The following is a 57,671-nucleotide window of genomic DNA, read 5'->3' as shown; positions in this document are numbered from 1 at the left end:
TATTCTTCCAGACTAGCTGGACACATTCATCTATTGATAATTGGTGTGTTTTGACATCGATATCTGGATTTGTGGGCTCTTCAAAAGGAGCGGATATTCCTGTGAAATTAGGAATTTCTCCTTTTCTAGCTTTAGCATAAAGCCCTTTGACATCCCTTTGCTCACAAATTTCAAGAGGACAATTGACAAATATTTCAATATAGTCTTCTCCTAGAATATCTCTAGCTGTATTTCTATCTATTTCTAAAGGTGTGATAAAAGCAGTTAAGATGATCTTACCAGAGTCTATAAACAGCTTTGAGATTTCTGAGATCCTTCGAATATTTTCAGACCGGGATGTAGAAGAGAAATCTAGGTCTTTATTGATCCCCATTCTGATATTATCCCCATCTAGGATATAGGTTTGATATCCTTTTTTAAAAAGAAAGGATTCAACTGCGTCGCATAAAGTGGATTTCCCACTTCCTGAGAGGCCTACAAACCAAAGGACCTTAGACTTGTGTCCTATCTGAGATTCTCTTTCTTGACGGGTGATCTTATAATCTTGTTTGTAAACGTTGGTGCTCACGGTCTAATAGGTGTTAATTAAATAGCTCCAAACCACAAAAATATATATTATGGATAAAGGGAAGCCTATTTTCATGAAATCTTTGAATTTATAATCTCCAGGAGCCATGACTAGTAAATTGGTTTGGTATCCTATAGGTGTCATAAAAGCAGCGGATGCGGCAAATGCTATAGCTATAAAAAGGGCTTCAACTTCAATAGCCATACTTGTGCTTATGGAATAGGCAAGGGGAAATGCTATGGAAATTGCCGCTACATTTGTGATAAAAGAGGTTAATATAAAAGTGAAAAGCATCAAGCTTAATAGAATTATATTTTCTCCATAAGGGGAAAGGGCGGTAAATAAATTGTTGGAAATTAAGTTTGCCAAGCCAGAGTTCATAAATACTTCTCCAACAATGATTGAGCCTACAAGAATTACAAAGAGATTGAGATTGAGCTCTCTTTGTAAATTTTGAATACTCGTATATTTAATAAAGACCAAAAGTGTTAGTGTAAAGCCTAGAGCTAAAAAGAGATCAATATATCCTAAGGTTAAGAGCGCTAATATTATGATCAATCCGGCAGTGAAGATAGTTTTAAGCTTTTTTGGTTTGTTCTCTTTTGAGGTATTTGATAGTATATAGAAGTCATTTTTAATATTATCGGTAATTCTATCGTGGGGAACGATTATTAATAGATCACCACTTCGCAATTCAATTTCACCTATACGACCACTTAATTCTTCATTATACCGATGCACTGCTAAGACTGTAGCTCCATACGTTTGTCTAAAATTCGTTTCTTTTATTCTTTTTCCATCAAGGTGTGAATTTGTGGGTATTGATAATTCAACGAATTCAAGTTTGTTATCATTTTTTAATCTCTTATTAGCTACTAACTCAAGCTTATTTTCATCAGTGTTTAATGTCGTAACATCTTCAATGCTGCCGGTAAAGATCAGTCTGTCGTCTTTTTGCAGGATCATATTTCTAGATCCCGCTATGTTATAGATGTTATCTCCTCTAACTAACTCTAATAAAGAGACACCTTTGTAGTCTTTTATACCACTTTGACTTATTGATTTGCCATCTAAGATAGAGCCACTTCCAATCTTAGCCTCAATGAAATATTTACGCGTTTTTGAGAAGTCCTTTTTATTGATTTTAGCTCTAGAGGGTAAGAAATATTTTCCAAATATTGCAATAAAGATCACTCCGACTGCTGTTACCAATATTCCCGGAATTAAAAAATCAAAAAAAGCAAAGGGTTTAAGATCATTACTTTCAATTAATCCGTTTAAAACAAGGTTTGTAGAAGTTCCTATAATGGTGATCATTCCTCCTAAAATAGCAAAGTATGAAAGAGGTATTAAGAATTTGGATGGAGATAAATTGAATCCCTGTGCTTTTTTAATTACATAAGGAATCAATAGAATGACAATAGGTGTATTGTTGAAAATTGAAGAAACTGCTGAAACAAGCAGCCCAAAAACAATTAGAAAAATAGTTGGGTTTTTGATATTGCCGATAAACCTATCAATTAAGGCGCTTATATCGAAGTGGTGGTTGATAATATTTGATATAGAAATCACCATGAATATTATCAAAATGCTCTTTGTAGTGGCAGCTTTTAAAATAGCTTCAACACTAGTATAATGTAATAACAAGAAAATTAAAATTACAAAAAGAAAGACAACATGAGGTTTGATCTTAGATCGAACAAGTTCAAAAATCATATAGACAAGAATCCCTCCAGTAATTAAAAGTTGGTATTGCTGTAGGAAATCTTCCAAAAGATATTGTCGAAATTTAATTATTTATATAAAAATCGTAGGCATTTCTTACCCCTTCGCTTAAATCAATCGAATAGGACCACCCCAACCCATTTAACTTACTCACATCAGTCAATTTCTTCATGGTGCCGTCTGGTTTATCAGCATTGAAGAAAAGCTCGCCATTAAAGCCTATTTTTTCTTTAATTAATGAGGCGAGATCTTTTATAGATATATCCTCACCAGTACCTATGTTGATATGGGTGTTGCGGATTTCTAGTTTTCCCGGATGAGATCCTGAAACAAGTTCAGAATGACGTTGTTCAACAATGTCGTTGAAGTCGCGATTCTCCATAATGAAGACACAAGCATCAGCCATGTCTTCACTCCAAAGGAATTCGCGCATGGGTTTACCTGAGCCCCAAATTTCTACTTTTACTTGCGCCCCCTCCCGGCCTCCCCCAGAAGAGGTGATCTGTATTCCATACTTTTTGAGAATTTTCAGTATTTCTTCTTTGTCTGATTCTCCTGAAACACCTTCAATAGGAAGTTTGTCAAGGTCGGTTCTTACCGTTTCCCAATCATTATTTTCTAATGCTTTTCCTAAATGGATCTTTCTAATAAGCGCTGGAAGAACGTGTGATTTCTCTAGGTCAAAATTATCATTCGGGCCATACAGATTAGTAGGCATCACCGAAATGAAATTTGTGCCGTATTGTAAATTATAGCTCTCGCATAATTTTATCCCCGCTATCTTTGCGATCGCATATGGCTCATTTGTATATTCTAAGGTGTCCGTAAGCAAGTATTCTTCCTTCATCGGTTGCGGACAGTTCTTTGGGTATATACAAGTGCTTCCTAAGAACAACAATTTCTTTACCCCGTTCAAGTAGCTTTGATGTACAACATTGTTCTGTATCATCAAGTTGGCGTAAATAAAATCAGCTCTGTAGGTGTTGTTTGCTACAATTCCTCCTACTTTGGCTGCAGCCAAAAAAACATACTCTGGTTTTTCCTGCTCAAAGAATATTTGAACGGCTTGTGCATCTGTAAGGTCTAGCTCCTTGTGTGTTCTGTGGACGATATTCGTATACCCTTTTTCTTGAAGGTTCTTAACGATAGCGCTACCTACAAGGCCGCGATGACCTGCAACATATATTTTAGAATCCTTATTCACTGATTACACGGATTTAAACTGATTATACGGATTTCCTTGTTCACTGAATGTGTGGATTTAAATGTATTATGTGGATTAATATGTATTGATATATCTTCTCCATGTTAAGCTTTTTTCTCCAAAGTTAATAAGAAGCCCAAGTTTCATTTTAGTCGCTTTTAAATAATTGAGCGGTTGAGAAAGCGTGGCTTCGTTAATTTGTTTGATCGCTTTTAATTCTACTATTATTTTATTGAAGCAAACAAAATCTGCTTTAAAGAATTTGTTTAATTTTTTGTCATTATAGAAAACTTCAATTTTCTTTTGTGCGACATAAGGTATTAACTGATTTTCAAATTCACATTGAAGTGCTTCTTGGTACACAGATTATAAAAATCCATTTCCCAAAGAGCCATGGACTTTCATACAAGCTCCGATAATTTTATAGCTTTTTTCCTCATATAGTAAATTGTCCAAAACTTGTTAATTAGTTGAATTCAGCTAATATTTAATAATACGAATTGTCCTATTCGAAATAATTGAAGGTATAGTATCCTCCATCCTTAAGGTACTGATCCTTTTGCATCAATTTGATGTCACTTTGCATCATATCCTTCACAAGATCTTTTAACTCATACTCTGGAGTCCAACCTAACTTCTCGTTTGCTTTCGTTGGGTCTCCTATAAGTAGATCAACCTCAGTAGGACGGAAGTATTTAGGGTCTACGGCTAGAACTTCTTTGCCTATTTCAACTTGGAAGTCAGGGTTAGAACAAGATTTAATGTATCCTTTTTCATCAACACCCTCTCCTTTAAATTCTAGTTCAATACCCACTTCGGCGAAAGCCATACGTACAAAATCACGTACAGGAGTAGTTTTCCCAGTTGCAATCACCCAATCTTCAGCCTCATCTGCCTGAAGGATCATCCACATCATACGCACGTAATCTTTAGCATGACCCCAATCGCGTTGCGCATCAAGGTTTCCTAAATACAATTTCTCCTGTAAACCAAGCGCAATTCTTGAAGTCGCTCTGGTGATCTTACGAGTTACAAAAGTTTCCCCACGAATAGGAGACTCGTGATTAAATAAAATCCCGTTACATGCATACATGTCATACGCTTCACGGTAATTAACAGTGATCCAATATGCATACATTTTAGCAACTGCATACGGGCTACGTGGATAAAAAGGAGTAGTTTCAGATTGAGGAACTTCTTGAACCTTACCGTAAAGCTCTGAAGTAGAGGCTTGGTAAATTCTTGTCTTCTTTTCTAAACCAAGAAGTCTAACAGCGTCAAGTATTCTTAGTGTACCAAGACCATCTGCATTTCCTGTGTATTCAGGAGTTTCAAATGATACCTGAACATGGCTCATCGCTGCAAGATTGTAGATCTCATCAGGTTGAATTTCTTGGATAAGACGAATCAAGTTCGTACTGTCTGTCATATCACCGTAATGCAATATGAAATTCCTGTCTTTTTCGTGTGGATCCTGATATAGATGATCAATTCTATCTGTGTTAAAAAGAGAAGCTCTTCTTTTTAAACCGTGTACTTGGTATCCTTTTTTAAGAAGAAATTCACTGAGGTAAGCGCCATCCTGACCTGTAACGCCTGTTATAAATGCAACTTTCATTGGTTGGTAAGAAAATGTATTATATTGATTTTTGGAAATGCAATAATAGGCTTTAACTAACCAAAAACCAACTATTCAAGAGATTTTTACGATTATATAATATGGGCGTGTTGGTTACGAAATCGTTGACTTTTTTTTCTGAAAATTCACAAATAGCTTGTGCTACCGCAGTGTCCCATTCCATTGTGGGGCCAAAGCGTGGATAGCAATTTGCACTGCCTTCTGCAACTAAACAAAATTTAAGTGGAATATTAAACCAAATCTACTCATGCAAATAGAATGGGGCCGTTTTAATGGTTAATTTAACAGAACTGATCTTAAAACCCACTAACGGGTTGCTGGTTACTAGCTAGGCTAATGCAATAGTGTCGAGTGTTCTAACTATACGTTAATAAATTCCATTAGTGATGTGACGGGCATATTAAGCTGACTTTTTTTTTATTTCATTAACCTGTATATTCATAAAATCTAAATATTGAATTGAAAATGTAATCCCTAAAAATTTAGTAGAATTAAACTCAAATTATATTTAGAAGATGAAACAATATAGGATTTTCAGCTCATTCATTGGGCTAATATTCAGATTGGATTATATTTGCGGAAATAAAAAATTGAATTTTGAGAAAATACTCGCCTAACTTCAGGCTTCTGTTTTTTTTAATGCTTATTCCTGTTGTGTCCTGTGTATCTAAGAAGGATGTTCTATATTTTCAGGATATTGAAAAATTGAATGAAGCCTATGAGAATTCGAATTATAAAACTATTATACGTCCAGATGATCTTTTGACCATTACTGTTTCTGTATTGGATCCCAAGGCAGCCATGCCGTTTAATCCTCCTATTGTAAATTCACCTTCTTTAGATGGACAAAGTGTAATGGGGCGTCAGCAAATACAAACTTATCTGGTAGACAAGGAAGGTTATATAGAATTTCCGGTTATAGGAACTCTCAAACTGGGTGGTTTGACTCGAGAAGAGGCTATGAATACTCTTAGAAAGGAAATAGCAGAATATCTAAAAAATCCAATTATTAATCTTCGGATTTTGAATTTTACCATTACGGTGCTGGGGGAGGTGCAACGTCCAGGGGCTTATACTGTTAATGATGAGCGGATTACGGTTTTAGAAGCGTTAGGTCTGGCGGGGGATATGTCTTTGTATGGGAAACGAACCACGGTCAAAGTAATAAGAGAAGAAAATGGGGATATTATCACCGGAAATTTAGATTTTACAACTGCGGATTTAGTACACTCTCCATTTTATTATTTGCAACAGAACGATGTAGTAATTGTTGATCCTAATGGAGCGCAGGTGCAGAGCTCCGGATTTAATCGCAATAGTACAGTGTTTATTTCAATCGCCGGTATACTAATATCTGTGATAGGTGTTTTAACAAGATAAGATGAGTGAAGATTCGAAAATGATTAGCGAAGCATCTGATGAGCTATCGCTTAAAGAGCAATTAGACCAATATTTACGATACTGGCCTTGGTTTATGATTTCCGTATTTATTATGGTTTTAACGGCTTTTTTGTATTTGCGTTACTCCACTCAGGTTTATCAAACGCAGGCAACTGTCTTGATAAAGGACACTAACAATAATCAATTATCCGAGTTAGCTGCATTTGAAGATCTAGGCTTGGCAGGGGCTGGGTTGTCTAAGTCTGAATTTGAGAATGAGATAGAGGTTTTAAAATCGAAAAAGTTGGCTGCTCAAGTTGTGGATGAGCTGGATTTAAATATATCTTATTTTTATCAAGGGGATGTACGTAATGTAGAGTTGTATGCCCAAAGGCCTTTTACTCTTAAAGTATTGTCTTCAATTAAGACTTTACCAGAAGATTTAGTTTTTAAGGTTAGTGATATAACTTCGACTGATTTTTCATTAACCCATGTTGAATCAGAAAGGGTTTATGAGAATCAAAAATTTGGGAGTAAAATTGAGTTTGATGGATTCGTATTTACGTTAATTCCTGAAATGGATGCTGTTAAGAATTTTAATTACTCGGAAGATGGTTTTTTAGTTTCTATCAATACCATTGATGAAGTGGTACGGTTATTACAAAGCAATGTTCAGATAAGTTCTGTTGGCCAGTATAGTAGTGTGGTGCAACTGTCCACAAGTATGGCTGAGCGGACTAAGGCTCAAGATGTTCTAAATATGCTGATCGATAAATATAATGAAGACGCCTCTGCGGATAAAAATCAAGTTTCTAGGAATACCGCACAATTTATTGAGAAGCGATTGGCAATTATCACCCAAGAACTAGACAGTGTAGAGTCTGATATGGTAGGATTTAAAGAAAGCAATCGGCTTACGGATGTAGAGGCTGAAGGTCAGCTGTTTTTAGAAAATGCCAGCGATTTTAAGAAACGCAGTTTGGAAGTTGCTACTGAGAGAGAAATTATTAACACGTATATAGAGTTACTATCTTCAGGAAATACAACTTCTTTATTACCTGCTAATCTTGGACTGAAGGAGGAAGCTGCTACTGGTGTTGATATTTATAACGAACTGGTTCAAGAACGAAATCGACTACTTGGTAGCGCTCAGGAGGGGAACCCTGTTGTCGTGCAGCTAAAGAATCAAATTGATGATTTGCGCTCCAATATATTGTCTAGTCTTAATAGTTTGAGTAGTTCAATAGCAATACAAGAAAGAGATTTAAAAAATCAAGAAAGTCAGTTACAGGGTAGAATTAGGCAAATTCCAACAGTCGAAAAACAATTAAGGGACATTGTTCGTCAACGCGAGATTAAAGAACAGTTATATTTGTACTTATTGCAAAAAAGAGAAGAGACCGCTATTTCTCTTGCGGTTACTACTCCTAAAGCAAAGGTTGTTGATAAGGCTTATAGTTCGCAATTTCCAGTGTCACCTAAACCGAAAATTGTTTACCTTGGAGCTCTAATATTTGGTATATTAATTCCCTTTTTAATTTTATATTCTAAAAATCTTCTTGATACCAAAATACACAATCGTATTGATATTGAAAGTACGATACCTAACTCTCCTGTTTTAGGTGAAATTCCACAAGTTGAAAAGGGTGAAGCTGATATCATTAAAGCCAATGATCGTTCGGTCTTGGCTGAAGCATTTAGGATAGTGCGGACCAACATGAGTTATTTACTTTCTTCTGGTGAGAATGAGAAAAAAATCATTTATGTTACTTCAACTATTAAAGGTGAAGGTAAGACCTTTATAGCATCCAATTTAGCATTAACATTAACAAGTTCAGGGAAATCTGTTTTGCTTATTGGAGCTGATATTCGAAATCCTCAAATACATAGATATGTGAATAAGCCCGACGGTAAGGGTTTGTCTGAATATCTTTTTGATGATAAGATTGATTCTAAAAGTATAATAAACGATGTAGAAATTCATCGTCAACGTTTTGATGTGATTCTCTCAGGACGTATACCACCAAACCCTGCAGAACTTCTTCTTACTGATAGATTTAAGCAATTACTAGATGATGTTAAGGATAGATATGACTATGTAATGGTTGACACAGCACCTACAATGCTGGTTACCGATACTTTATTGATCAGTCAGTATGCAGATGTAACGGTATATATATCCAGAGCAGAGTATACTGAGAAAAAGCTACTTAATTATCCTAAAGAATTGATCAAGGAAGAAAAGCTTAAAAATGTGGCATTTATTGTGAATGATGTTGCACAAGCCAACTTTGGTTATGGTACTAAGTATGGTTACGGATATGGCGTTGATCAAAAAAAATGGTATGAGCAGATTTATTCCGCTTTTAGCATACGTAAGAAATTTAGAAGCTAAAAGTGTCTTGTGTTTGATGAAATAATCGCTCAACACTTTTTTTAATATTATTTTTCATTTTTATGTCTTTTAAATTCATGATGTGGCGTTCGTGATGAATGTCACTACCAATAAAATCATAATAGCCGTCTTCAATCAACTTGTAGGCGGTTTTTTTTGTGGAACTGCCGTAATAGTTGGAAAGTGATAACATATTCAATTGAAATTTACATCCCCTTTGCTTTAATAATTCATACTTTTTTGGTGTAGCATGGAAAAAATTATATCGTTCTGGATGTGCTAATACAGGGATGAAATCATTTTTAGTTATATCAAATATAATTTCTTCAAGATTTAAAGGAGGTTGTAAATATGACATCTCGACTAAAATGTAATTTTCCTTTAATGGTAAAATCTCTTTTTTATCAAGTATATCTAAAAAGTGTCCATCCATCATATACTCAGATGCGCAACTCAATTTAAAATCTATGCCTTCAATGGTCAGCGTATTTTCAAGCTCTTCTTTAGCATTTGTAATCGTTACAGGAGTGTTGGGGTAATAATCGTTCATTGTATGCGGTGTGCTGATGCTACCGCTAAAGCCCAGCTCTTTCATTGCACTAATAAGTGTTAAAGACTTTTCAACAGATTCAGCACCGTCATCAATACTTGGTAGCAGGTGGTTGTGCATATCTGTAAAATTGTCTAGTAAGTCAACTAAAAAGGTTTTCTTAGAAAAGATGTTAAGCATGGAAATTTCGTTTTGACAAAAGTAAAAATTGTATTTTTCAACTTTGCTATAGAAATCTCAAATAGATCATAATTATTTTGAAAAAGACATTATTCATTTCTGCCCTTTTCTATACTTCATTATTTTTTGCTCAAGGAAAACTAGAAGGAGCTATTAGCTCTAAAGGAATTATTAGTAATGGTGATACAAATCCTTTTTGGATGTATTCTAATCAACGCGGAAGACTTGATCAGGAGACTACTTTCAATACATTGGCCCAATTAAAATATAGCTATGCTTTTAATGAAAATAGCAGGTTGGATTTTGGAGGTGGATTATTATATAAAAATGGATTGTGGGATGATGTTTATATCGACGAACTATATGGTTCGTATAGTTATAAACAGCTTGCGCTTGATATAGGTATAAAGCAACGCCCTGAACAGTATATGGGGTTGTCGAGTACAAATGGGGATGTGCTTTGGAGTAATAACTCGATGGCTATGCCAGGAATTCGTTTAGGATTAAATGAGCCTTTCCTTGTATTTCCATTTGCCGCTACGAAATTCAATATCGCACATTATGAAATGAATGATGATCGCTTTGTAGAAGGAACAATGGTACATTATAAAAGCGTTTATCTAGATGTTCGCCCAACACCAAAAGATATAATTTCTTGGGAGATGTACCACTATGTGCAATGGGGTGGTGTTTCACCTACATACGGACGGTATCCAGAGGATTTTGATAATTTTCAACGTCTATTTTTAGGTAGGTCCAGTTTGGGAGATACCAATAGCTCAGATAAGGCTAATGCTTATGGGAATCATCTTGGAGCCTATGAACTAAAGTATATAAGAAAGCGAGATCATTATGATCTTACATTCTATTATCTGCTGCCTTTTGAAGATCGCTCTGGCCGTTATTTGAATAATTTCCCTGATGGGGTATGGGGACTTTTCTTTGACATTCATGAGGGAGAACTGCTTAAAGGACTCAGCCTTGAGTATGTGCAGACCGTTTCTCAAAGTGGGAGGTACGCGCCTCTAGGGCAGGAAGGAGAAGGTGATCTGCCAGGAACTTTTAAAGGTGGAGATAACTATTTTATAGGGAATCAATATGCTTCTGGATGGACCTACAGAAATCAGATCATTGGATTGCCTTTTATTTTTAAGCAGGAAGATGGTCATCCTTTTACAAATAGCAGAAGTTATGTTTTGCATGTCGGAGCTACCGGACATTTTTGGAATCTTGATTATAAAGCTAAGTTATCTTATGTTGAGAACTTGGGAACTTATCCCGGTGTAGCCAACAGTACAGGTCCATTAGATCCGCATGAACGCGCTTTGTATTCTTATTTTGAATTTGTTTACCCAACTGAGTACGGGCAATTCACTTTAGAACTGGGTCAAGACTTTAGTAATATTAGAAGTGATGTAGGCGGAGCTTCATTGGGTTATACTTATACTTTTTAAATTAATATGAATAAGGTTATATTTTTCGTTTTTGGTTTCTGTTTTATATTCGGGGTTAGGGCTCAGGATGATCTTAGCGTATCAATACAAACCAAAGGTATTTTCTCTAGTGATGCTCAAAATCCCTTTTGGCTTTATGCCAATCAAAGAGGAAGAGTAGATCAAAAAACTAATTTTAATGCTCTTGCTCAACTCAGTTATTCTTATGCGTTTAATGAGGATAGCTCATTAGAATTGAGTGGAGGATTACTCTATAAAGATGGTTTGTGGGAGGACGTTTTTGTCGATGAACTTTATGCTTCCTATTCCTATAAGAAACTGCAAATAGATCTAGGTGTTAAACAACGACCAGAAAAATATTATGGATTATCAAGTGTGGGAGGAGATGTGTTATGGAGCAATAATGCGATGGCAATGCCGGGATTGCATATTCAGATCACCGAGCCTATAAAGATCTTTAATTGGATGTATACCAAAGGTCAAATTGCACATTATGAACAAAATGATGAGCGATTTGTAGACGGGACAAAAGTGCATTTTAAAAGTTTTTACCTAGATCTTAGATTAACACCTAGAGATATTATTTCTGGTAAATTACAGCATTATGTGCAGTGGGGAGGAACCTCGCCAACCTATGGAGAATACCCTGAGGGATTTTCTGATTTTGTGGATGTTTTTTTAGGTAGAGCGGGAGACGAGAACGCTTCTCAACCTGATCAATTAAATGCAGTAGGAAATCATTTAGGTTCTTACGAGTTTAATTATCGTAGATCGGGAGCGCGCTATGACTTTACATTCTATCATCAATCCATTTTTGAAGATAGCTCAGGGCGAAATCTAAACAATTTTCCTGATGGTGTTTGGGGATTGTTTTTTGATTTCCACGAAAGTGAAATTCTTAAAGGTTTGAATTTTGAGTATGTGCAAACTGTTTCCCAAAGTGGGAGATATGCGACAACACCGGGATTAAATGGTTATTTTAAAGGAGGCGATAACTATTTTATAGGTAATCAATATGCTTCTGGCTGGACGTATCGTAATCAAATAATCGGTATGCCTTTTATCTTTAAGGAGGAAGATGGTCATCCTTATACCAATAGCCGTAGCTATGCTTTTCACGCTGGCGCAACGGGGCATTTCTGGGAGTTAGATTATAAAGCCAAACTTACTTTTGTCGAAAATTTGGGAACGTACGGAACTCCAGTTGATCCGCATGAAAAGGCTATTTATACATACGGGCAGTTGATCTATCCCACAACTTCTTATGGGAATTTTTCTCTAGAAGCTGGATTAGATCATAGCAATTTGCGAAATACCACTGCTGGTCTGTCGCTAGGATATACTTATTCTTTTTAGGCTTGCGCCAAATTAAAACCTATAGCTCGCATACAGTCCTTTATAGTCTGGGGAAAACACGGGAGAGAAACTGAAATTCTCATCATCGATCTTGTGTAATTCTGGGATCAAAATACCTGAAGCAGCACCTAAAACATATCCTAAAGCAACATCTGAAAGGAAATGTTGACCGGCCTTTAAGCGTAAAGCTCCAATTGCAGCGGGAACCGCTGCAGCGCCCGTCCAAACAAGCCATTTGCCTTTAGCCTCTGGATTAAAGTCGCTATACACTTTTGCAGCAAAGAATGTTGCAGTGGCTGCGGCTGCTGTATGCCCTGAATAAAAAGATCTTGTATTTGTAGATTTTGCTCTGGTTTCAATGCTTATATCATCGCTGTAGGCTCTGGGGCGTATTCTGCGGGTGAGTCCGGCGCTCATTGTGAAGATGGCAGCTGTTGTTGCTAAACTTTCAACATATAATAGGCTTACCTGACCAAAATTATCATTCTGATTACCATCGATCAACGATGCCGCAATTGGCACGACAAAAGAAACCGCGAATGGAATATCACTTATATTACTAGCATTTTCATCATGATAACCGGCAGACCATCTATCAAAAAATGGAACATCATCCTTGTCGAGATTCATGATGAATTCTTCACTACTTCCTTCTTTATTCTGAATGATCAAGAATCCGCCGGCAGAGGTGGCAAGTGCTCCTCCAAGCCAGATACCGTCTTTTGCCCAACTGGTCTCATACGGAGAATCGTATTTTTGGGCGAAAGCCAAATTAAAAGTAACTAAACAGATCAGCGCAGTGATAAAGGTCTTTTTCATATAAATAGCAGTTAAGCTTTGTGAGCGATTTTCTCTGCAAAGTAAAAAAGAAGCCGCCCTGTGAGGACGGCTTTAACAATACGCTAATACGTTATTATAACAATTTTTTGAAATCTGGATAACTTACAGTCGTTTAAGACCTTTTAATTCATCTTTAGTCTCAGCAGGAATGATGCTAATCGCATATCCACCGCCAGAAGCGCACTTTTGCTTTAGTTTAGACTTACTCGTTACTACAAATTTCTCAACCTTATAGGCTTGTGGATTTGTCTCCCAATGCGCATCAGGTGCATCTGAGTAAATGGTTGCTATATATTTTTTTCCTTTGTCAAGGAAATCAAACGCAATGCTCGATGTGCGCACTTCTTTATCGTTTGTGCGGCCTACAAACCAGTTGTCTGCGTTTTTTTCTTTTCGTGCAAACGTGATAAAATCTCCTGGTTCTGCTTCTAAGATCAATGTTTTGTCCCAATCAATTGCAACATCTTCGATAAATTGAAAAGCGTCTGGATGCTCCTCGTAATGCTCGATCAGGTCAGCCGCCATTTGCAACGGACTGTACATGGTAACGTATAATGCCAACTGACGCGCAATAGTAGAGCGTACTCTAGATGTATTGCCAGGATTTACTTTGCTAACATCGGTCTGAAAAATACCCGGAGTATAATCCATTGGGCCGCCTATTAACCTTGTAAATGGTAGAATGGTTGTGTGATCTACTTTATTTCCGCCGAAGGCTTCATACTCGGTTCCACGGGCAGATTCATTACCTATAAGGTTAGGATATGTTCTTCTCAAACCTGTAGGTCTCACGGCTTCATGTGCGTTAACCATCACACCATACTCTGCTGCTTTTTTAACAGCATACAAATAATGATTTACCGCCCACTGGCCATAATGGTGCTCACCACGCGGAATGATATCTCCTACATAACCGCTTTTTACAGCGTTATAATTATTGTCTTTCATAAACTGATATGCAGCATCCATGTGGCGCTCATAATTGCGGATGGATCCTGAAGTTTCATGATGCATCATAATGCGAACGCCTTTGCTCTTTGCATAATCACGCAGTCCTGGAAGGTCAAAATCTGGATACGGAGTAAGGAAATCAAAAACATAATCTTTTGATTTGCCGAACCAATCTTCCCAACCTACATTCCATCCTTCTACAAGAACTTGGTCAAGGCCATGCGCTGCAGCAAAATCAATATATTCTTTAACATGCTCAGTAGTTGCGCCGTGTTTGCCAGTAGGTTTCGCATTAGCGAAATCTGTCTCACCTAGACGAACACTAGGTAGATCTGCATACGCCCAAGAGCTTTTACCCGTGATCATTTCCCACCAAACACCAACGTATTTTACAGGTTTGATCCATGAAGTGTCATCAAGAACATTAGAATCATTAAGGTTCAAAGTGATGTTAGATAGCAAAATATCTCCCGCTTTATCGCTCACCATCACTGTGCGCCATGGTGTATTACGCGGAGCTTGCATATATGCCATATTGCCTACTGCATCTGGTGTAAGATGCGCTTCAAGCGTGGTGTTGTTTTCTCCTAGTTCTAAGTGCATTGCAGGATATTCTACCAGCGCAGCTTCGTGAAGGTTAATGTAAAGTCCGTCGTTAGACTTCATCATTAAAGCGGTTTGCACCGTATTAGGAACAGGAGTTTGAGAAGCATTAGGAGTTACAGAACCTTCAAAAAGACCTTTGATCTCTGAGAGTCTTGATGTGGTATAATCATATTCTTGCGTATCATAATCTCCCGGTATCCAGAAAGTTTTATGATCGCCGGCAAGCGCGAATTCTGTTTTTTCATCAGTGATCACGAAGTATGAAAGATTATCCTGCTGTGGGAATTCGTATCTAAAACCCAAACCGTCATTAAACAATCTAAAGCGGATATTCATTTTTCTGCCAGTCTCGTCCTGATCCAGTTTTACAAGCAGCTCGTTATAATGATCTCTTATTTCTTTAGTTTCACCCCAGACTGGTTCCCAAGTTTGATCTACAGTAGTAGTTTCTTTCGCGCTAAGCAAAAAATCACCCGTTAAAGGCTCCATATCTTTGATCATAAAACCTAGTTTACTAGGCTTTATTACAGGTTTACCTTTGTAGGTTAAACTATATTCTGGTGTGCCGCTTTGCAGCGAAAAGGTCATTTGTAAATTACCATCTGGCGAAAGTAATTCTTGACCGTAACTCACGCCACCCAGCGTGATGATCGAAAGAAGTAAGAACAGTGTTTTTTTCATTTATTCTAAAATTTAGGAACGTAAATTTACGAAAATCCAAATCTCAACCGTTGTAGTAACTCAAAAATGATTTCTACAATCTGTTGTAAATTGCTGCTATGAAAATAGAGATTTGTTCTAACTCGTATGCCAGCGCAAAGGCCGCCCAAGATGGTGGCGCGTCGCGTGTAGAATTATGTAGTGAACTCGCTGTGGGCGGTGTGACGCCGTCGCATGCGCTTATCGCAAAAACCGTTAGCGAACTCAAGATACCTTTACACGTTTTGATCCGGCCACGTAGCGGGAATTTTGTCTACACTGAGGATGAGATCGATATTATGATACAGGATATAAAATACTGTGTTGAGTTGGGTTGTGCTGGTGTGGTAAGCGGAGCTTTGCATGAGGATAATTCTTTGCATATGGCTTTCGCCAAAAGACTTATCGAAGCCGCTCAAGGATTGCATTTTACCTTTCACCGTGCGTTTGATTGTGTTGCAGACCCATTAAAAACATTAGAACAGCTTAAGGAACTTGGTGTACAACGGATACTTTCATCTGGCTTAAAGCCAAAGGCAATAGAAGGTTTTGATCTTTTAAAGGAGCTTTTGGCACATTCAGGTGATGTTGAGATCATGCCAGGATCTGGTGTGAATATCGATAATGTATTACATTTTAAAGAAGCTGGATTCACCAGTGTTCACCTTTCGGCGCAAGCCAAAACGAAAAAGACTGACGATGACGCCAGCCTTTTTGGTACGAGCGCTCCCGCGATCACAGATGTGGATCTTGTGCGGGAGATCGTAAAATCAACACAACAACTACTTTCTTAACTCGCCTTACGGTGAATAATGTTATTAAGGTTTTGTTCCCATTTTTGAGCCAACTTTAATTCGCCTCCCATGGTCATAAATTCATCAGAGTTGTAGAACTCTAAAACCTGAGAAGGCTTGCTACTATCCTTAGAGCGCAGTACAAGTTCTATCTTGTCTACATGATCATTCTTAAACTTAGATTCTGTTACTTTATTGATGCTGCAGTGTTCAACATCTGTCAACTCTATACAGTTTTTAAGCTCTATTTCTTTGCCTTTTTTGTAGTAATAGCAGTGCAAGTTTGACTCATCAACGCCTATGGCAAAGTTGGCATAGCAGTCTTTATCAGCGATCTTAGACTGATGCGGATCTGCGAGGGTTTGCAATGATCTTACGAGCTTTTTTTGTTTTGATTTTTGGCCATTCATAGCCAGTATAAAAGGAAGTGTACACAACACTAATAAGGTTATGCCCATCACAGTGGTTCCTAGTTCCATAATTTTAAAATTTTAGTAAATAATTCTTTTTCTTAGGGGTGAAAAACAAGCGAGCGCATCCCTCTTTATAGAAGGATATCTTTAAAGTGATCGCGTAGAACTATTTATAGAAAATCGTGAAACGGGAAGAGTAGATCTGTCTTGCGGTTTGCGATCCTAAGATCAACCGCAAAATCTAAATACTGCTTCAGGGCATGTACTATACGGGTATCAGCAGGCTTAAGAAATGCCCACAGGCCTGGCGAATTGTCTTCGTCAGATGAACTTGTAGGATTTGTAAGGTTTTCAACGACTGTTTCACTCTCAGTTGAGTGAAGCCCCAGCGTATTTGCCTTAACAACTGATGATCTATGTTCAGTTTCTTGAGAAGAATCAGCATAGTTGTAGCTCACCTCTGCTTGCGCAGTAAAGCTTCCCAATGCAAAGTAGAGCAGTAGTAAGCTTACAGATGAAACTATGTTTTTAAAATTCTTCATTTTGAAAGAAATAACGGACAAAAGTAAACTATTCTTCAATGCAAAATCAAAATGATGTGTGATTTTATTTCGCTTAAAGCGAAATGGCAAAACGCATGATCGCTCCGGGTTTTCTTAAAAAAATTCACATACTTACGAGAATTGTTAAGCAGCTTAATAAAGTTTTAATACTCGATGCTAAAGTATTTACAAAAACTAAAAAGAAGCGATTAAGCCTTGTTACTTTTATCTCACAAAATCAAAAGACATGAAAGTTTTACTCGCAATATTTAGTTTAGTTATCGTTTCGTTTACAAATCCTGATTTCTCAGAGATCAATGAAGATACAGTAAGCGAAAGGTTAGTTTTTGACGGTTATGAAGGGGAGTATTTCTTCTTTACAGATAAAGATCTTAAAGCAGTTGTGCTAGAGGCGCAAAATGAAGATGCTGCGATCAATGATTTAAAAGATAATGATGAAGTGGGAGAGGAGTTTGAAGTGACTTATAGTCCTGCTAAAGATGCAACGCACCCTTCTAGTGAAGGTGTGATCAAAGAAATTAAATAATACGTTTTTCTATATATACTATTGAGTGAAGACCAGCCTTAGGGCTGGTTTTTTTTGGCTTTAAGCCAAAATACCTCTAAGCGATCTTACCGAATAACAGGAAAAATATAGTTTCGTATTTGTCTCCTAGCTCCTTACGCAGCATATTAAAACCTTTTGTGATCTGTGCTTCAACGGTTTTAATAGAAATTTCCATGTACTCTGAAATTTCTTTATTTGTTAATCCTTCTCGCTTACTCATGGTAAAAACTTGTCTACAACGCGGCGGTAATTTCTCGATCTCGCGGGTGACAACTTCGATGATCTCTGTAAACTTTTTCTCATCCATTTTTTCTACGATCTCACTCATAGCTTCGTAGTATTTTACCTCAAGTGCCGTAGTGGATTTGTCTTTTCGATAAAGGTCTATAAACTCGTTATATACAGACTTGTAGAGAAAACTTTGTATGGAATATTTGCAATTTAATTTCTTGCGAAACTGCCACGTTTTTAAGAAAACATTCTGCACGATATCTTCTGCTAACGCATGATCATTTACAAAGGTCATGGCATACGCAAATAGGCGTCTATTATAATGATCCAGCAAAAAAATGTAGGCTTGTTCTTCCCCTTTTTTGAGACGATCTATAAGAATACCGTTGTCGTGATAGTTGGGTAGCGTTTTCACATTTTTTAATGTTTTGCGTTAAAGTGTCCGAATATAAAAAAAATATCAAGAAAAAGTTAGGGTATCGTTAATGTCTACCGTAATAAGGTAAGAACACGTATTGAAATGAGCCAAAAAAACATTGAGAATTCATTGCTAAAATATCTAAACGGCAACGCCAATAGCGAGGACCTTGATATTTTAAATGCATGGATACAGATGCCGGAGAATGAAACGATGTTCAAACAATATTTAAAAACACACTTTGCGATTTATATAGGTATGAATAAACCAGACTCCGATAAAATGAAGAAGCGATTGCTTCAGGAGATACGCAACGATAAGCAAAGAATAAGGAAACAGCAGATGCAAACCTATATGAAGTATGCTGCTGTGTTGATCGTTATACTAGGTATAGGTTTTTTACTTCAAGATAAGTTTATCCCACAGCCAGAACAACCTGCCATTGTTGTGAATGAAGATGTTATCACCTTAGAAGATGCTAAAGGAGAAGTGACCGTGCTTGAAGAAGACGGTAATCTTATTATCAATGACGAGAAAGGTAAAAAGGTAGGTGAGCAAAAAGGTCAAGAGCTTGTGTATACAAATACTTCGAAAAAAGAAGCTAAGCTCGTTTACAACACACTTACAATACCTTACGGAAAGCAACTTAAAGTCGCATTGTCTGACGGCACAAAAGTGATGCTTAACTCTGGTAGTACGTTTAAGTATCCTGTAAATTTCATAAAAGGAAAAAAACGTAAAGTATTCTTGCAAGGGGAAGCCTTCTTTGATGTGGCGCATGATAAAGCCCATCCATTTATTGTGGAAGCAAATTCTCTAGATATAGAAGTGCTGGGAACCACATTTAACGTGGCAAACTACAGCGAAGATCTTACTACAGAAGTAGTTTTAGTAGATGGTTCTGTTAAGCTAGAAGCTAATAAAGATCCAGAAAATACGGAGCACACTATTTTAACACCTGGTCACAAAGGGATTTTTGAAAAAGAAGCTCAAAATATTGAGACAAAAGAGGTGAATACATCTATTTATACTGCCTGGACTAACGGTTATGTGGTGTTTAGAGAGTTACCTTTTGATAATATTCTTAAAAAACTAGAGCGTTTTTACAACGTGAAGATCATAAATACAAACGCAGAACTGGGCAAAGAGAAGTTTAATGCTACGATAGATGTAGAGAATGAAGATATAGAAATGGTTCTGGAATATTTCAATAAACTATATGATATTCAATTTGAAGTAATTAATAATGAGGTTGTTATTCAATAAATCAACGCCTATGTAACACAATCGTTTTTAATGCCGATCACCCCTCAAAAAAAATCGGAGAATGCTGGCACATTCCCCGATGATAAATATGAGCGATCACCAACTAGTAATCACCAAAAATCATTTGAAATTATGAAAAAACAATGGAAATTCAGGCCTTCTGCCTGGAAATTCAAATTCGGTCTAAAGATGAGACTCTCGATTATACTTTTCACTATATCGTTTGCGGTGCAAGCGGGTAATTCTTATTCTCAAAAAACTAAAATATCTCTGCAATTAGAAGATGTTACCGTTGAGCGAGTTATAGATGAAATTGAAGCAAAAACTGCTTTTAAATTTATCTTCAATACAAGCACGGTAAATCTTGATCGCAAGGTTTCGGTAAACATAAATGCAAAGCGTTTACCTAAGATCCTTGATGCTCTTTTTGGCGAAAGCCAAACAACGTATGAGATCTATGATGAAAAAGTGCTTCTTAAACCCAGCGAAGCTGTAGAAGATGATTTGGCTGCAGCCAAAAATACCACGCTGCAAAGCAAGCAAGTAACCGGTACTGTAGTTGACGAAAACGGCAATCCCTTACCTGGCGTGAATGTTCTAGAAAAAGGAACCTCAAATGGCGAGGTAACAGACTTTGATGGAAAATTTACCATTAAAGTTGCCGGCGATGAAGCTGTTCTTGTGTTCAGTTTTATGGGCTTTGAAGGTAAAGAAGTTCTTGTAGGCGACTCTTCTTCTGTAAGTGTAACCCTTATTGAAAGCACTGAAGGTCTTGATGAGATCGTGGTTGTGGGTTATGGTACAGTAAAAAAGAGTGACCTTACTGGTGCTGTAACTTCAGTAAAAGCAGAAGATCTTACTCCCGGAGGGAATGTATCTGTTCAACAAGCATTGCAAGGGCGTGCGGCTGGTGTAAATATCAACCAAAAAAGTGGTGAACCAGGTAGTGCGATGTCTGTAAGTGTTAGAGGTGCCAGCTCTATCAGCGCAGGAAATGATCCTTTATATGTAATAGATGGTGTGCCTGTAAACAATGCGCCAGTTGCAGGAGCAGGTGGAGCAGGTTTTGTAGGCGGTCAAAACAGTCGTAACCCTTTAAACTCACTTAACCCACAGGATATTGAATCTATCGAGATCTTAAAAGATGCTTCGGCAACTGCGATCTACGGGGCTCGTGGTTCTAATGGTGTTGTACTTATTACCACAAAGTCTGGTAAAGAAGGTAGCATGAAAGTGAACTATGATTCTTACATGGGTATTCAAAGCGTTGTGAATACGCTTGATCTGCTGAATCCACAACAGTATATGGAAATCCTTAATGATATCATTGATGCTGGCGGTGGTAGCGAAGGTGAGCGTGTTACTGGTATAGAAGGAAATGGAACGAACTGGCAAGATCAATTGTATCGTGATGCGGTAATCCAGAACCATAACATTGGTTTTTCTGGTGGTACAGAGAAGATCAAATATTTTGCTTCTTTGAACTATTTTGATCAGGCAGGTGTTGTTAAAAATTCAGGTATTGAGCGTTATAATGCACGTCTTAACCTTAAGGTGAGTGAGAAGGATAAATACAACTTTGGTATAAACCTTAACAGTTCTTATATCTATAACGATTATGCTTCTAACGGTACAGGTATTAATGGTAACGCAGGTGCGATCTATACTGCGATAAACTATGACCCTACTATTTTACCTTATGATGCAGAAGGTAATTATCAATTATCAGATTTTGTTTTGCCACTTGATAATCCATTAGCTTTATTGAATGGTGAAGATGCAAAATCAAGAGAATTTAGAACCTACGGAGATATTTATGCCGAGTATTTTATCGCGCCTACATTCTCTGCGAAAGTTAAATTAGGAGCTGATGTTTCTAACGCAAGACGTGATGTTTTTGTAAGTCCAGAAACTTTAGAAGGTGGAGCTTTTGGTGGTCTTGCGACTATCATTACTCAGCGTAGAGATTATTTTCTTGTTGAAGGTACGCTTAACTATAATGAAGATTTTGGCGATGACAATATAAACGCAGTTGTGGGAGCAACTTATGAGCGTTTTGGTAATACAGGTTTTAACGGTAATGGTCGCGGTTATACCCTTCCAGATCTTAAAACCGATGGTATTCAAGGTGGTGATCCTTTATTAAACAATATTAATAGTGGTTCGCAGTCGGCTAAATTTGGTTCATTCTTAAGTAGAGTAAACTACTCGCTTAATGATAAATATTTGTTCACGGCATCATTAAGAGCTGATGGTTCTTCACGTTTTGGACCTAATAACAGATTTGGTTTCTTCCCTTCTGGAGCGATCGCTTGGAAGATGCATGAAGAAGATTTTCTTAAGGATAGCGATGTGATCAACTCGTTTAAAGTAAGAGGTAGTTATGGTGCGATAGGTAACGCAAGTATTGCTAACTATTTGTACTTAGCGACTTTTCAAAACGGACTTAATGCACTTTTTGGAAGTACACAATACAACACCATAAATCCAGGTACAACTGCACCAAACCCAGATCTTAAATGGGAATCTGCAAATCAGTTAGACGTGGGTGTTGATTTCTCGATATTAAAAAACAGACTATCATTTGTAATCGATTATTACAACAGAAAAACGTCTGACCTTCTTTTAAGAGAACCACTTCCTGTAAACACTGGTTTTACCGGCATCGTTACGAATGTGGGTAGCATGAGAAATACAGGTTTTGAATTTGCTGTAGATGCTAAGATATTTAATAGTGACTCTTTCCGATGGGATGCTAATTTTAATATCACCACTATTAAAAACGAGGTGCTTAACATAGGTTCTTCAGAGCGTATCATTACGGGAGGTTCTGGATTTACAAGCGGTGTAAGTATCATTAGACCAGGAGATCCACTAAACTCGTATTATGGCTATGTAGTAGATGGAATTTGGCAAGAAGATGATGATTTCTCTGTAACAAATGATAATGTTGTTCCAGGAGATATTAAGTATCGCGATATTGATGGTAACGGTACTATTGATTCTGAAGACAGACAGATCATCGGTAAACCATTCCCTGATTTTAACTGGGGTTTTACAAATACCTTTACATACAAAGGACTTTCTTTAAACCTTTATCTACAAGGTGTACACGGCGCTTCAACGCTTAACAACAACCTTGTTGATTCTTATTTCCCTATTAACTTTAGAAGAAACAGATTTGCAGAGCCATATCTTAATAGATGGACGCCAGAGAATCCTTCTAATGAATATCCTTCTTTTATCAATCCTAACTCACAAGGGCAACGATTGGTAAATACAAAGACAGTAGAAGATGCATCTTACATCAGATTACAATCTGCGACATTGTCTTACAACATCCCGGTAGATAATATTCCTGTCTTCAGCAAATTCAATGTGTATGTAACAGGACAAAATCTATTGACGTTCTCAGACTACTCTGGTCTAGATCCAGCAGCAAACTCTGCCGGTAGTGATATTCTTAGAATAGATAACAACTCATATCCTTTCTCAAGAACATATTTGGTTGGAATTAATGTTCAATTCTAAAAAATACTATGATGATTTATATACTTAGAAAAATAAAACTTCCCGTGTTATTGTTGTCTGTATTTTTCGCTTCATGCGAAAAGGAGTTGGAGACGATCCCTACAGACAGGTTTGCGTCAGATAATATCGCTACCAGCCCTAATGGTCTTAAGGCGTTATTATTCTCGGCATATAATACGAACAACCGTGGTGACAACTGGAAGAACCACGTGATGCAGATGGAATGTATGACAGATATCGCCTTTAACTCTGGCGGTAATGCAAATAGACAATTAGTTAACTACATCAACTTCACACTAGACTCTGAAACCGGATGGTTAACAAACTTCTGGAACCCTAATTACTTTGCAATTCGTGACTGTAACCTTGTTATAGAAAGTCTTGAAGCAGGTAGTTTTGAGCCAGAATTTGAGAGCCTTATCAAAGCTGAAGCACGTTTTATTAGAGCGTGGGAATATGCAGAGCTTTATAAGCATTTTGGCCCTGTGCCATTAAGAACAAGCACTGGTCAAGAAGGTGAACTAGCAAGAGCTACAGACGAAGAGATGAGAACATTTATCGAGTCTGAACTTCTTGATATCATTGACGATCTACCAGCGCCAGGACAAGAAGAAGGCTATGGTAGAGCGACTAAAGGTCATGCACTAGGAACACTTGTTAAGTTTGCCCTTAATAGCAGACAATGGCAAAAGGTCGTTACCTATACTCAAGATCTTATGAATCTTCAGTATTATGAACTTTACCCTACGTATCGTGCGATGTTCTTTGTTGAGAATGAGCAAAACAAAGAGATGATCATGGTATGGCCTTCTATTAACGAGCCAGGACCGGCAAGTAGCTGGTATCCTTGTGGAGCATTTCCTCCTGGATTTAGAAGAGCTGAGAATATCCCAGAATTTGAGTACATCGCTGGGCAGATGAACAACTTCCCGACGCAGTACAGACTTAGAGATGCCTTTGTAGATTCTTTTGATCCTACAGATGAGCGTTATCAAGCGATCGTGCAAGTGTATGAGAATTTAGGTGGGCGTATTATCAACCTACGTAATAACGCTGATGATAGCCGCAGCTTAAAATTCTTTGATAACGATCAGGTTCAAAACGAGAGCGGTAACGATCAGATCGTGATCCGTTATGCAGATATTCTTCTGGCTAGAGCCGAAGCTTTAAACGAGCTTAATGGCCCAACGCAAGAAGCTGTAGACCTTGTAAATAAGATTAGAAACAGATCTAATTTGGGGGATTATACTTTAACTGACGTTGGTACTAAGGATAACTTTAATGATATCATTTTAGAAGAAAGAGGTTGGGAATTTTACTCAGAAGGATGGAGAAGAGAAGACCTTATTCGTCATGATAAGTTGATCTCTAATGCGCAATCTCGCGGTATTACGAATGCTCAGGATTTTCATGTGCTTTTCCCAATACCACAAAACGAATTAAATAGTAACCCTAACGTGGAGCAAAACCCCGGCTACTAATCGTTGACCTTTTCACGAAAGTGAAATGAATATTAAGGCTCTGGTAACTAGCCGTGATCGCGTAGGGCATCACAACTGTTACTAAAATTTTCATCAGTGAAATGGTTGGGCACATATCATTTGTGTCCAACTTTTCTGGTGAAAGAAAACTACTAAGAAAACTACAGACACAACGTGTGTCACGAATAAAGCGAACTACTGAAAAATGAACTAATGTGAATACTCTCAATCTCTTAAAATATGCGCTCTCTGGCTGTGTATTTTTAATTTTGGCTTGCGCCCAAAAAAAGCAAAACACCCCAACTACAAATTCCGAAAGGCCTAATATTCTTCTTTTTATAGGCGATGACCTTATGTGGCGCGACATAGGTCCTTATGGAAACAAAGACGTGATAACACCTCATCTGGATGCGTTTGCTAAAGAGGGAATGTCTTTTGACAATATGTTTACCACAACTGCAATGTGCGCTCCCACAAGACAACAGATCTTAACGGGATTGTATCCTGTGCGTAGCGGCGCGTATCCTAATCATAGTTGGGTGCGTGATGGCGTAAAAAGTGTGGGACATTATTTTAAAGAAATGGGCTATGAAGTAGCTCTAATAGGTAAACAGCATTACGGTCCTGATGAATCTTACCCAATACATTATCTGGGCGGCCGTCAACATGACGACGGTAAAAACGGTGCTGATATAGATCTTGATAAGATCAAAAGTATTGTAAATAGTGATCAACCTTTCTTTCTCATTATTGCACAAAACCAACCGCACACCCCGTGGAATAGAGGAGACGCCTCGCAATATAATGCAGACAAATTAGAAGTAGGTGAATATATGGTTGATGCACACGAAACCCGTGAACGACTCACCAGATATTATGCTGAGATCACGTATATGGATAGTCTTTTCGGCAAGACCGTTAAGCACCTTAAGGATGCTGGTAAGAAAGAAAATACCATTACCATGTTCACCAGCGAACAAGGTTTTTCTTTTCCTTTCGGGAAATGGACTAACTATGATCTGGGTTTAAAAACAGGCTTTATCGCCAGATGGCCCGGTAAGATTGAAGCAAACACACGGAATAACGCAATGGTACAATATGTAGATATCTTGCCTACGCTTATTGATGCTGTAGGTGGTGATGCTTCTGGCTATGATACAGGTATTAGCGATGCCTATGGATACCGTGGTTTTGATGGTAATAGTTTTATGCAGGCATTGTTAGATGGCAAGGATGATTACCGAAATTATGTATATGGTGCGCAAACCACACGCGGTATTTTTTGGGGATCAGCAACGTACCCTGTGCGTTCAGTGCGGTCTGATTCTTTTAAATACATCCGTAATTTAAGTGCAGATTCTTCTTTTTACAATACAGTAGTTGTGCGTGATGATATCATTGATGCATGGAAGGTGCATGCTGAGAATGAAGAACAGCGACAATGGGTAGAACGCTACAAAAACAGACCTGCAGAAGAATTATATGATATCGTTAATGACCCTTATGAACTGCATAATCTGGCGGCTAACCCTAAGTTTGATAAAGTAAAAGAAGAACTACGCATCAAATTAGAGAACTGGATGAAGCAACAGGGAGATGAAGGCGTAAAGACAGAGCTAGAGGCATTAGAACACATGTCTCCCGGTCACGAGAACTGGAAACCATACCACGGACATTAATCTTGCGGAAGCGAGATAATTTGTAATAACCTATTAACCACTGATCATGAAATTAACCTTAAGAAATACGGCAATACTACTGGCGATCGCATCGCTGGCTGCCTGTAAATCAAACCCAGAAAAGAAGCCGGAAGTCGCAGCTTTGCCAAAAAAACCCAATGTTGTGATCATCATGGCAGATGATCTTGATAGCGGTCAGCTTAGTTGTTATGGAGGTGAGAATATTAAAACCACAAACATCGACAAGTTGGCTCAAGAAGGGATGCTTTTTGAGAATATGATCTGTACTGAGGCGATGTGCGTACCTACACGAGCTTCTCTTTTTACAGGATTGTATCCCATGAGTAATGGTGCTTTTCAAAATCATAAACCGGTGTATGACAGCATAGGTCTTAAAAGCGTAGGACATTATCTTGGCGATCTGGGATATAAAGTTGCCCTTACGGGGAAATCAGACTGTACGCGACCTAAGTCTATTTATCCTTTCGATATCATACCGGGCTTTGAGTCTAGCTGTGTTTCTGATACAGATGAGTATTCTTTGGATGGAATTCGTGATCTAGTTGCTGGTTCTAATGATCCATTTTGCTTGTTTGTGATGAGTATCAATCCGCATGCACCGTGGACGGTAGGCGACCCATCAGAATTTGATGCGGCTAGTTTAAAATTACCGCCTAATTATGTTGACACGCCCGAAACGCGCGAGGATTACACAAAGTATCTGGCTGAGGTAAGACAGCTGGATAATCAAGTGGGTGATGTTGTGCAAATGCTTAAGGAAGAAGGTAAATATGATAATACCATTGTGATCTTTCTGGGTGAGCAAGGGCCTAAATTCCCTGGAGGTAAATGGACGCTTTGGGATCAGGGACAACGCAGCTCAATGGTTGTAAAATGGAATAAAGCAGTGCAGCCGGCATCTACTACAGATGCGCTTGTGCAGTATGAAGACGTGGTGCCAACCCTTATAGACATCGCTGGTGGTGAGCCTATCGCCGGGCTAGATGGTAAGAGTTTCTTACACACGCTCACTACAGGTGAAGATAGTGATCGTGAGTTTGCTTACGGTATACATAATAACATCCCAGAAGGGCCTAAATATCCTATACGCGGCATACGCAGCAAGCGCTATAAGTTGATCACAAACTTAGAACCAGAGCTTGAATACAAGATAAAATACACCATGAATGATAACGAAAAAGGCGCAGTATGGGCTTCATGGGAAGAAAAAGCAAAAACCTCTACGAAGGCTAAAGAACTTGCAGATCGCATTGTGCACCGTCCTGCGGTAGAGTTTTATGATCTGGAGCAAGACCCTTACGAACTCAATAATCTGGCAGATGATCCTGAGTATGCAGACATGGTAGCCGAGTATCAATCAGAGCTTACCCAGTGGATGGAGGAAGAGAACGATCCTGGTGCTGCTGCAGATAAACGCTATAAAAGACATTAAAGAATCTCTATACTTTGTTTACGTAAATCCCGCCATGCTTTCTGTTACAGGGCGGGATTTTTTTTGGCTTTCGCCAAAAGGACTATTCTCATACTAAAAAACTTCAACGGCACTGCGAGGGGAACCCTTCCGTCAGCGCTATGCGCTGCCACTACGCCATGGGCGCACAAGCTTTCCCTTATCAAGGGAAGGAGTTTTTATTTTAAATATTAGAAGGATATGGCTAACGGAATCTTTCAGAGAAACTGCGGGAAGGGTTTTTTGTGAACTTAATGTATTCTGTTTGGCTGCTTTTGGCCCCCCGAGCCATAAAATCGCGATATAGTGTTAAATTCTCTTAATGAAATTCGATGAACTACACAGTAAAAAGGGGGAAATCCCCCTAAATGAGTTCATTATCATGTACTTAAGATCTTATTTTATAATTTTAAGTAAGGGCTGAATTATAATCTAAGACCAACGTTATGAGCACAGCAACTGAAACTATTCGAGCATTTTATTTTGAGGTTCTTTGTGCAGAAAATCCAGAACATGGAGCTGTAAGATTTAGACAAGTATCTGGATTGGGTACAGAGTATGCAATAACAGAGATACGTCCTAATAATACTAAATCGTTATTCCGACTGCCGCAAATGGAAAAGCATCCCAATCTTATTCTACACGAGGGAGTGCTTCCAGATGATTGTACTTTTTATATGTGGTGCAAAGAAGCAATGGAAAATCACATAAGCGAGGATGCAGGCGCCCGAACAATAGATGTGGTATTACGGTCGCCACGCAAGTCGCATCCCCTTATGCGATGGACGTTTTATGACGCATGGCCAGTGCGCTGGTCTGTGATGCCTTGTCTGCAGGGTTTTGATGGTGTTGAGGTTTCATTTATAGAATTAAGTTTTACAAACTACAAGTTATCTGCTTCTTATTGATATATTTATAGCAATGAAAAAGATATTCTATTTAAGCTTTTTATGTTTTCTGTTCATCGCTTGTAGCAAGGATGAAGAAAACAGTACGAGTATGAATTATGAAATTCTAAAAATGGGTTCATTAAGTTATGATAACCAGACTGAGCTTGAGATCCCCAAGGGATACAGCGTTTTTGAAACTGAGGAAAGTTGGGATGCTTATCTTACAACCCTAAGTGAGCGTAATACTCAATATTATAAGGAATTAAAGAATTTTGATTTTGACTTCACAAATCAAGATGCAATTCTCGTCACTGGTTCTTATTTCTATTACTGTTGCAGTTTAATCACGGTTAACAAAGTGTATGAAGAAGAAACACAAACCGTTGTAGATTTTACTGAGAGCGACACTGGTATAGGAGCGGCAATACATCAGGCGTATGTTGTACTTGTTATAGATAAGTAGCCTTTATTTCTTTTGGCTACAGCCAAAAAAATCTAACCCTCCCTGCTGAGCTTTAACGAGTCGTATACCGCCTCCAGATGCTCCTGTTTATCTGTAAGCACCACGAGCTTATCATTAGGCTGAATCTCTGTAGAACCCTTAGGAGTGATATACTTCTGGTCGCGCTCTATCATTGCGATGATCGCATATTCTGGGAAAGCAAGGTCTACGATCTTCTTACCATTTGCATGACAATTCTGGGTAATGGTGATCTCTTCCATGATGGTGCGAGGGTGTTCTTGATGAAGCGTGTCTCGATCAACCTTCTTTGCTGTTTCGGGCAGTGCTACGCCAAGCCATTTTGCTACAATGGGTAACGACGAACCTTGAATCAATACTGAGGTAACTGATATAAAGAATACGATATTAAAGATCACATTAGCTTTATCAATTCCTGCCAATAAAGGATACGTTGCAAATACAATAGGCACGGCACCGCGCAAGCCCACCCATGAGATATATAGTCTGCGACGCATTTTCATTTTAAATGGTAACAAAACGAGCATTACAGCAACTGGTCTTGCCACAAAGATCAAAAAGGCTGCGATGAGTAAACCAATGCCTATATACGGTAAGATCTGTGATGGGAACACAAGCAATCCTAAGGTAAGGAAAAGTACGATCTGCATAAGCCACGCAAGACCATCAAACATCTGGGTGATGGTTTTTTTATGAATAAGACTCTGATTACCTAAGTAAACCGCACAGATATAAATTGCAAGGAAACCGTTACCGCCTATGGCATCAGTAACAGAGAAAGTGATAAACATAAGAGCGATAACAATAACAGGGTAAAGCCCTTCAAAACTAATGTCGATCTTATTTATTACCAGTTTGCTGAGTTTACCAAAAAGAAATCCAGCAACACCACCTATAGCCATCTGAGCAAGAAACAATGGGATGATTGTCCATAGATCTTTGTCTTGATTAACCACTAGCGATAACATCGAAATGGTAAGCACATACGCCATAGGGTCATTACTACCACTCTCTAACTCGAGCGTGGGGCGCAGATTAGTTTTTAAGGAGAGATTCTTGCCGCGTAAAATAGAGAATACCGCTGCGGCATCTGTAGATGATACAATAGAACCTAGCAGCAGACTTTCATAAATAGTAAAGTCTGTGATATAGAATACAAAAAGACCCAAACTCACAGCCGTAACAAGCACCCCTAGGGTACTAAGCATGATACCTTCTTTAAGCACTGGTTTTACTGATGGCCAACTCGTATCTAAACCTCCAGAAAAGAGGATGAAGTTTAAAGACACAATGCCTATGAACTGCGCTATCTGTGGATTGTCAAAGTAAATACCACCTATACCTTCTGAGCCTGCAAGCATGCCTATACTTAAGAAAAGTAATAAGGTGGGTATACCCAGTTTATACGTTGTTTTACCGGCGATGATGCTTATAAAAAGCAACACAGAACCTATAAGGATGATATTTTCAATGGTGATATTCAGGGTGGCAGGTGTTTGGGGTTAGCGAATCTTTTGTGGGTAAATAATACGATAAAAAGTTAGATATATTACCGCTACACCGCTCATTTATTTAAATATTTCAACGGTCTTTACTTATATTGTGTGCTCGAACACACAAGTCTTATGAACAGATCAAACGCTTTTCTGCCGCTATTCTTTAGCTGCTTTATATTCTCAACCCTTTTAGCACAAGAAGCGGTGTCGCCTGCAGATATTCAATTGATGCGACAAGGGGTGCGCAGGTTGATCTTTGATGATAAAGAAAAGCTGCCGCTGGCCCAGCTAGACCCTGCTGAGGTCATTGGCCTTTCAACTATGTTTCCGGTGAAGGATCATGGTGCGGAGAAGGCTAATGTTTCAATTAACGACGAGCAATTGGTGATCGAGGCCGGTCAAGAGGCTGAGACAAGTATATGGCTTTCTGGGTTTAATCCTTTTGCTACGTATAGTTTGGATTTGGCTTTAAGCCAAAAGAACACCTCCATAGGTTTTGAGTTTGCGAACGATGCTCGTGATACCCGGTTTATTGTGGCTGTACACGATAATGGAGAACGTATAAGCGATGTGCGCCAAATGATTATTAAGAATGGCGATACACTTTATAATGAAAGTATTGCGACCGCGAGCGCAGGCAAGCAAAGCCTGAAAGGGAAGTTACTTGTGCAGTTGTTTGGAAGTGGATTGACCGTGTTTGTGCAGCAGAACGGACTGCCAGTCGCCGTGGGACAGTCAGAATTCAGTGATAAAATAGATCTACGTAAAAAGGAATATATGCATGCGTTGCACAGCAGTATTTATGTGAAACAGCAGGCAGGCGAGGTGCGCATTCATGGAGCAGAGGTGGCAATTACCACAGGTTTGGGACAGGCAGATATACGCGCTATTACGTATGAAGATGGGAGTCCGTTATTAGAAGAAGGGCGTTTATGGTACACAATGTCCATACGAGGTAGGGCTTTGCCGCATCATTTGCAGGGAGTTTTTAGCTTAGATCCTACGGTTTTTGATCTTAAGATGGAAGGTGTGATCCTTTTTGATCGCAATGACGGCTTATTGAGAAACGAGATCGCGTCCCATATTTTCTATGATCGTAAGGCAAAGCAGTGGCGCGGACTCACAACTGGGTTTAGTGCTTTTGCGAGTGATGATGAGGAGAAACAACTACTTGCGGTAAGCAGCGATAGAGATCCGCGGTTTGGGTTTTCTGTGATGCATGCTGAGCCCTTTGGAATTGTGGGCGATATAGAAGACCCTCACATTTTATATGATGCTGATGTAAACAAATGGCGCATTCTCACCTGTGCTCATTATGACGGGTATAAAGCCGTAATATTAGAAAGCGATACCTGGAATAAAGACTACACAACGATAGCTGGTCCTGTGGCTCATAACTCTACCGGAACCTCGATACAGGCCATAGGAGGGAAGCGGTACTGCTTTTCGGGGAGTGCAGAGCGAGAGATCTTTATCTACTCGTATCCTGAATTAGAAGAAGTAGGCACTTTACAAATGAATCTTCCGCCATGGGATGACCGCGCTGGAACCCGAGTATGGCCTAACGTGGTTGAATTGCCTGATGGCTATCCCTTTAAATATGTAGCCCTAATGATGGATAGGCATAACTATCCTGGACTAGAAGGTAACCACTGGACCTACGGTGCACTGTACTTGTATCATGGCATGTAACAGCGCTTTTAACTTAACTGTAATTATATAGTTGTTTTATCGCTTTCGCGAAAAGGTGAACGGGGTGATTGAACCCTCTGAGCTTTGTTTCACTTGCTCATCTCCCTTCTAGGATAAGGGAGAAGCTTTTTACTGGGAGCTGGATGAGGATTAATCGATTTTCAATTCTCAATTTGTTGATTGGAGAATTTTGCCTACTGCCTACTGTGACTGAAGACTGCGGACTGACAATGTCACTTCGACTCCGATCAGTGAACGGGGTGATTGAACCCTCTGAGCTTCGTTTCACTCGCTCATCTCCCTTCTAGGATAAGGGAGAAGCTTTTTATTGGGAGCTGGATGAGGATTAATCGATTTTCAATTATCAATTTATTGATTGGAGAATTTCAATTACTGCTTACTGAGACTGAAGACTTGCTACTGAGATTTTCACTTCGGCTCCGCTCAGCGAACTGGTGATTGAACCCTCTGAGCTTCGTTTCACTCGCCCATCTCCCTTTTGGGATAAGGGAGAAGTTTTTTGCTGGAGACTGCTTGCTGAGAACTTTACTTCTGTAACACTGTTTGTAACGCCTTACGTAAGACAGAATCATTACCGCTTTGAACGTCTTGTATAGTGGTTTTTTGAATAAAGTCTACTGGTGTTCCCTTACCTTCATAATTAGTGCCGCTTATATCTGTATAGCGCTGATAACTTAATGTTACAACCCAACCGTTAGCTAGCTTTTTTGGCTTCATATTGCTATAGCTTCCATTAGATGGTTCTCCTATTAAAGTGATATTTGGTAGATTTTTAAGCACAAGCGTAAGTTCGTCTGCACTGCTAATGGTTTGATCGTTAAGCAAGATCGCTACCGGCTTATCTGTAAAACGATATTTCCCTCGTGGGCCAAAATGATTAGGATTTATTTTTGAGAACTTTCCTTTTCTTCGGTTTTGTTTGTAATCGCCCAGAAAACGCTTATCTGTAAATCTACCTACAAGGTTATTTGTAAAACTCACATCTCCGCCCATATTAAAACGTACATCTAAAATAACGGCTTGCAATGGTTTAAATTCTTTAAAAATCTTATTGAGTAAGTTTTGAGTGAACTGTAGATTTAAAAACTTATGAGAACTGAAACTCCGCGTACTCCTAAGGTATCCTACTGTATCATTATGCGTGTAACTAAAAAGAGGCCGCCCATCATACTCAGGTCCTATATATTTCATTGGCTTAAAGCCAAATTCACCAAGAGTAGAGTCTGTCATAGCATTATATTGTTTTCTTCGTTGACTTGCAGGAATAGGCCGTATGCGGTTTATCACAGCAGAATTTCTGCTCGCGTTGAAGAAAGAATCAATGCTTGGAGATCTAAGATTTACATGGGCGTCCTTAAAGTCTTTAAGCATAGTTTTCATGATACGAAAAAGAGTTGTGTCTGCTGTAGAAGCATCAATATCATCTTTATAATGCATGTAACGTGATTGCCAATCAATATTTTTCTCATTAAAACTGGCATAATTATCATTGAAGAAATGATAGAATTGCTGAAAGCTTTTGACAGGTTTATTCTCATTTACCTGTGCAAAAGTTGAAAAGCAAATTACAAAAGTGAAAAGTAAAGTTGTTTTTAGTTGCATGACCCTTAAATATATAGCAAATAAATATTTTGATCACTGTTATGTTTTTGAATTTTTTAAATAGTGGATTTCAGAATTGAGAAATGGATTTTAGAAGATGGGAGATTGATTAATCAATTCTTGATTGATCGATTAGGGGGTGATTAAACCCTCTGAGCTTCGTTTCACTTGTCTATCTCCGTTCTAGGATAAGGGAGAAGCTTTTTACTGCAAACTGCGACTGCCAACTGAAGACTGACAATGTCACTTCGGCTCCGCTCAGTGAACGACTTAGGCTTTGCTTAGTGGAGAATGAATTTATTATAAAAGTTATAAAGTCAAATGGTATTTAGAACAACTATTTAACCTTACAACTTTTATAATTTTTTAAACTAAAATGGAAAGCGGCTCATAAGTTACCCTTGTCTCTTCTGAGAGTATTTATTAGAAGAAACGTTAGGCTTAGTAACGTGATCATTAGCCTTGTGTGGGGTTGAATCTTGCGTATTCTGAATTGAACCACACCCTAAAATAATAAAAGCGAAAAATAAAGTTGCTATTTTTTTCATATCTATAAAAATGTTGGTATTGCAAAAATAAATACCCACTTCGTTTTTACGGATTGCCACACCTTAATTTCACAATACTTTAAGACAGTTTAAGAGAACCTAAGTCGCTGCAACCGTATGGCATTCAAAATAGCTAGAAGGGCTACGCCAACATCTGCAAAAACAGCTTCCCACATGGTGGCTACACCCCATGCGCCTAGAGCAAGAACAAAACCTTTAACAATAAATGCCATGGCTATGTTTTGCCATACGATGTGACGGGTAGATTTGCCAATTTTTATCGCAGTGGCGATCTTAATGGGTTGATCTGTTTGTATTATGATATCTGCAGTCTCGATGGCAACATCACTACCTAAACCTCCCATGGCGATACCTACATCACTAGCTGCTAATACTGGCGCGTCGTTTATACCATCACCTATAAAGGCAACTTTACCATCAGTAGTAGTTTTTAAACCTTCAACTTCGTTAAGCTTATCTTCAGGGAGCAAATTTCCTTTAGCATGATCGAGGTTGAGGTCTGCAGCAACCTTTTGAGTAATGCTATCTTTGTCACCAGAGAGCATGGTTATACTTTTTACTCCTGCAGCTTTTATTTTGGCAACAGCCTGATGCGCATCTTCTTTAAGCTCATCTGCGATCACCACATAACCTGCAAAACTATTGTCTATAGCAACAAGTACAATACTCTCAACAATTGTATCTATTTCTTCTGGGGTGCTTATGTTGTGCATTTTCATAAGCGCTTTATTACCCACTAAAACCTGTTTACCCGCTACAATGCCTGTTAAACCTTTACCTGCGATCTCTTTTACTTCAGATGCTTGAAGCGTTTCGGTAGGGGAGTTATGATTCATTATTGCCTGGGCGATAGGATGGGTGGATTGCGCTTCTATGGTTTTAAGGTATTGTATGAGTTGCACTTCCGCGAAAGCGAAACCCTTAACCTTAATCACCTTGAAAACCCCTTTTGTAACTGTACCGGTTTTATCTATCGCGAGGTGTTTTACTTGGGTTATCGTGTCTAAAAATGAAGCCCCTTTAAAGAGAATTCCATTTTTTGAAGCAGCGCCCAGTCCGCCGAAATAGCCCAAAGGAATTGAGATCACCAGCGCGCAGGGGCAGGAGATCACAAGAAAAATAAGTGCGCGATACAACCACTCGCTGAAGCTATATTCTTCTACTAAGAAATAAGGTAACAGTGTAAGACCGATAGCCATAAAAGTAACTACAGGCGTATAGATCCTGGCGAACTTACGTATAAAGAGTTCGGTTTGTGATTTGCGTGCTGTAGCATTTTGAACCAGATCTAGAATGCGTGCGATAGAACTATCTTGATATTGTTTTGTGGTCCTTATCTCAATAACACCATCTATATTTATGCTACCCGCGTAGAGATTGTCATTTTGTTTGAGCGTTTGAGGTTTACTTTCGCCAGTAATGGCAGCGGTATTTACCACGGCCCTGTTAGAAAGAAGAATACCGTCTAACGGGATCTTTTCGCCTACGCGAACTTGTAGTTGACTCCCTACAGGAACCGTTTCGGGATCTGTGGATATATATTTACCATTTTGTAGAATCAAGGCCTCCTTAGGACGAACGTCAAGTAAAGCTTTAATATTACGTTTTGCTTTATCTACAGCCGCATGCTGAAACATTTCGCCAACGGCGTAAAAAAGCATTACGGCAACACCTTCTGGATATTCGCCAATAGCAAAAGCGCCAATGGTAGCGAGTGACATTAAAAAGAACTCAGTAAATATATCTCCATTAATGATGTTGTTATATCCTTGTTTGAGTACAGGTAATCCTACTGGTAGATATGCTAAGCTGTACCAGATAATCCTGAGGTATTCAGGTGCGTTGACAAGATTAAAGAAGTCTTCTGCTAGCCCAACCAAGAAGAGTATTAGGCTTATAAGTGGCCAGAAATACGGTGGTAAACTGCTTTGACTCTCTTTGTGTTCACAACCGCAGTCTGTAGTTTGTCTGGTGGTACGGCAGTTTTCTTCTCTGTGTTTATGCTTATGGTCTTTGTGGTCATGCGTATATAAGCGGCGATGGGATCTTTTATTTTTCATACTTGCAAGGTCTTAATAAAGAACCTGCAACAGAAGTGCAAAGGTTATGCGTTGCAATGATCACAAACCCCTTTAACTACCAGATTTGCATCCTGAGCGGTAAAGCCATCAGGGAGGTTAATGTGTGGGATCTTTCGATCTGTGAGACATACGGTCTCATCACATTGCGTGCAATGAAAATGAAGGTGAAGATCTTGCTCTATATCACATTGACATCCCGGCTCACATAAAGCATACTTTATCACTCCTGTACCATCATCTATCTGATGTACGATACCTTTATCTTCAAAGGTTTTAAGGGTGCGATAAAGTGTTGTGCGATCTGCACCAGAGGCCTTACCTGTAGGCGCTTCAAAGGTATGCTCTATATCACTTAAAGCTAAAGCGACTTTACTTTCTTGCATGACTTTATACACAAGAATACGCATCGCTGTGGGGCGAATATCTTTAGCGGTTAAGGATTGTTCTGTGGTCATATGGGGATTTTTCTCGCAAAAACTTTATGTAAAGTTACATTATAGAGAAATGCATAACCATTGCAAATGTTCTATAATTAGCAAATGCGTGTAGGAAGATGGGGAATTGATTAATCAATTCTGGATTAGTTGATTGGGGGGGATTGAACCCTCTGAGCTTCGTTGCACTCGCCCATCTCCCTTTTGGGAAAAGGGAGAAGCTTTTTACTGGAGGCTTGCAACTGAGATTTTCACTTCGGCTCCGCTCAGTGAACGTTTTTTAATGTGTTAATTAAACTAATGAGAGAATTAGTGGATGGATGCTGGAAGTTAGGAGTGGGGGGATTAAGTGAGAATCTCAATTAATCGATTGGAGGATTTTAATTACTGCCTACTGAGACTGAAGACTGCTCACAGAAAACACCCTAATACACTCCTTGTTTCTCGCTTTATAATCGTAGCGAGAGCAAGGATTGTGTATTAAATAAGTACTAAATAGTACGATAATTATGAACATTTCGTAATTTCGTATCGATGAAAGCGATCATTCACAAATCTTTATCTGCTCTTATGGCCTTTGTAGTACTTTTTACTACAATGTCATTTACTGTGGATATGCATTATTGTGGAGACTCTTTAGTGGATTATAGTTTTTTCACTAAAGTGGAAGGCTGCGCCATGGAAAAGATGCAGGTCGTGGAAGGCTGTGAAAAGTCTACGATCACAAAAAAGTCCTGCTGCAGCAATGAAAAGATCCTGAAGGACGGGAATGACGACCTGAAGCAATCATCTACTACACTATCCTTTGAGCAGCAGTTATTTGTTGCTACTTTTTATTACACCTACGTAAATCTCTTTGAAGGTCTTGATCAGAGCATCATACCTTTTAAAGATTACTCACCACCCTTTATTGAACGGGACGTACAATTGCTGTACGAGACCTATTTAATTTGATTATTTAGAACATTAGTCCATATGACGGACAGTATACTTATGCGGTATACGCACTAAGAAACTGATATGTAGCTGCTACAAATTCAATCTCTGTATAACTGTTTAATAATCATTTTTCTATGCTTAATAAAGGCATAAAATTCTTAATAGAAAACAAGCTAGTTGCGGTATTGATGCTCGCCCTTTTTGTAGGTTGGGGTATCGTGAATGCACCATTTAACTGGGATACCGGATTTTTGCCCAGTGATCCTGTGGCTGTGGATGCTATACCAGATATAGGAGAAAACCAGCAAATTGTTTTCACAAAATGGTCTGGGCGTTCCCCGCAGGATATTGAAGACCAGATCACATATCCTCTTACTACCTCGCTGTTAGGAATTCCTGGGGTGAAGACGATACGTAGTTCGTCAATGTTCGGCTTTTCTAGCATCTACATCATCTTTGAGGAAGATGTAGAGTTCTACTGGTCACGTAGTAGAATATTAGAAAAACTCAATTCTTTACCTGCCGGACTTCTGCCAGACGGGGTTAACCCTGCGCTAGGTCCAGATGCTACGGGATTAGGTCAGATCTTTTGGTATACGTTAGAAGGTAGAGATAGCGAAGGCAATGTTACCGGAGGTTGGGATCTACAAGAGTTGCGAAGCATACAAGATTATTATGTGAAGTATGCACTTTCTTCAGCTAGCGGAGTGTCTGAAGTGGCATCAATAGGTGGATATGTGCAAGAGTATCAGGTGGACGTAAATCCTGAATTGATGCGCCAGTATGGCATTAGTTTATCAGACATTACAAAAGCGGTAAAGCAAAGCAATCAGGATATAGGCGCGCAAACCCTTGAGATGAACAAAGCTGAGTATTTAGTGCGTGGCTTGGGGTATGTGAAGTCTATAGAAGATATTGAGAATGCTGTTGTAACCTCAAAGAATTTTACTTCCCTAAGGATAAAAGACCTTGGTAAGGTGCATCTTGGGCCAGCAACAAGACGAGGAATTCTAGATAAAGAAGGTGCTGAAGTCGTGGGTGGCGTTGTGGTAGCAAGATATGGAGCCAATCCACTTGAGGTGATCAATAATGTAAAAGAGCAGATCGCAGCGTTGTCGTCAGGACTTCCGTCAAAAGAACTTGCCGATGGCCGCACATCGCAGGTTACGATTGTGCCTTTTTATGATCGCACAGCACTTATTAAAGAAACACTGGGCACGCTTAATGAAGCCCTAACGCTAGAAATACTGATAACCATTCTTGTCATAGTTATAATGGTTTTTAATCTACGCGCTTCTGTGCTGATCTCAGGATTACTGCCTGTAGCGGTCTTAATGGTTTTCATTGCCATGAAAATCTTTAATGTAGATGCTAATATTGTTGCTCTATCTGGTATCGCCATCGCCATAGGAACTATGGTAGATGTAGGTGTGATCCTCTCTGAAAACATCATACGCCATCTAGATCATGAACATACAGATGCTGAAGGAAATAAGCTTTCTACAAACACGATCGTGTATAATGCTACCGCAGAGGTTTCAGGAGCGATATTGACTGCGGTGCTTACAACGATCATAAGTTTTATACCGGTTTTCACAATGGTAGGAGCAGAGGGTAAACTCTTCCGTCCATTGGCATTTACCAAGACAATGGCGCTCACAGCTTCTATTATCGTAGCGCTGTTTATCATTCCGCCATTTGCGGCCTTCTTATTTAAAAGAGGGAATCTTAAAAAGCACTACACCTACGCAATGAATATTGGGCTTATTATTGCCGGCGTTGTTGGTCTGTTTTACGGTTATTGGTTAGGGATCATTCTCATCGCCTTTGGCGTTTCAGGAATGGCTAGACTGCAGGATAAACTTTCGCAAAAGCAAGCTAATCTTGCGAACATCATTATTTCAGTATTAGCTATCGTATTCTTGCTGGCTCAGTACTGGCGACCGTTAGGCTTTGATCGTAGCATTTTTATGAACTTACTTTTTGTAAGTGTGATCTGCTTTGGACTGTTAGGCGTGTTCTGGGGATTTCGGTATTACTACACACGCATTCTTAGATGGGCTCTAGCAAACAAAATACTGTTTCTTTCTATACCTACGGTTATCGTGATCTGTGGCTTTTTTATCATGAAAAACACTGGGAAAGAATTCATGCCATCACTTAATGAAGGTTCTTTCTTGCTCATGCCTACTTCCTTGCCGCATGCAGGAGTAGAGGAGAACAAGCGCGTATTGCAACAGCTGGATATGGCTGTGGCGACCATTCCAGAAGTTGAGACCGTGGTAGGAAAAGCAGGTAGAACAGAGTCGGCATTAGATCCTGCGCCACTGTCTATGTATGAGAATATCATACAATACAAGCCAGAGTATATGGTTAACGCTCAAGGCGAAAAGCAGCGCTACAAGATCAATGAGGATGGATTGTTTGTGCTAAAGGATAACAGCTACATTATTAACCCCAATAACAAAGTAGAGAATGCTGAAAAGTACACGGCATCTCAATTAAGAACAACCATAAACGAAGCTGATCTGGTGGCTGATGAAGATGGAGAATATTATCGCAACTGGAGACCATCCATCCAAAGTCCGGATGATATTTGGAATGAAATTGTAAGGGTTACAAAACTTCCGGGAATCACTTCTGCTCCTAAACTACAACCCATAGAAACCCGACTAGTAATGCTGCAAACAGGAATGCGCGCACCTATGGGGATCAAAGTAAAAGGTCAAGATCTGGAAGAGATCGAAGCTTTCGGGTTACAACTTGAAGATATTCTCAAGCAAGCAGAAGGCGTGAAAGAGCAAGCTGTCTTTGCTGATCGTATCGTAGGGAAACCCTATTTGCTTATTGATATTAAAAGGGAGCAACTAGCACGCTATGGAATCTCAATTATGGATGTGCAAGAAATTCTGCAAGTGGCAGTAGGCGGAATGCCGCTTACACAAACCGTAGAAGGTAGAGAACGCTACGCAGTGCGTGTGCGATATCCTCGTGAGCTGCGTGATAACCCTACTGATCTTAAGAATATCTATGTGCCTGTTGAAAAGGGAAGCCCTGTGCCACTAGGCGAGCTTGTGGATATTAGATATGAAAAAGGTCCACAGGTGATCAAGAGTGAAGACACCTTCTTAGTTGGGTATGTGCTTTTTGACAAGTTGGATGGTTTTGCAGAAGTAGATGTTGTTGAGAATGCACAGGCATTGATCCAAGAGAAAATAAACAATGGAGAACTTACAGTACCCAAAGGAATAAGCTATCAGTTTACCGGTACATATGAGAATCAGCTTCGCGCAGAAAAGACATTGTCTGTGGTCGTACCTCTGGCGCTTATCATAATCTTCTTGATACTGTATTTTCAGTTTCGCTCTGTGGCTACTTCGCTTATGGTATTTTCAGGGATCGCGGTGGCTTTTGCTGGTGGCTTCTTAATGATCTGGCTTTACGGTCAGGACTGGTTTATGAACTTTAGTTTTTTTGGTGAAAACCTAAGAGACCTTTTCCAGATGCATACGGTAAACCTTAGTGTTGCGGTGTGGGTAGGTTTTATCGCTTTGTTCGGTATAGCGACAGATGACGGCGTGGTGATGGCTACGTATCTCACACAAACTTTTGATAGGAACAGTCCTGATAATAAAAAAGAGATCTGGGAATCTATTATTGAAGCTGGCGAAAAACGCATCCGCCCGTGTTTAATGACAACGGCAACGACGATCTTAGCGCTATTGCCGGTGTTAACGTCAGCAGGAAGAGGAAGCGATATCATGATACCGATGGCGATACCTAGTTTTGGCGGGATGTTAATAGCACTTATCACCCTTTTTGTGGTTCCTGTATTGTTCAGTATGCGCAAGGAGTTTCAACTTAAAAAAGCGGCAAAATGAAAAAGAATACGCGTTTATTTCGCCGCAAGGCAAAACAAAATACGATCACTCTGGTTTTAAGTCTGTTTTTTCTAGGCTTAATAGCGCCTGTACAAGCGCAGGATCTGCAGTTTTATATTCAGGAGGCTGAGCAGAATAATCCTGATATCAAAGCGTATGAATTGCGTTACGCTAATGCGAAAGAAAAAGTGAACGAAGTGTATAGTTTGCCTAACACCACCGTGAGCGCGGGGTATTTTGTAAGTGAACCAGAAACCCGCACGGGTGCACAGCGCGCACGATTTTCGGTGTCGCAAATGTTGCCTTGGTTTGGTACGATCACTGCGCGTGAGAATTATGCAAGCGCCATGGCAGAAGCAGAGTTTGAGGAGATCGCTATTGCGAAAAGGAAGTTGGCTTTATCAGTGGCGCAATCCTATTATGACTTGTATGCGATACGAGCAAAGCAGGCGGTGCTAGATCAAAATATCCAGTTGCTAAAAACCTATGAAGAACTTGCATTGACCTCTGTAGAGGTAGGGAAAGCTTCGGCGGTAGATGTGTTGCGTTTGCAAATACGTCAAAACGAATTAGATCAACAAAAGCAGTTGCTAGAAGAAGAATATCTGGCAACACAAGCAACTTTTAATACACTGCTTAATCGGGAAGAAACCGTTGCTGTAGAGGTGATAAACCAACTCGCAATGCCTGAGGAGGATGAGGTTTACAGCAATGATCAACTTGCATTGAATCCTGAACTTATAAAATATGACCGACTGTTTGCGTCAGTTAAACAAGCGGAACTGTTGAACCAAAAAGAGCGTGGGCCTAACGTGGGGATCGGGTTAGATTATGTGCCGGTTTCAGAGCGGCCTGAGATGAATTTTAGCGATAATGGGAAGGACATTGTGATGCCGATGGTTTCTGTGTCTATTCCGATCTTTAATAAGCGTTTTGGTTCGGTGACCAAACAAAATGAGCTGCGCCAACTGGAGTTAGCATCACAGAAGGAACAACGTTTTAATACGTTGAGAGTAGCTTTCGCGAAAGCGAAAACCAAACGCAACCAAGCCCGAATAACTTACGAAACTCAGCTAAAAAACCTGAAACAGGCAAAAGATGCTGAAGAGATCCTGACGAAGAATTATGAGACCGGTACCATTGATTTTAACGATGTGTTGGATATTCAAGAATTACAATTAAAATTTCAAAATAATCAAATAGAAGCCGTGCGGCAGTATTACAGCCAATGGGCAATGATCAATTACTTAATAAATTAAAACAACGACAATGAAAACACTCTTTAGAACAACCCTGATGACAGTGGCGATCACCTCGATGATCTCTTGTAAGAATGAATCAAAATCTGCTGATGAAACTGCAGATACCACAGAAGCGGTTGCGGTGGCAACTGATGGATTGAGTTTTAATGATGATAAGGTGGGGAAGCAATTTCAGCATTATATACATCTTAAAACAGCGCTGGTAAACAGTGATGTAGAAGAGGCGCAGTCTGGCGCAGAAATGCTTATGGAAAATACGGATGACGCTGCTTTGAAAGAAAGTCTTACCACCATCGCACAATCTGGAGATATTGATGAGCAGCGCAAACATTTTGCTGACGTTACTGCAAAGATCACAGCGGTTGTGGATGGCGCAATAAGCAATGGCGAGGTTTACAAACAGTATTGCCCAATGGCTTTTAACGGTGAAGGAGGATACTGGTTATCTAAGGAAGAAGAAATACGCAATCCATATTTTGGAGATAAGATGCTTAAGTGTGGTACAGTGGCAGAAACTATAAAATAACAGTTTATGAATAGCTTTTTAGAACAATGGGGCGAAGCAGCCTATACTTCAACTGGATTCTTCTGGATGGCGCTCTGGGCGTTCATATTGGGATATATTATCAGCAGTATGATACAGGTTTTTGTGACCGAAAAGAGGATGCAGCAAACCATGGGTAAAGACCGTTCTAAAAGTATGCTATTAGGCACGTTCTTCGGGTTTATAAGTAGTTCGTGCAGTTTTGCTGCGCTTGCCTCAACAAAGTCAATATTTAAGAAGGGAGCAGGATTTGCATCGTCTATCGCATTCTTGCTCGCTTCTACTAATCTCGTGATCGAGCTAGGGATCATCATCGCTATTTTCTTAGGTTGGCAGTTTGTAGTGGGAGAATACGTAGGCGGAATTTTATTGATATTGATCAGTTGGGTTCTTATACGCATTATCAATCCTAAAAAACTGATCAAACAAGCTAGAGAAAAACTCAAGGAAGAAGGAGATGATGAGATGGATACTTCTGAAAACTGGAAGAAGCAGATCAAGAAAGAAGAGAGTTGGGCAAAAGTCGCTAAGAAATACAAAATGGAGTGGCAAATGGTATGGAAAGACGTTACCGTGGGCTTTACCATTGCAGGTATCGTAGCCGCTTTTGTACCAGATGCTTTCTTTCAGACGCTTTTTGTGAACACTGGTCAGGGCAATACAGATTTTACATTCCTTGAAATATTAGAACATATAATCGTAGGGCCAGTCGCGGCGTTTTTGACTTTTATAGGGTCAATGGGTAATATTCCGCTTGCTGCATTATTGCTGGGCAAAGGCGTGAGTTTTGCCGGTGTGATGGCTTTTATTTTCAGTGATTTGGTAGTGTTTCCTGTGTTGCGTATCAACGCAAAATACTATGGGTGGAAGATGTCTTTCTTTATTCTTTTCCTTCTTTTTGCCTCATTGATCGCTACGGCGTTGGCGTTGCATTACGGTTTTGATCTGTTAGGTTTTTTACCAGATCCTTCGCAGGTTACTATTCAGGATAGCGAATATTTTAAGGTCGATTATACCTTCTTTCTTAACCTAGCATTTTTAGCGATCACGGGTTATTTGATCTATTTAGGCTTTTTCAAGAAAAAAGATGTAATGGCATCTATGGGCGACATGGCACCAAAAAGTCCGTTGCTTGAAACCGTATTAAAATACACAGCATTTTTGTGCTATGCTTGGTTAGCTGGTGGACTGATCGTGAAGTTTGCGGTTGCTTAAAAAGGTGTAAAAATTTATTTGGCTGCAGCCAAAAAGAAAAGAGTGTGATCAACGTATGAATCAAGATCACGGCTGACTCATTAAAACAGCAAAATAAAGTTAGAAAGTATGAATAAGAATTTTCTATATATCGGGATCGCTCTTGTGGGAGGTTTAGTATTGGGTTGGCTCATTTTTGGAGGAAGTGAGGCTAACGATACGCATCAAAACGATGAGCATACACATGAAGCCGCTAGCGCTGAACAAATGTGGACCTGCTCAATGCATCCACAGATCATGCAACCAGAACCTGGTGATTGTCCTATTTGCGGGATGGATCTTATTCCGGCAGAAGCAGGTGCAGACGGTCTGGACGTGAATGAATTCAAAATGACCAAGAATGCCATGGCATTAGCCGATATTCAAACCACGCGTGTGGGAAGTGCGTCTGTGGGAGAAGAAAATATGATCACGCTTTCTGGCAAGATCGCCATGAATGAAGAAGAGAATGCGGTGCAGGCGAGTTATTTTGACGGTAGAATAGAAAAACTGAATATCAACTATAACGGTCAGGAAGTGCGCAAAGGTGCATTGCTAGCAACCATTTACGCACCTTCATTAGTGGCAGCCCAGCAAGAACTCATTACTGCCGCGTCACTTAAAGAATCACAGCGGGCATTGTATAATGCGGTGCGCAACAAATTAAAACTTTGGAAGCTCACAGATACGCAGATCAACCGCATAGAACGATCTGGTGAAGTGCAAGAGAATTTCCCTGTCTATGCCACCGTGAGCGGTACTGTTTCAGAGAAGTTGGTCGCAGAAGGTGATTATGTGAAGCAAGGTCAGCCCATTGTTAAGGTCAGCAACTTAAACTCAGTCTGGGCAGAATTTGATGCCTATGAAAATCAAATTGATCAATTGAAAAAAGGGCAGCGAATAGCGATCACTTCAAATGCCTATCCTAATACACCATTTAATGCAAAGATCTCTTTTATAGATCCGGTTCTGGATGCTCAAACAAGAACAGTAACCGTTAGAGCCGACTTACAAAATACAGATGGCCAACTCAAACCGGGTATGTTCATTACCGGCAAAGTAGAAGGGCAGAGCACAGCCACAACTTCTCAATTCACTATACCAGCAACGGCGGTGATGTGGACCGGTGAGCGCTCTGTGGTTTATCTTAAAACCAATGCGAACGAACCTGTTTTTAAAATGCACGAGGTAACGTTGGGCAATCGTAACGGAGATAATTATACTGTGCTTGACGGACTTCAAAATGGTGATGAGATCGTAACCAATGGAACCTTCACAGTAGACGCTGCGGCACAATTGCAAGGCAAGCGATCTATGATGAATCAGGATGTTGAGGAGCAATCAGCAATGGAAATGCAGTCTATGGAGATGCAATTTTCGGCAAATACAAAGCAAGCTGTTAAGCAAAGTTTACCGTCTTACCTTAAACTCAAGGATGCCTTTGTAAATAGCGATGCTTCTGCAGTTATCGCTTCCGCGAAAGCGACACTTACCGCACTAAAATCAACGCCAGAAGCCACGCTAGGCACCATGGAAAAAGCACATATCAATGCGATAAAAGACAAGTTGGCCGCAATATCAAAAACCAAAGATCTAGAAGTGCAACGTAGTCATTTTGTTGTCTTAAATGAGAATATGGTGGCTGTGATCAAGAATATTACCGGTCTGGACGCAAAACTGTACATCCAGCAATGCCCCATGGCAAATAACAATAACGGCGCCGTCTGGTTAAGCAGCTCCAGCGATATCAAGAATCCGTATTATGGCGAAGCGATGCTGAGCTGTGGTAGTGTGATTGATGTGGTGGAGTGAGGGGGAAATGGACTACTCTAGAAATATAAATGCTTATCGAGCGGAACCGAGATGTATTTTTTAGTTTTTTTCTTGCTTCTAACGGAAATAAAAGTCTCATAAAACGATAATATTTGCAAATTTGACAACAGTAAGGATTATATTTTAAAAAAATGTATAATAGCTGTGTTATCTATTTTTCCGTCCCATACAATATCGATTTGATTAAGTAAACCGAGAATAATTCGCATTATTGATTTTAAAGCTAAGTTTTGTATCAATCAATGGTAAAGTTAATATTTAAAGCTAGTCTTAGAGATTTGTATTAAGATACATTTTTTATTGTGTTCATTGTTAAAATATTATCTTTATTAAAAACATAGTATTTTTAATAATCATAATTTAAATAATGCTTCTTAGTTATTTTAAAAATGTACCAATCAATTTTCGCGCTAGTAGAAACTAATCTGTGAAACCACATCTAAGTTTTATTTTTAATTCTAAACTCTAACTAAGTTTTTTGTAATTATCATATCATTTATGTTTTAAAGTTGTGAATAATGCTTTTTTCTCATGCTCTGTCCTAAAAGGTCACCCGATTAAGACAATCTTTAATACTGTACATTGCATTATGAATAAATTTTTTGTTAATATTCTTATTGAAGCGTTTGTTATAGTTATAATCTTATTTATAGATGTTAATAAATTATGTTGATATTCTTTCAAATTTTCTATTATTGAAATGGAGTCAATCGTCCATTTAGTTTAAATTGCATTTATCAAATTAAACTATGTCAATATTAAGATTTTCCGGTCATGATACTTTTCATTGCCGTGAGCAATGGCTTCTGAAAGGAGTTCAATTAGCTGGTAACGAGTGTGATATATCTATCTTTAAAGACTCTGAGGCAATTTTCAAATTAGGGGTGGGTAAGAATATGGTTCGCTCAATTTTGCATTGGATGAAAGCCTTTAAAGTAATTGATGATGAAAACAATCAATTGGGAGAACTCACATATATTCTTTTTAAAGGTTTAGAACTAGATCCCTATTTAGAAAATGAAGGGTCTCTATGGTTAATGCAGTACTTTCTATGTTCAACTGGATACGCTTCAATTTTTTCAGCAATCTTCAAAGATTATTTTTCTGATAAAGCAAGTTTAGAATTTTCAGAGACTCAAATAAAGTCGTTTTTGTTAAGGGAAATTGAAAAAAACAATCAGAAAAAGGTTACGGATAAAACCTTGAATTCTGATTTTAAAGTTTTTATAAAAACCTATGTTTCTCCTAACAAGAATACAAAAACCGTCGAAGATGATTTCAATACCCCTTTGCTCGCTCTTAATTTAGTTTCCAATACAGGTAGGCGCAATAATAATAATGAGGCGGTGTATCGAATCAATAGAAATGTGCAACCTTCTTTGACTATTGAAATTTTCGGATATTGTCTTTTGGCTGAATTCTCAAATGAATCTGCTATAAACTTTGATAAAATAAGAATATCTATTGCAGCTTATTTATGCTTGTCCAACGAGGCTTTAGAGCTTGTTGTTGAAGAATTATGTAAAGGGTATTCTCAATTTGTATATAAGGATGATGCGGGAGTAAGACAAATTCAAATTAAGGATACTTCTGAAAATTTTAAGACCACTTTATTGAAAAGGCATTATGAGTTACACGGCTAATATATCGACAAATATTATTAGAGATTGGGGCAAGAATATAGACTATATAGTTACTCCAAATACTAAGGAAATATTTGAACGGATATTCTTATACAATCATGGAGCAACTAGATCTTTTAATCTCATTGGTAATTATGGTACTGGAAAGTCTACCTTTCTCTGGGCATTAGAAAGAAATTTAAACAATGAGAAACTCTATTTTTCGAACCTTGATTCTGAAAATAGGATTGAGGGATATCAGATAATTAAGATTGTTGGAAGTAATTCTCCATTTTCAGAAGCTTTATCTAAAGTTTTGGGGCTGAATGATGTTACCAATGAGAACATTCTGAATACTTTAAATAATGAGAGAGAGAAAGCCCAAAGAAAAAGATATGGTCTTGTATTGGTAGTCGATGAGTTCGGTAAGTTCTTAGAAAATGCATCTAAAAATAATTCACTAGATGAACTTTATTTGCTCCAGCAAATCTCTGAATGGGTAAATGATGAAAAATATGAATCCTATTTTATAATTACACTTCACCAAAACTTTTCTTCTTATGGTAGAAATTTGTCCAACCAGGATAGGTTGGAATGGGAGAAGGTTCGTGGGAGATTCGTTGACTTAATTTTTAATGAGCCTGTTGAGCAATTAATATTTTTTGCAAGTAAGAAATTAAAAGAGTTTAAATTACCCCGTAGATTTAAGAGAAATTTCAAAAAGCTCAATCTTTTAGTGCAAGACTCGGGTTTAGTCAATTCTAACATCAATTCCGATTTAACCGAATCTCTTTTTCCTTTAGATTGGTTGTCGACAAATGTTTTAGTCAATTCTCTACAACGTTACGGTCAAAATGAACGGTCATTATTTTCGTTTCTTAACGATGATTCTAAATATGCTATCAGACATAATAGAGACTTGTTCTTTACTGTGTCAAGGGTGTTTGATTATTTAGTACATACAATGCCTGCTGAAATTAATAGTCCTGAAAACCCTCATAGGCCGCAATGGTATTCTTCTTTTAGGGCTTTAGAAAGAGCAGAATTGATATTTGAAGATGATTTTTTCGTTGCAACTGAAGTAATTAAGACAATTGGATTAGTGAATATTTTTTCAAAGGCAGGAGGGCGTTTTGACGAGTCTTTTTTAATAGACTACTTCAAATTAACTCAGGACATCAATATCTCTGATGTAGTTGAAAAATTACTTTCAGCTTCTATTATTAGATTTTATAAACATAGTAGGAAATTAAATTTCTTAGAAGGTACAGATATTGATCTTGAACAGGAATTAATATCAATAGGGAAGGAGATAAATCCTTATTTTTCAATTAGTGATGAGATAAGAAACCTTGTAGATTATCCTATTGAATTGGTTAAGAAGTATACTTTCGAAACGGGAACTCCTAGATTTTTTGAGTATAGGATTATAAATGCTGATGAGATTCTTGATATTAAGCCTGCTAGTGGGGCAATTGATGGTTTTATCAACCTAATTTTTGAAGAGGTTGATGTAACTACCTTGCTTGAGCTTTCCAAAACAAAGGGTGGAAATATTTTTGTAGTTTATAACAACTCATCTCAGATTAAAGAAGAGCTTTTTAAGATCAAGCAGTTTGATCTTTTACTTGAAAAACATCAAGAAGACAAAAATGCTTTAAACTTATTGAATGATGAAAAGCAATTTCATTTAAATAATTTGGAGATTTTGGTCGTTACTGAAATGTTTAAACCGGAAGTTAATATTTGGGTTCATAATGGTCAAATCGAGAATATTTCTAATAAACAAAGATTATATAGGTGGCTAGCGGAAATTTGTTACAATATTTATTCAAAGACTCCAAACCTCAAAAACGAATTAATTAATAAAGAGTATTTAAGTGCTCCCATTAATACGGCGCGAAAGAATTTAATTAGAGCATTACTCAATTCGAGCTCAAAGGAAATGCTTGGATATACTAATTCTAAATTTCCACCTGAAAAGGCAATTTACATTAGCTTATTAAAAAAGCCAGGGATACATAAGAGAAATGATAACTTAGATTATTATGAACTGTCTGTGCCCGATGAAAAATCAAGCTTATACGAGCTTTGGAATGAGAGTGAAGCATTTTTAAACTCATCTCTATCTAATAAACGGAATTTAAGGGAGTTTATTGACTTGTTGTTGGAGCCTCCATTTAAATTGAAAAAAGGTTTAATCGACTTTTGGTTGCCTGTTTTTTTAATTGCAAAACAAGAAGATTTTGCATTATTCCACGTTGATGGAGGTTACATACCTTTTTTAGATGAAGATGTATTAGACTTAATACATAGAAGACCGGATAATTTTTTGCTTAAAAGTTATGATGTGTCAGGTCTGAAAGTAAATCTTTTAGAATGCTATAAGGAGATAGTTCAGGGTGATAGCTTGGATGATAAAGGAACTCAAACAGTGTTTCTATCCATCTTTAGTAATTTTTTGAGATTTCAAAGAGGGCTTAATAACTATGCTTTAAAAACTAATAAGCTTTCCAAAAAAGCTATTGCTTTAAGGCAAGCTATTGTTCAGGCAAAAGATCCTGAGGATGCACTTTTCAATATTTTTCCAGAAGCTCTGGGTTATCATGGAGTAACTATCAAAGAGGATGAAGGGGTGTTAGAAAGCTTTTCAAAACAAATTCAAGATGCCATACGAGAGTTACGCAATTCTTATGGGGAATTATTGAATAGAATTGAAAATTCAATTGTTTCTTCGTTCTATTGTGATCGTACAAATTTTGAGGATTATAAAAAGGAAATATTTCTCAAACTTAAGAGTATTGATTCGAATACTTTAGCTGAAGTCCAAAAGGTGTTCTATCAAAGACTAATTTCCCCTTTGGACGATAGAGCAAGCTGGTTAAAATCTGTGGCTGATGTCGTATTGGGTAAAAGTATTGATGAATTGATTGATGAGGAGGAGCCTTTGTTATTAAGAACGATTGAGGATTTAATTGATGGCCTAATAAAGGCAAGTGAAATACAATCTTTTAATAAATCTTCAAATCAAGAGAAATTACTTTCTTTTCGTTTCTATAACGAAGGTGGGAAGGCGATTGAGGAAAAACTTATTATAAATCGCAGGGATAGTGAATCTGAGGTAATAAGTAAAATTAAGAAAGATATCAATAAGTTGATCAAAGATCTTGAGTCTAAAAGAAGGAAGGAAGTTTTAATAGAATTACTATCTAAAGATTTGGAAGTTTAATATGGGAAAAGTAAATCATGTTTTGGGAATATCAGGAGGAAAGGATAGTGCTGCACTTGCAGTATATATGAATAAAAATTACCCTAATATGGGTATTGAATATTATACCTGTGATACCGGAAAGGAACTAAAAGAGACTTATGATTTAATTAAAAAGTTGACTTCTAAACTTGGTAAGAGTATTAGGTTATATAAATCAATGAATGAGGAAAATTCTCCATTAAAAAATCCTTTTGATCATTTTTTAGCTTTGTATGGGGGATATTTGCCTTCTCCAATGGCTAGGTGGTGTACAAAAAAAATGAAGTTACAGCCGTTTGAGGATGAAGTGGGAGAAAAACCGACTATTTCCTATGTTGGCATTCGTGGTGATGAAAATCGTGAAGGATATATTTCCAAGAAAGAGAGTATTCAGACCATCTTTCCATTTAGGAAAAACATTTGGAGTGAAGATGTAATAAAAAAGGTTCTTTCAAATCCAAACATTGATAAAGTTATAATGTATTATAATAATATCATTTCTGAACCTGGTCTTTTAGATAACATATTAGCTTATGCCGAGCAGCCAATTTCAGTCCAATTTACTCAGAAACAGAAATTAAATGCACTTTTAGATGCTGATGTAAAAGCGTTTAATAAAGTAGTTTTTGAATTTTTAAAAACTACCGACTATCCCGTTGGTAAATTAGATGAATTCCCATTAGTTGATAATTCTGATAATTTAGGAATTGATGATATTTTTAAGCTCTTAGAGGATAGTGGTGTTGGTATTCCTGCTTATTACAAGCCAATTGAATACCAAGTTGAGATTGATGGCGAAATTAAAACTGCAACTTACTCCCGAAGTAGATCCGGATGTTTCTTTTGTTTCTACCAACAAAAAATTGAATGGGTTTGGTTACTGGAGCAACATCCTGAATTATATGATAAGGCAACAGAGTATGAAAAAGAGGGGTATGCTTGGGCAGAAGAAACATTAGAAGAGCTTAGAAAGCCAGAAAGAGTAAAAGCGATTAAAAAGGAGCATTATCTTAGAACCTTACGTCAAGAGAAAAGATCAAGAACAAACTCTTCTTGGCAAGATGAAATTTTACAAGCCGAAGGGGAAGGATGTGCAAGCTGTTTTATTTAATTTTTAAATAAATTGGGAGGAGGTCACTTAATAGACATAGTCTAAAAATTTCATGAATTTTCTGATTCTTTTTATTGAGTTTTAGCCTTAACTATCATATCTAAAAAAGAGGTTGGGTTTAAAAAATAACTAGGATTATCTTCTAGCTTTTCTTTAATTAAAGTAAGTCCTCCATTTGTATATGATTCCATAGTGTGGATGAGTTTTTTTACAGCTTGATCTTCTGTTATTTCACCTTTATCTAATGCAATAAAATTTAAGTCTGTTTTAGTTACTAAAGCTGCAAAGATGTACTCTTGTAGATTGGTAAAATCTTTTCTGACAGATATTGTAGTTTTACTTCCCCAATACTGTATATGATGACTAAAATCAACCTTTTTTACACTTTCAGAAATTGGTGAGTATTCATTTGTGTAAAGTCCAAGAAAAAAGGCATAAGTGTATAGTTCGTAGTTAGTACTAAAGTGTTTGCCTAAACTAATTTTTTTATCACCTTCAGCTCCGTATTTTTCTGAGAGAGATTTGAATAAAGTGTCTTTAAACTCAATGCTATATTTAGGAATTCGGGTTTTCCATTTATCAAATAAATTGTCCATACTTATAACTCTATTCTCTGTGTGTTAATAGTTTTTAAATTCTTTTCATTAAAAGGTCTTTCAAGTTTAATCCAGAAAGCCTTATCTCTTTTTACTTTCTCAAATTCTGGTTTAATATATAGGTTTTTATTTTCATCTTTAGCTATATAATCTTTAATCAAAATAATGGTTTGATTGTCTGTTTCGTAAATTAAATTTAAAAACTCAGTCATTTTACTTTCACCAAAAGATGAAGTTGGCGCATCAAATAACATTGGGTATCTGTCTTCTCTAACTTCTTTAGATAGTTCTGAAATTGCAATTAAGATTGAGATATGCATTGATGTTTCTAAGGATTTATTGGCCAAAAACTCGTGTCCATTTTCATCCAATAATCTTGGCTTGATTTTGATTTTTGAACCAAAATTTGTCACTTTGAATTTGAGAGTTCCTGTAAAAGCATCAATATTTATATTTGATAAAATTTGATTAGATTTTTGAGATAATAACTTTATAAATTCTTCAAACTTTCTGTCTTTGGTATCCCTAAAAATTTGATCTATATCTCTTAGAATATTTCTTGTGTTAATTAAAAATGAATTGGCATTAGTTAGGTCTATTTTTTCTTTTTGCTCATTTAAAACTTCTAATTTAGAGTCATAGTCTTTTATTTTAACTTCATAATCAACACTTTCTTCATTTAACTTTTTTACATCATCCTGCCATAAATTATAGTCTTTAAGCACTACACCTAGCCTTTCTGAACCGACAGCAGAATTGCCAATTATTCTATTACGCTCTTTTAATTCTATTTCTAGTTTTTCTTTTAGCTCAATCAGATCATTTTTTCTAGCTTGATTAAACTCAAACATATCTTCAATTTCATTATTTATACTATTTAGTTTGGATAAATTGTCTTCCTGGTTTGTACTTAGGTTAACAAGTCTACTTATATAGTTAAATTGAAAAAGTTTTTTAGGCTCCTCATCTACTTCTTTAGCTGCTTTTTGAGAATCTAAATAATTTTGAAGACGCTTTTCCATAAATTCCAAAGCTTCAGAACCCTTTTCTGCAGGTCTGTTACAAACTTTACAAACCCCTTCCTTTATCATCTCTTTCATAATTGATAATGAAGGTACATTATGAGGTAAAGGAACTAAATCATTTAAAATCTCTAATTTAGCTTTTTTTTCACCCTGTTTTATACCGATTTCTCTGTCAAAATCTGATTGAAGTTTCCTTCTTTTTTTACTTAAATCCGATACTTTATTAGAAAACTCTGTATGAATTTGGTCAAAATTCATTAATATCCAATTTTCATCAAAAAGAGCTGTTGTATAGTTTTCAGAAATTAAGCTTTCTGTTTTTGAAATATCTCTTTCTATCTTCTCAATTCTCGAATTTATAGTTTCTAGAGCTTCAGCATTATTTATATACTTTCCGGCATCTTGGATATTCTTTTTTGTTTTTTCTATACTATTATTGGTTTCTTCTAAAAAAGTTAGTTGATCTTGTTTTTTTCTAGAATAGTGGTTAATCTCTTCTTCGAGTCTACGATATTCCTGTTTGTTTTTCGAGTTGTTTTTCGATTCCCTGTTTACAGCTTTTTCAGCCTCATTTTTTAGATACTCACCTCTTTCTTCATATTTTTGATAATGTTTAGCGTTAGAAAATAAATTGATTAGATTAATTAAGGCATCTTCATTGTCAAAAATATTAAGTTCTTCTTCTCCTTTAAACATTGAATATCTTCTAATTTCACTAGGGAATAGGTGCTCTAGAAGATTTTTACCATCAACATAGCTTCTCTCACCATTGTTAGATTCTTCAATTCCTTTTAGTATAACTTTTCCAACTTCAAAATCTGAATCATTGATTTTCTTGACTGAAAATTCTTTTGATAAAATTTTAATTTCGTCATAATGTTCTACAACAATTTCAACTCTAACCCTAAAAGATTCATTTGCCCCTTTTTCTTCAAGAACTTTTTTGGAAACAAGTAACTCTAAATTGTCATTATCATTGTTAAATAACCATTCTAAGGCTTCAAAAAATTTTGTTTTACCCTCTCCGTTTTCTCCTATAAAAACATTTAAACCATTTGCCAGATTAAATTTCTTAGAACCATAATAGCATAAATAGTTTTCTATGGTAATTTCTTTTAATATCATATTGCTGATTCGTTTAAAAATTGAGTTATTTGACCATAAAGTGCTTTATCTGATACGGTATTAAACCCTTCTGTATTTTCTACAATTAAAGAGATAGCTTTTATTATAGCATGTTCTGAATTTAATCCCTCTTGCAACTTACCTGGAATGTCATCTTTATTTATGCCGTACTTTTCTGAGATTATTTCATGCTCTAAAAAACTTTTTAAAATTTCATCTTTTCTAGCCATGTTCTAAGTGTTTGTGTTGGTTGAACTATCGTATAAATTTATATTGTAATATTTGAGTATTGGTTTTAATGCCTCAAATGTATCTGGTTTATTCAGTGCTAATATTGAAAAATCAACCACTCGCTCAAGTTCTTTTTTTATTATACTTTTTTCCATTTCAAAAGTTGAATCATCATTGATCTCAGGGGCAACAACTAAATCATGTATTACAGCATATGTTTTGTCATCATGAGTTCTTAAAACTCTTCCTCTCCTTTGAACAAATTGTCTTGGGTTTCCTGTACTCGCGCAAAAAATAGCTAATTCTGATCTGGGTACGTCCACGCCTTCATCTAAACATTTCATCGATGTTAACACATTTATAGTTCCTTTTTGAAAGCACTCTATGACATATTCTCTATTTTTTGTTTTAGAAGTGTATTGCTTTACCATAATTGAACTGTCTGTTCTACTAACTACTCTAGTATACTTGTCAATTAATGAAACATCTTCACTGTCTTCAATATAATCATCAATATTTTCATAATTAGGCTCTATGCCTTCAGGTACATAAACCAATGTATAGTTCAGGTTTCCTCTGTAATTAAATTCATCATTTAGAATTTTTTTAAAAGCTGCTAACTTGTTGTGAGCCTTGTGAATTATGCGTTTTCTTTCTAATAAAAGTCTTTCTACTTCTGGACAATCTTTGTATTTTTTTGTCTGGTTATCAAAATATTTTGCTAGTTGTTTTGACTTTTCTCTGTATTCCTCAAGTTCAATGTTGGTTAGTTTAACAATATGTGGATAGTATTTATATTTACTCAACCACCCTTTAATCATAGCTTGTCCCATCGTGTAACTATATACAAAAGGAGGTGAGTCGTTAAAAAACTCTTCGATACTTTTATTGCCTATATCATCATATTTTCTGTCAGGAGTAGCTGAAAGACCTATTCTTTTCTGTAAATGAATTTTTGAGAGTGTTTTTAATAAATTGTTTGATCCTAAATTATGCGCTTCATCGGCAATTAATAAGGTGTCTTTTGGTAAATTAATGAAATGTGATTGAAAGCTTTTTCTATAGAAAGAAGCGTAGGTTACTATTATTACATAAGACACATCAATGAAGTTGCTAGCAGTGTTTAAAAAAGATACATTTTGAGGCCATTTTTCTTTGGAGCTTATAGTTATTATATTGTTGAAATTGAATTTTCTACATTCATTTTTCCATTGATCAACCAATGCTATCGTAGGAACCAAAACGACTGCCTTATATGCTCCATTATCTTTGTATTCATTCAATAAACAATTTAAGGAAGTAAGTGTTTTTCCTGTGCCTGTTGCCATGGCAAATAATCCTTTTTTATCATTTTCTATCCATTTTTCAAAAGCTTTATTCTGATAAGGTCTTGGTCCAGTTGGATAAGGAAATTTTGGTGATTTTTCAATTTTTATAAACTCATTTAATTTGTTAGTTGCAGTTTTAATTGATTCAGTGATATTAAGGTTGTTAAATGTTTTCTTTCTATTTTTTAATAATTCTTTTTCTTGTATTATTAACTCCTGTATATTTTTATCTCCAAACTCTTGTTTTATAGCAACTTTAACATCTTGCACATTAAGATATTCAACAATTTCAGATTTTCCTGAAAAGAGTTGTTCAAAATTTATCTTCTGTTTATTGATTTTTTTTAATTCTCCTTCCTCCCAAGATAATCTACAATCCAATTCCTCTAAATTTTCTATAAATCCATAATACGTGAAATTGCAAGATGATTTAAAACTTATATAATCTTTTCCATCACCAAAAATTCCTGACTTATAATGAGAA

At 37.6% G+C, this 57,671-nt stretch carries 42 protein-coding genes (2 of these 42 running past the window's edge); 23 read left to right on the top strand and 19 right to left on the bottom strand.

Annotated elements, in window-relative coordinates; genetic code table 11:
* From cysC to gmd, 5 genes are all read right to left on the bottom strand, one after another.
* A protein-coding gene (cysC, locus tag ACZ5L8_RS08740) for an adenylyl-sulfate kinase (protein WP_464436656.1) crosses the window boundary here: on the bottom strand, nt 1-568 show its 5' portion. 26 nt of this gene lie to the left of the window's left edge; only the first 568 of its 594 coding nucleotides appear in the window; it begins with the start codon at nt 566-568; its stop codon lies off the left edge, out of view.
* 3 nt (nt 569-571) lie between these two features.
* A complete protein-coding gene (locus tag ACZ5L8_RS08735) occupies nt 572-2,341 on the bottom strand; it encodes an SLC13 family permease (RefSeq protein ID WP_464436653.1) in 1,770 nt (589 codons plus the stop codon).
* Between the two features lie 16 nt (nt 2,342-2,357).
* Entirely contained in the window at nt 2,358-3,497 is a 1,140-nt protein-coding gene (locus tag ACZ5L8_RS08730) for a GDP-L-fucose synthase family protein (RefSeq protein ID WP_464436650.1), read from the bottom strand.
* A 75-nt stretch (nt 3,498-3,572) separates the two neighbouring features.
* Nucleotides 3,573-3,860 carry a GxxExxY protein gene (locus ACZ5L8_RS08725; protein WP_464436648.1) on the bottom strand — a complete coding sequence of 96 codons (288 nt, stop codon included), beginning with the start codon at nt 3,858-3,860 and terminating at the stop codon, nt 3,573-3,575.
* 142 nt (nt 3,861-4,002) lie between these two features.
* Nucleotides 4,003-5,115 carry a GDP-mannose 4,6-dehydratase gene (gmd, locus tag ACZ5L8_RS08720; protein WP_464436645.1) on the bottom strand — a complete coding sequence of 371 codons (1,113 nt, stop codon included), beginning with the start codon at nt 5,113-5,115 and terminating at the stop codon, nt 4,003-4,005.
* Between the two features lie 618 nt (nt 5,116-5,733).
* On the opposite strand from gmd, the gene ACZ5L8_RS08715 reads away from it, so the two are divergent.
* On the top strand, nt 5,734-6,516 hold the full coding sequence (locus ACZ5L8_RS08715) for a polysaccharide biosynthesis/export family protein (protein WP_464436642.1): 783 nt from the start codon (nt 5,734-5,736) through the stop codon (nt 6,514-6,516).
* A gap of 1 nt (nt 6,517) precedes the next feature.
* Nucleotides 6,518-8,911: a GumC family protein gene (locus ACZ5L8_RS08710; RefSeq protein WP_464436639.1), complete on the top strand. Its 2,394-nt coding sequence runs from the start codon at nt 6,518-6,520 to the stop codon at nt 8,909-8,911.
* On the opposite strand, the gene ACZ5L8_RS08705 is transcribed toward ACZ5L8_RS08710, so the two are convergent.
* A complete protein-coding gene (locus ACZ5L8_RS08705; protein ID WP_464436637.1) occupies nt 8,901-9,641 on the bottom strand; it encodes a tyrosine-protein phosphatase in 741 nt (246 codons plus the stop codon). The two genes, ACZ5L8_RS08710 and ACZ5L8_RS08705, sit on opposite strands and share 11 nt — an antisense overlap.
* Nucleotides 9,642-9,718: 77 nt before the next feature.
* Between ACZ5L8_RS08705 and ACZ5L8_RS08700 the strand changes: the two genes are divergently transcribed.
* Both ACZ5L8_RS08700 and ACZ5L8_RS08695 read left to right on the top strand, forming a co-directional pair.
* The gene (locus ACZ5L8_RS08700; protein WP_464436635.1) at nt 9,719-11,095 is read left to right on the top strand and encodes a hypothetical protein; all 1,377 of its coding nucleotides are present in this window, start codon (nt 9,719-9,721) and stop codon (nt 11,093-11,095) included.
* Nucleotides 11,096-11,101: 6 nt separating this feature from the next.
* Nucleotides 11,102-12,451 carry a capsule assembly Wzi family protein gene (locus tag ACZ5L8_RS08695; protein WP_464436632.1) on the top strand — a complete coding sequence of 450 codons (1,350 nt, stop codon included), beginning with the start codon at nt 11,102-11,104 and terminating at the stop codon, nt 12,449-12,451.
* A gap of 12 nt (nt 12,452-12,463) precedes the next feature.
* On the opposite strand, the gene ACZ5L8_RS08690 is transcribed toward ACZ5L8_RS08695, so the two are convergent.
* Complete coding sequence (locus ACZ5L8_RS08690) at nt 12,464-13,270, bottom strand: phosphatase PAP2 family protein (RefSeq protein ID WP_464436630.1); 807 nt, start codon at nt 13,268-13,270, stop codon at nt 12,464-12,466.
* Nucleotides 13,271-13,393: 123 nt separating this feature from the next.
* Nucleotides 13,394-15,529 carry a glycoside hydrolase family 97 protein gene (locus ACZ5L8_RS08685; RefSeq protein ID WP_464436628.1) on the bottom strand — a complete coding sequence of 712 codons (2,136 nt, stop codon included), beginning with the start codon at nt 15,527-15,529 and terminating at the stop codon, nt 13,394-13,396.
* 98 nt (nt 15,530-15,627) lie between these two features.
* On the opposite strand from ACZ5L8_RS08685, the gene ACZ5L8_RS08680 reads away from it, so the two are divergent.
* Complete coding sequence (locus ACZ5L8_RS08680; protein ID WP_464436625.1) at nt 15,628-16,341, top strand: copper homeostasis protein CutC; 714 nt, start codon at nt 15,628-15,630, stop codon at nt 16,339-16,341.
* Here ACZ5L8_RS08680 and ACZ5L8_RS08675 read toward each other — a convergent pair.
* Together ACZ5L8_RS08675 and ACZ5L8_RS08670 are read right to left on the bottom strand one after the other, a co-directional pair.
* Entirely contained in the window at nt 16,338-16,820 is a 483-nt protein-coding gene (locus tag ACZ5L8_RS08675; protein ID WP_464436622.1) for a hypothetical protein, read from the bottom strand. The two genes, ACZ5L8_RS08680 and ACZ5L8_RS08675, sit on opposite strands and share 4 nt — an antisense overlap.
* 104 nt (nt 16,821-16,924) lie before the next feature.
* Complete coding sequence (locus ACZ5L8_RS08670) at nt 16,925-17,296, bottom strand: hypothetical protein (protein WP_464436620.1); 372 nt, start codon at nt 17,294-17,296, stop codon at nt 16,925-16,927.
* Nucleotides 17,297-17,543: 247 nt separating this feature from the next.
* Between ACZ5L8_RS08670 and ACZ5L8_RS08665 the strand changes: the two genes are divergently transcribed.
* A complete protein-coding gene (locus tag ACZ5L8_RS08665; RefSeq protein ID WP_464436617.1) occupies nt 17,544-17,843 on the top strand; it encodes a hypothetical protein in 300 nt (99 codons plus the stop codon).
* 76 nt (nt 17,844-17,919) lie between these two features.
* Here the strand turns inward: ACZ5L8_RS08665 and ACZ5L8_RS08660 are convergent, their stop codons facing one another.
* Nucleotides 17,920-18,510, bottom strand: coding sequence for an RNA polymerase sigma factor (locus tag ACZ5L8_RS08660; RefSeq protein ID WP_464436614.1), 591 nt, complete (start codon nt 18,508-18,510; stop codon nt 17,920-17,922).
* A 105-nt stretch (nt 18,511-18,615) separates the two neighbouring features.
* Here ACZ5L8_RS08660 and ACZ5L8_RS08655 point away from each other — a divergent pair, with 105 nt between their 5' ends.
* From ACZ5L8_RS08655 to ACZ5L8_RS08625, 7 genes are all read left to right on the top strand, one after another.
* Nucleotides 18,616-19,779: a FecR family protein gene (locus ACZ5L8_RS08655; protein ID WP_464436612.1), complete on the top strand. Its 1,164-nt coding sequence runs from the start codon at nt 18,616-18,618 to the stop codon at nt 19,777-19,779.
* Nucleotides 19,780-19,968: 189 nt separating this feature from the next.
* Nucleotides 19,969-23,310 carry a SusC/RagA family TonB-linked outer membrane protein gene (locus ACZ5L8_RS08650; RefSeq protein ID WP_464436610.1) on the top strand — a complete coding sequence of 1,114 codons (3,342 nt, stop codon included), beginning with the start codon at nt 19,969-19,971 and terminating at the stop codon, nt 23,308-23,310.
* An 8-nt stretch (nt 23,311-23,318) separates the two neighbouring features.
* Complete coding sequence (locus ACZ5L8_RS08645) at nt 23,319-24,791, top strand: RagB/SusD family nutrient uptake outer membrane protein (RefSeq protein ID WP_464436607.1); 1,473 nt, start codon at nt 23,319-23,321, stop codon at nt 24,789-24,791.
* A 215-nt stretch (nt 24,792-25,006) separates the two neighbouring features.
* Complete coding sequence (locus tag ACZ5L8_RS08640; protein ID WP_464436605.1) at nt 25,007-26,470, top strand: sulfatase family protein; 1,464 nt, start codon at nt 25,007-25,009, stop codon at nt 26,468-26,470.
* Between the two features lie 46 nt (nt 26,471-26,516).
* A complete protein-coding gene (locus ACZ5L8_RS08635; RefSeq protein WP_464436602.1) occupies nt 26,517-27,923 on the top strand; it encodes a sulfatase family protein in 1,407 nt (468 codons plus the stop codon).
* Between the two features lie 464 nt (nt 27,924-28,387).
* Complete coding sequence (locus ACZ5L8_RS08630; RefSeq protein WP_464436600.1) at nt 28,388-28,849, top strand: phage tail protein; 462 nt, start codon at nt 28,388-28,390, stop codon at nt 28,847-28,849.
* 13 nt (nt 28,850-28,862) lie between these two features.
* Nucleotides 28,863-29,294, top strand: a complete 432-nt coding sequence (locus ACZ5L8_RS08625) for a hypothetical protein (RefSeq protein ID WP_464436597.1) — start codon at nt 28,863-28,865, stop codon at nt 29,292-29,294.
* A gap of 32 nt (nt 29,295-29,326) precedes the next feature.
* Here the strand turns inward: ACZ5L8_RS08625 and ACZ5L8_RS08620 are convergent, their stop codons facing one another.
* A complete protein-coding gene (locus ACZ5L8_RS08620; RefSeq protein WP_464440943.1) occupies nt 29,327-30,796 on the bottom strand; it encodes a potassium/proton antiporter in 1,470 nt (489 codons plus the stop codon).
* Between the two features lie 141 nt (nt 30,797-30,937).
* Here ACZ5L8_RS08620 and ACZ5L8_RS08615 point away from each other — a divergent pair, with 141 nt between their 5' ends.
* The gene (locus ACZ5L8_RS08615; RefSeq protein WP_464436594.1) at nt 30,938-32,500 is read left to right on the top strand and encodes a hypothetical protein; all 1,563 of its coding nucleotides are present in this window, start codon (nt 30,938-30,940) and stop codon (nt 32,498-32,500) included.
* Between the two features lie 546 nt (nt 32,501-33,046).
* On the opposite strand, the gene ACZ5L8_RS08610 is transcribed toward ACZ5L8_RS08615, so the two are convergent.
* From ACZ5L8_RS08610 to ACZ5L8_RS08600, 3 genes are all read right to left on the bottom strand, one after another.
* Nucleotides 33,047-34,123 carry a S41 family peptidase gene (locus ACZ5L8_RS08610; RefSeq protein WP_464436592.1) on the bottom strand — a complete coding sequence of 359 codons (1,077 nt, stop codon included), beginning with the start codon at nt 34,121-34,123 and terminating at the stop codon, nt 33,047-33,049.
* Nucleotides 34,124-34,760: 637 nt separating this feature from the next.
* On the bottom strand, nt 34,761-36,752 hold the full coding sequence (locus ACZ5L8_RS08605) for a heavy metal translocating P-type ATPase (RefSeq protein WP_464436589.1): 1,992 nt from the start codon (nt 36,750-36,752) through the stop codon (nt 34,761-34,763).
* A gap of 44 nt (nt 36,753-36,796) precedes the next feature.
* Entirely contained in the window at nt 36,797-37,228 is a 432-nt protein-coding gene (locus ACZ5L8_RS08600; protein ID WP_464436587.1) for a Fur family transcriptional regulator, read from the bottom strand.
* 513 nt (nt 37,229-37,741) lie between these two features.
* Between ACZ5L8_RS08600 and ACZ5L8_RS08595 the strand changes: the two genes are divergently transcribed.
* The 9 genes from ACZ5L8_RS08595 (at nt 37,742) to ACZ5L8_RS08555 (ending at nt 52,882) form a co-directional block, all read left to right on the top strand.
* Nucleotides 37,742-38,161: an HYC_CC_PP family protein gene (locus tag ACZ5L8_RS08595; RefSeq protein WP_464436584.1), complete on the top strand. Its 420-nt coding sequence runs from the start codon at nt 37,742-37,744 to the stop codon at nt 38,159-38,161.
* Nucleotides 38,162-38,280: 119 nt separating this feature from the next.
* Nucleotides 38,281-42,027, top strand: coding sequence for an efflux RND transporter permease subunit (locus tag ACZ5L8_RS08590; protein WP_464436582.1), 3,747 nt, complete (start codon nt 38,281-38,283; stop codon nt 42,025-42,027).
* Entirely contained in the window at nt 42,024-43,286 is a 1,263-nt protein-coding gene (locus tag ACZ5L8_RS08585) for a TolC family protein (protein WP_464436579.1), read from the top strand. Before ACZ5L8_RS08590 ends, ACZ5L8_RS08585 begins: the two co-directional genes overlap by 4 nt.
* A 10-nt stretch (nt 43,287-43,296) precedes the next feature.
* Nucleotides 43,297-43,815, top strand: coding sequence for a DUF3347 domain-containing protein (locus ACZ5L8_RS08580; RefSeq protein WP_464436577.1), 519 nt, complete (start codon nt 43,297-43,299; stop codon nt 43,813-43,815).
* Nucleotides 43,816-43,821: 6 nt separating this feature from the next.
* A complete protein-coding gene (locus tag ACZ5L8_RS08575; protein ID WP_464436574.1) occupies nt 43,822-45,048 on the top strand; it encodes a permease in 1,227 nt (408 codons plus the stop codon).
* 108 nt (nt 45,049-45,156) lie between these two features.
* Nucleotides 45,157-46,878: an efflux RND transporter periplasmic adaptor subunit gene (locus ACZ5L8_RS08570; protein WP_464436572.1), complete on the top strand. Its 1,722-nt coding sequence runs from the start codon at nt 45,157-45,159 to the stop codon at nt 46,876-46,878.
* 770 nt (nt 46,879-47,648) lie between these two features.
* Nucleotides 47,649-48,542, top strand: a complete 894-nt coding sequence (locus tag ACZ5L8_RS08565; protein ID WP_464436569.1) for a DUF4007 family protein — start codon at nt 47,649-47,651, stop codon at nt 48,540-48,542.
* The gene (locus tag ACZ5L8_RS08560) at nt 48,526-51,750 is read left to right on the top strand and encodes an ATP-binding protein (RefSeq protein ID WP_464436567.1); all 3,225 of its coding nucleotides are present in this window, start codon (nt 48,526-48,528) and stop codon (nt 51,748-51,750) included. Before ACZ5L8_RS08565 ends, ACZ5L8_RS08560 begins: the two co-directional genes overlap by 17 nt.
* Before the next feature lies 1 nt (nt 51,751).
* On the top strand, nt 51,752-52,882 hold the full coding sequence (locus ACZ5L8_RS08555; protein WP_464436565.1) for a phosphoadenosine phosphosulfate reductase domain-containing protein: 1,131 nt from the start codon (nt 51,752-51,754) through the stop codon (nt 52,880-52,882).
* 71 nt (nt 52,883-52,953) lie between these two features.
* Here ACZ5L8_RS08555 and ACZ5L8_RS08550 read toward each other — a convergent pair whose 3' ends face one another.
* The 4 genes in view from ACZ5L8_RS08550 to ACZ5L8_RS08535 are tightly spaced (at most 3 nt apart) and all read right to left on the bottom strand, a layout consistent with a single transcriptional unit that may run on beyond the window.
* Nucleotides 52,954-53,478: a hypothetical protein gene (locus ACZ5L8_RS08550; protein WP_464436562.1), complete on the bottom strand. Its 525-nt coding sequence runs from the start codon at nt 53,476-53,478 to the stop codon at nt 52,954-52,956.
* A 2-nt stretch (nt 53,479-53,480) separates the two neighbouring features.
* Nucleotides 53,481-55,628, bottom strand: coding sequence for an AAA family ATPase (locus tag ACZ5L8_RS08545; RefSeq protein WP_464436560.1), 2,148 nt, complete (start codon nt 55,626-55,628; stop codon nt 53,481-53,483).
* The gene (locus ACZ5L8_RS08540) at nt 55,625-55,858 is read right to left on the bottom strand and encodes a hypothetical protein (RefSeq protein ID WP_464436557.1); all 234 of its coding nucleotides are present in this window, start codon (nt 55,856-55,858) and stop codon (nt 55,625-55,627) included. Before ACZ5L8_RS08540 ends, ACZ5L8_RS08545 begins: the two co-directional genes overlap by 4 nt.
* A 3-nt stretch (nt 55,859-55,861) precedes the next feature.
* Nucleotides 55,862-57,671, bottom strand: partial view of a DEAD/DEAH box helicase family protein gene (locus ACZ5L8_RS08535; protein ID WP_464436556.1) — the 3' portion only. It continues 413 nt past the right edge of the window; only the last 1,810 of its 2,223 coding nucleotides appear in the window; its start codon lies beyond the right edge, outside the window; it ends in the stop codon at nt 55,862-55,864.

This window comes from Leeuwenhoekiella obamensis (assembly GCF_055391795.1).
The sequence above is the reverse complement of the archived record's forward strand: the minus strand, read 5'-3'. Positions and strand labels throughout refer to the sequence as shown.

What these genes read in the sequence shown, in the direction of transcription:
- ACZ5L8_RS08665 (WP_464436617.1), top strand. Translation starts at nt 17,544, where the DNA reads ATGAAAGTTTTACTCGCAATATTTAGTTTAGTTATCGTTTCGTTTACA.
- ACZ5L8_RS08555 (WP_464436565.1), top strand. Translation starts at nt 51,752, where the DNA reads ATGGGAAAAGTAAATCATGTTTTGGGAATATCAGGAGGAAAGGATAGT.
- ACZ5L8_RS08545 (WP_464436560.1), bottom strand. Translation starts at nt 55,628, where the DNA reads ATGATATTAAAAGAAATTACCATAGAAAACTATTTATGCTATTATGGT.
- ACZ5L8_RS08595 (WP_464436584.1), top strand. Translation starts at nt 37,742, where the DNA reads ATGAAAGCGATCATTCACAAATCTTTATCTGCTCTTATGGCCTTTGTA.
- ACZ5L8_RS08670 (WP_464436620.1), bottom strand. Translation starts at nt 17,296, where the DNA reads ATGAAGAATTTTAAAAACATAGTTTCATCTGTAAGCTTACTACTGCTC.
- ACZ5L8_RS08575 (WP_464436574.1), top strand. Translation starts at nt 43,822, where the DNA reads ATGAATAGCTTTTTAGAACAATGGGGCGAAGCAGCCTATACTTCAACT.
- ACZ5L8_RS08610 (WP_464436592.1), bottom strand. Translation starts at nt 34,123, where the DNA reads ATGCAACTAAAAACAACTTTACTTTTCACTTTTGTAATTTGCTTTTCA.
- ACZ5L8_RS08685 (WP_464436628.1), bottom strand. Translation starts at nt 15,529, where the DNA reads ATGAAAAAAACACTGTTCTTACTTCTTTCGATCATCACGCTGGGTGGC.
- ACZ5L8_RS08580 (WP_464436577.1), top strand. Translation starts at nt 43,297, where the DNA reads ATGAAAACACTCTTTAGAACAACCCTGATGACAGTGGCGATCACCTCG.
- ACZ5L8_RS08710 (WP_464436639.1), top strand. Translation starts at nt 6,518, where the DNA reads ATGAGTGAAGATTCGAAAATGATTAGCGAAGCATCTGATGAGCTATCG.
- ACZ5L8_RS08625 (WP_464436597.1), top strand. Translation starts at nt 28,863, where the DNA reads ATGAAAAAGATATTCTATTTAAGCTTTTTATGTTTTCTGTTCATCGCT.
- ACZ5L8_RS08600 (WP_464436587.1), bottom strand. Translation starts at nt 37,228, where the DNA reads ATGACCACAGAACAATCCTTAACCGCTAAAGATATTCGCCCCACAGCG.
- ACZ5L8_RS08590 (WP_464436582.1), top strand. Translation starts at nt 38,281, where the DNA reads ATGCTTAATAAAGGCATAAAATTCTTAATAGAAAACAAGCTAGTTGCG.
- ACZ5L8_RS08615 (WP_464436594.1), top strand. Translation starts at nt 30,938, where the DNA reads ATGAACAGATCAAACGCTTTTCTGCCGCTATTCTTTAGCTGCTTTATA.
- ACZ5L8_RS08645 (WP_464436607.1), top strand. Translation starts at nt 23,319, where the DNA reads ATGATGATTTATATACTTAGAAAAATAAAACTTCCCGTGTTATTGTTG.
- ACZ5L8_RS08635 (WP_464436602.1), top strand. Translation starts at nt 26,517, where the DNA reads ATGAAATTAACCTTAAGAAATACGGCAATACTACTGGCGATCGCATCG.
- ACZ5L8_RS08585 (WP_464436579.1), top strand. Translation starts at nt 42,024, where the DNA reads ATGAAAAAGAATACGCGTTTATTTCGCCGCAAGGCAAAACAAAATACG.
- ACZ5L8_RS08630 (WP_464436600.1), top strand. Translation starts at nt 28,388, where the DNA reads ATGAGCACAGCAACTGAAACTATTCGAGCATTTTATTTTGAGGTTCTT.
- ACZ5L8_RS08565 (WP_464436569.1), top strand. Translation starts at nt 47,649, where the DNA reads ATGTCAATATTAAGATTTTCCGGTCATGATACTTTTCATTGCCGTGAG.
- gmd (WP_464436645.1), bottom strand. Translation starts at nt 5,115, where the DNA reads ATGAAAGTTGCATTTATAACAGGCGTTACAGGTCAGGATGGCGCTTAC.
- ACZ5L8_RS08655 (WP_464436612.1), top strand. Translation starts at nt 18,616, where the DNA reads ATGAGCCAAAAAAACATTGAGAATTCATTGCTAAAATATCTAAACGGC.
- ACZ5L8_RS08560 (WP_464436567.1), top strand. Translation starts at nt 48,526, where the DNA reads ATGAGTTACACGGCTAATATATCGACAAATATTATTAGAGATTGGGGC.
- ACZ5L8_RS08570 (WP_464436572.1), top strand. Translation starts at nt 45,157, where the DNA reads ATGAATAAGAATTTTCTATATATCGGGATCGCTCTTGTGGGAGGTTTA.
- ACZ5L8_RS08550 (WP_464436562.1), bottom strand. Translation starts at nt 53,478, where the DNA reads ATGGACAATTTATTTGATAAATGGAAAACCCGAATTCCTAAATATAGC.
- ACZ5L8_RS08695 (WP_464436632.1), top strand. Translation starts at nt 11,102, where the DNA reads ATGAATAAGGTTATATTTTTCGTTTTTGGTTTCTGTTTTATATTCGGG.
- ACZ5L8_RS08705 (WP_464436637.1), bottom strand. Translation starts at nt 9,641, where the DNA reads ATGCTTAACATCTTTTCTAAGAAAACCTTTTTAGTTGACTTACTAGAC.
- ACZ5L8_RS08690 (WP_464436630.1), bottom strand. Translation starts at nt 13,270, where the DNA reads ATGAAAAAGACCTTTATCACTGCGCTGATCTGTTTAGTTACTTTTAAT.
- ACZ5L8_RS08605 (WP_464436589.1), bottom strand. Translation starts at nt 36,752, where the DNA reads ATGAAAAATAAAAGATCCCATCGCCGCTTATATACGCATGACCACAAA.
- ACZ5L8_RS08675 (WP_464436622.1), bottom strand. Translation starts at nt 16,820, where the DNA reads ATGGAACTAGGAACCACTGTGATGGGCATAACCTTATTAGTGTTGTGT.
- ACZ5L8_RS08680 (WP_464436625.1), top strand. Translation starts at nt 15,628, where the DNA reads ATGAAAATAGAGATTTGTTCTAACTCGTATGCCAGCGCAAAGGCCGCC.
- ACZ5L8_RS08650 (WP_464436610.1), top strand. Translation starts at nt 19,969, where the DNA reads ATGAGACTCTCGATTATACTTTTCACTATATCGTTTGCGGTGCAAGCG.
- ACZ5L8_RS08540 (WP_464436557.1), bottom strand. Translation starts at nt 55,858, where the DNA reads ATGGCTAGAAAAGATGAAATTTTAAAAAGTTTTTTAGAGCATGAAATA.